General features: G+C 43.8%; 45 protein-coding genes, 3 tRNA genes, 6 rRNA genes, 1 other RNA gene and 2 other annotated features (1 of these 57 running past the window's edge). Of the genes, 48 read left to right on the top strand and 7 right to left on the bottom strand.

Annotation, left to right across the window (positions count from 1 at the left end; all coding sequences use genetic code 11):
• The 12 genes from dnaA to rrf (ACJROX_RS00060) all read left to right on the top strand — a co-directional run bounded on the left by dnaA (window position 1) and on the right by rrf (ACJROX_RS00060) (window position 15,532).
• Window positions 1–1,350, top strand: coding sequence for a chromosomal replication initiator protein DnaA (gene dnaA, locus ACJROX_RS00005; RefSeq protein WP_408008816.1), 1,350 nt, complete (start codon window positions 1–3; stop codon window positions 1,348–1,350).
• A 367-nt stretch (window positions 1,351–1,717) separates the two neighbouring features.
• Window positions 1,718–2,860, top strand: a complete 1,143-nt coding sequence (gene dnaN / locus ACJROX_RS00010; protein WP_408008817.1) for a DNA polymerase III subunit beta — start codon at window positions 1,718–1,720, stop codon at window positions 2,858–2,860.
• A 76-nt stretch (window positions 2,861–2,936) separates the two neighbouring features.
• The gene (gene yaaA, locus ACJROX_RS00015) at window positions 2,937–3,146 is read left to right on the top strand and encodes a S4 domain-containing protein YaaA (protein WP_408008818.1); all 210 of its coding nucleotides are present in this window, start codon (window positions 2,937–2,939) and stop codon (window positions 3,144–3,146) included.
• A gap of 14 nt (window positions 3,147–3,160) precedes the next feature.
• Window positions 3,161–4,282 (top strand): DNA replication/repair protein RecF, encoded by a 1,122-nt coding sequence (recF, locus tag ACJROX_RS00020; RefSeq protein WP_408008819.1) that lies wholly within the window; start codon window positions 3,161–3,163, stop codon window positions 4,280–4,282.
• 23 nt (window positions 4,283–4,305) lie between these two features.
• The gene (gene remB / locus ACJROX_RS00025) at window positions 4,306–4,560 is read left to right on the top strand and encodes an extracellular matrix regulator RemB (RefSeq protein ID WP_408011842.1); all 255 of its coding nucleotides are present in this window, start codon (window positions 4,306–4,308) and stop codon (window positions 4,558–4,560) included.
• 64 nt (window positions 4,561–4,624) lie between these two features.
• A complete protein-coding gene (gene gyrB / locus ACJROX_RS00030) occupies window positions 4,625–6,547 on the top strand; it encodes a DNA topoisomerase (ATP-hydrolyzing) subunit B (protein ID WP_408008820.1) in 1,923 nt (640 codons plus the stop codon).
• Between the two features lie 60 nt (window positions 6,548–6,607).
• The gene (gyrA, locus tag ACJROX_RS00035; protein WP_408008821.1) at window positions 6,608–9,184 is read left to right on the top strand and encodes a DNA gyrase subunit A; all 2,577 of its coding nucleotides are present in this window, start codon (window positions 6,608–6,610) and stop codon (window positions 9,182–9,184) included.
• Window positions 9,185–9,317: 133 nt separating this feature from the next.
• The gene (locus tag ACJROX_RS00040; protein ID WP_408008822.1) at window positions 9,318–9,440 is read left to right on the top strand and encodes a hypothetical protein; all 123 of its coding nucleotides are present in this window, start codon (window positions 9,318–9,320) and stop codon (window positions 9,438–9,440) included.
• Between the two features lie 11 nt (window positions 9,441–9,451).
• Complete coding sequence (locus tag ACJROX_RS00045) at window positions 9,452–10,363, top strand: HD-GYP domain-containing protein (RefSeq protein WP_408008823.1); 912 nt, start codon at window positions 9,452–9,454, stop codon at window positions 10,361–10,363.
• A 319-nt stretch (window positions 10,364–10,682) separates the two neighbouring features.
• A 16S ribosomal RNA gene (locus ACJROX_RS00050) occupies window positions 10,683–12,233 on the top strand.
• 172 nt (window positions 12,234–12,405) lie between these two features.
• Window positions 12,406–15,340: ribosomal RNA gene (locus tag ACJROX_RS00055) — 23S ribosomal RNA — on the top strand.
• A gap of 76 nt (window positions 15,341–15,416) precedes the next feature.
• A 5S ribosomal RNA gene (gene rrf, locus ACJROX_RS00060) occupies window positions 15,417–15,532 on the top strand.
• The 16S, 23S and 5S rRNA genes sit together here, the layout of an rRNA operon.
• Before the next feature lie 153 nt (window positions 15,533–15,685).
• Here the strand turns inward: rrf (ACJROX_RS00060) and ACJROX_RS00065 are convergent.
• Both ACJROX_RS00065 and ACJROX_RS00070 read right to left on the bottom strand, forming a co-directional pair.
• Entirely contained in the window at window positions 15,686–15,820 is a 135-nt protein-coding gene (locus ACJROX_RS00065; RefSeq protein WP_408008824.1) for a hypothetical protein, read from the bottom strand.
• 29 nt (window positions 15,821–15,849) lie between these two features.
• Entirely contained in the window at window positions 15,850–16,809 is a 960-nt protein-coding gene (locus tag ACJROX_RS00070) for a YaaC family protein (protein ID WP_408008825.1), read from the bottom strand.
• Window positions 16,810–16,932: 123 nt separating this feature from the next.
• Between ACJROX_RS00070 and guaB the strand changes: the two genes are divergently transcribed.
• The 6 genes from guaB to ACJROX_RS00100 all read left to right on the top strand — a co-directional run bounded on the left by guaB (window position 16,933) and on the right by ACJROX_RS00100 (window position 24,147).
• Entirely contained in the window at window positions 16,933–18,390 is a 1,458-nt protein-coding gene (gene guaB / locus ACJROX_RS00075) for an IMP dehydrogenase (protein WP_408008826.1), read from the top strand.
• Between the two features lie 171 nt (window positions 18,391–18,561).
• A complete protein-coding gene (locus ACJROX_RS00080; protein ID WP_408008827.1) occupies window positions 18,562–19,908 on the top strand; it encodes a D-alanyl-D-alanine carboxypeptidase family protein in 1,347 nt (448 codons plus the stop codon).
• 276 nt (window positions 19,909–20,184) lie between these two features.
• Window positions 20,185–21,069: a pyridoxal 5'-phosphate synthase lyase subunit PdxS gene (pdxS, locus tag ACJROX_RS00085; protein ID WP_349409021.1), complete on the top strand. Its 885-nt coding sequence runs from the start codon at window positions 20,185–20,187 to the stop codon at window positions 21,067–21,069.
• A gap of 24 nt (window positions 21,070–21,093) precedes the next feature.
• Window positions 21,094–21,687: a pyridoxal 5'-phosphate synthase glutaminase subunit PdxT gene (gene pdxT, locus ACJROX_RS00090; protein WP_408008828.1), complete on the top strand. Its 594-nt coding sequence runs from the start codon at window positions 21,094–21,096 to the stop codon at window positions 21,685–21,687.
• Between the two features lie 39 nt (window positions 21,688–21,726).
• Window positions 21,727–21,950: a binding site (T-box leader), on the top strand.
• Between the two features lie 383 nt (window positions 21,951–22,333).
• Window positions 22,334–23,611: a serine--tRNA ligase gene (gene serS, locus ACJROX_RS00095; protein WP_408008829.1), complete on the top strand. Its 1,278-nt coding sequence runs from the start codon at window positions 22,334–22,336 to the stop codon at window positions 23,609–23,611.
• Between the two features lie 443 nt (window positions 23,612–24,054).
• Window positions 24,055–24,147, top strand: a tRNA-Ser gene (locus tag ACJROX_RS00100).
• Between the two features lie 293 nt (window positions 24,148–24,440).
• Here the strand turns inward: ACJROX_RS00100 and ACJROX_RS00105 are convergent.
• On the bottom strand, window positions 24,441–25,517 hold the full coding sequence (locus ACJROX_RS00105; RefSeq protein ID WP_408008830.1) for a bifunctional 3-deoxy-7-phosphoheptulonate synthase/chorismate mutase: 1,077 nt from the start codon (window positions 25,515–25,517) through the stop codon (window positions 24,441–24,443).
• A 219-nt stretch (window positions 25,518–25,736) separates the two neighbouring features.
• Window positions 25,737–25,954, top strand: a binding site (T-box leader).
• A 52-nt stretch (window positions 25,955–26,006) separates the two neighbouring features.
• On the opposite strand from ACJROX_RS00105, the gene aroC reads away from it, so the two are divergent.
• Genes aroC through aroA form a run of 4 tightly spaced genes read left to right on the top strand, consistent with a single transcriptional unit; the run spans window position 26,007 to window position 30,709 of the window.
• The gene (gene aroC, locus ACJROX_RS00110; RefSeq protein WP_408008831.1) at window positions 26,007–27,173 is read left to right on the top strand and encodes a chorismate synthase; all 1,167 of its coding nucleotides are present in this window, start codon (window positions 26,007–26,009) and stop codon (window positions 27,171–27,173) included.
• A 30-nt stretch (window positions 27,174–27,203) separates the two neighbouring features.
• On the top strand, window positions 27,204–28,298 hold the full coding sequence (gene hisC / locus ACJROX_RS00115) for a histidinol-phosphate transaminase (protein WP_408008833.1): 1,095 nt from the start codon (window positions 27,204–27,206) through the stop codon (window positions 28,296–28,298).
• Window positions 28,299–28,311: 13 nt separating this feature from the next.
• A complete protein-coding gene (locus ACJROX_RS00120) occupies window positions 28,312–29,412 on the top strand; it encodes a prephenate dehydrogenase (RefSeq protein ID WP_408008834.1) in 1,101 nt (366 codons plus the stop codon).
• Between the two features lie 10 nt (window positions 29,413–29,422).
• Window positions 29,423–30,709 (top strand): 3-phosphoshikimate 1-carboxyvinyltransferase, encoded by a 1,287-nt coding sequence (aroA, locus tag ACJROX_RS00125; protein ID WP_408008835.1) that lies wholly within the window; start codon window positions 29,423–29,425, stop codon window positions 30,707–30,709.
• Window positions 30,710–30,921: 212 nt separating this feature from the next.
• Here the strand turns inward: aroA and ACJROX_RS00130 are convergent, their stop codons facing one another.
• The 3 genes from ACJROX_RS00130 to ACJROX_RS00140 all read right to left on the bottom strand — a co-directional run bounded on the left by ACJROX_RS00130 (window position 30,922) and on the right by ACJROX_RS00140 (window position 33,824).
• The gene (locus ACJROX_RS00130; RefSeq protein ID WP_408008836.1) at window positions 30,922–31,593 is read right to left on the bottom strand and encodes a deoxynucleoside kinase; all 672 of its coding nucleotides are present in this window, start codon (window positions 31,591–31,593) and stop codon (window positions 30,922–30,924) included.
• On the bottom strand, window positions 31,590–32,231 hold the full coding sequence (locus tag ACJROX_RS00135) for a deoxynucleoside kinase (RefSeq protein ID WP_408008837.1): 642 nt from the start codon (window positions 32,229–32,231) through the stop codon (window positions 31,590–31,592). The genes ACJROX_RS00130 and ACJROX_RS00135 overlap by 4 nt, the downstream gene beginning before the upstream one ends.
• Window positions 32,232–32,426: 195 nt before the next feature.
• Window positions 32,427–33,824, bottom strand: coding sequence for a PhoH family protein (locus ACJROX_RS00140; RefSeq protein ID WP_408008838.1), 1,398 nt, complete (start codon window positions 33,822–33,824; stop codon window positions 32,427–32,429).
• Between the two features lie 388 nt (window positions 33,825–34,212).
• On the opposite strand from ACJROX_RS00140, the gene ACJROX_RS00145 reads away from it, so the two are divergent.
• Window positions 34,213–34,288: transfer RNA gene (locus ACJROX_RS00145), tRNA-Arg, on the top strand.
• A gap of 227 nt (window positions 34,289–34,515) precedes the next feature.
• A complete protein-coding gene (locus ACJROX_RS00150) occupies window positions 34,516–34,884 on the top strand; it encodes a hypothetical protein (protein ID WP_408008839.1) in 369 nt (122 codons plus the stop codon).
• A 299-nt stretch (window positions 34,885–35,183) separates the two neighbouring features.
• Here the strand turns inward: ACJROX_RS00150 and ACJROX_RS00155 are convergent, their stop codons facing one another.
• On the bottom strand, window positions 35,184–35,381 hold the full coding sequence (locus ACJROX_RS00155; RefSeq protein WP_408008840.1) for a small, acid-soluble spore protein, alpha/beta type: 198 nt from the start codon (window positions 35,379–35,381) through the stop codon (window positions 35,184–35,186).
• Window positions 35,382–35,810: 429 nt separating this feature from the next.
• Here ACJROX_RS00155 and ACJROX_RS00160 point away from each other — a divergent pair, with 429 nt between their 5' ends.
• From ACJROX_RS00160 to ACJROX_RS00275, 24 genes are all read left to right on the top strand, one after another.
• Complete coding sequence (locus ACJROX_RS00160; protein WP_408008841.1) at window positions 35,811–36,362, top strand: hypothetical protein; 552 nt, start codon at window positions 35,811–35,813, stop codon at window positions 36,360–36,362.
• A gap of 198 nt (window positions 36,363–36,560) precedes the next feature.
• Window positions 36,561–37,115 carry a hypothetical protein gene (locus ACJROX_RS00165; protein ID WP_408008842.1) on the top strand — a complete coding sequence of 185 codons (555 nt, stop codon included), beginning with the start codon at window positions 36,561–36,563 and terminating at the stop codon, window positions 37,113–37,115.
• Window positions 37,116–37,306: 191 nt separating this feature from the next.
• Window positions 37,307–37,891, top strand: a complete 585-nt coding sequence (locus tag ACJROX_RS00170; protein ID WP_408008843.1) for a sigma-70 family RNA polymerase sigma factor — start codon at window positions 37,307–37,309, stop codon at window positions 37,889–37,891.
• Window positions 37,881–38,534 (top strand): hypothetical protein, encoded by a 654-nt coding sequence (locus ACJROX_RS00175; protein ID WP_408008844.1) that lies wholly within the window; start codon window positions 37,881–37,883, stop codon window positions 38,532–38,534. Before ACJROX_RS00170 ends, ACJROX_RS00175 begins: the two co-directional genes overlap by 11 nt.
• Before the next feature lie 43 nt (window positions 38,535–38,577).
• A complete protein-coding gene (locus ACJROX_RS00180; RefSeq protein ID WP_408008845.1) occupies window positions 38,578–39,447 on the top strand; it encodes an ABC transporter permease subunit in 870 nt (289 codons plus the stop codon).
• Window positions 39,448–40,494, top strand: coding sequence for an ABC transporter permease (locus tag ACJROX_RS00185; protein ID WP_408008846.1), 1,047 nt, complete (start codon window positions 39,448–39,450; stop codon window positions 40,492–40,494).
• Between the two features lie 408 nt (window positions 40,495–40,902).
• Window positions 40,903–42,198: a homoserine dehydrogenase gene (locus tag ACJROX_RS00190; RefSeq protein WP_408008847.1), complete on the top strand. Its 1,296-nt coding sequence runs from the start codon at window positions 40,903–40,905 to the stop codon at window positions 42,196–42,198.
• Window positions 42,198–43,262: a threonine synthase gene (thrC, locus tag ACJROX_RS00195; RefSeq protein ID WP_408008848.1), complete on the top strand. Its 1,065-nt coding sequence runs from the start codon at window positions 42,198–42,200 to the stop codon at window positions 43,260–43,262. Before ACJROX_RS00190 ends, thrC begins: the two co-directional genes overlap by 1 nt.
• Complete coding sequence (gene thrB, locus ACJROX_RS00200; protein WP_408008849.1) at window positions 43,259–44,170, top strand: homoserine kinase; 912 nt, start codon at window positions 43,259–43,261, stop codon at window positions 44,168–44,170. The genes thrC and thrB overlap by 4 nt, the downstream gene beginning before the upstream one ends.
• 84 nt (window positions 44,171–44,254) lie before the next feature.
• Window positions 44,255–44,737 (top strand): tRNA adenosine(34) deaminase TadA, encoded by a 483-nt coding sequence (gene tadA / locus ACJROX_RS00205; protein ID WP_408008850.1) that lies wholly within the window; start codon window positions 44,255–44,257, stop codon window positions 44,735–44,737.
• 84 nt (window positions 44,738–44,821) lie between these two features.
• Window positions 44,822–44,914 (top strand) — tRNA-Ser (locus tag ACJROX_RS00210).
• A gap of 90 nt (window positions 44,915–45,004) precedes the next feature.
• Window positions 45,005–45,271: signal recognition particle sRNA large type (gene ffs, locus ACJROX_RS00215), an RNA gene on the top strand.
• Between the two features lie 383 nt (window positions 45,272–45,654).
• A complete protein-coding gene (gene dnaX, locus ACJROX_RS00220; RefSeq protein ID WP_408008851.1) occupies window positions 45,655–47,385 on the top strand; it encodes a DNA polymerase III subunit gamma/tau in 1,731 nt (576 codons plus the stop codon).
• Window positions 47,386–47,406: 21 nt separating this feature from the next.
• A complete protein-coding gene (locus ACJROX_RS00225; RefSeq protein ID WP_408008852.1) occupies window positions 47,407–47,721 on the top strand; it encodes a YbaB/EbfC family nucleoid-associated protein in 315 nt (104 codons plus the stop codon).
• A gap of 155 nt (window positions 47,722–47,876) precedes the next feature.
• Entirely contained in the window at window positions 47,877–48,473 is a 597-nt protein-coding gene (recR, locus tag ACJROX_RS00230) for a recombination mediator RecR (protein WP_225067519.1), read from the top strand.
• Between the two features lie 21 nt (window positions 48,474–48,494).
• Entirely contained in the window at window positions 48,495–48,716 is a 222-nt protein-coding gene (locus ACJROX_RS00235) for a YaaL family protein (protein ID WP_408008853.1), read from the top strand.
• A gap of 72 nt (window positions 48,717–48,788) precedes the next feature.
• A complete protein-coding gene (locus ACJROX_RS00240; RefSeq protein ID WP_408008854.1) occupies window positions 48,789–49,052 on the top strand; it encodes a pro-sigmaK processing inhibitor BofA family protein in 264 nt (87 codons plus the stop codon).
• 452 nt (window positions 49,053–49,504) lie between these two features.
• Window positions 49,505–51,055, top strand: a 16S ribosomal RNA gene (locus ACJROX_RS00245).
• A gap of 172 nt (window positions 51,056–51,227) precedes the next feature.
• A 23S ribosomal RNA gene (locus ACJROX_RS00250) occupies window positions 51,228–54,162 on the top strand.
• Window positions 54,163–54,238: 76 nt separating this feature from the next.
• Window positions 54,239–54,354, top strand: a 5S ribosomal RNA gene (gene rrf, locus ACJROX_RS00255).
• A gap of 488 nt (window positions 54,355–54,842) precedes the next feature.
• Window positions 54,843–55,037 carry a sigma factor G inhibitor Gin gene (locus ACJROX_RS00260; protein WP_408008855.1) on the top strand — a complete coding sequence of 65 codons (195 nt, stop codon included), beginning with the start codon at window positions 54,843–54,845 and terminating at the stop codon, window positions 55,035–55,037.
• Window positions 55,038–55,169: 132 nt separating this feature from the next.
• Entirely contained in the window at window positions 55,170–56,582 is a 1,413-nt protein-coding gene (locus tag ACJROX_RS00265) for an aminotransferase class I/II-fold pyridoxal phosphate-dependent enzyme (protein WP_408008856.1), read from the top strand.
• A gap of 27 nt (window positions 56,583–56,609) precedes the next feature.
• Window positions 56,610–57,245: a dTMP kinase gene (gene tmk / locus ACJROX_RS00270; RefSeq protein WP_408008857.1), complete on the top strand. Its 636-nt coding sequence runs from the start codon at window positions 56,610–56,612 to the stop codon at window positions 57,243–57,245.
• Window positions 57,246–57,416: 171 nt separating this feature from the next.
• Window positions 57,417–57,671 carry the 5' portion of a cyclic-di-AMP receptor gene (locus ACJROX_RS00275; RefSeq protein WP_261134704.1) on the top strand. 75 nt of this gene lie beyond the right edge of the window, so only the first 255 of its 330 coding nucleotides appear in the window; it begins with the start codon at window positions 57,417–57,419; its stop codon lies off the right edge, out of view.

The following is a 57,671-nucleotide window of genomic DNA, read 5'->3' on the forward strand; positions in this document are numbered from 1 at the left end:
ATGGAAAATATCACTGATTTATGGAACAAAGCGCTTGCTGAAATCGAAACGAAGTTAAGTAAGCCTAGTTTCGAAACGTGGCTGAAATCAACAACCGCCCATTCATTACAGAATGATACGCTTGTTATTACAGCACCCAACGAATTCGCTCGTGATTGGCTTGAATCCAGATATTCGAATTTAATTTCAGAAACCTTGGATAATATCACAGGGACCAAACTAGCTGTAAAGTTCATCATTCCTCAAAACCAGACACAAGAAGAGCTTGATCTTGACCAGGCTGCAAAGAAAAACGCAAAAGTAGAAGCTGCTGATGAACATTTGACCCAAAGTATGTTGAACCCGAAATATACGTTTGATACGTTTGTCATCGGTTCTGGAAACCGGTTTGCCCATGCGGCATCACTTGCGGTAGCCGAAGCACCGGCAAAAGCTTACAATCCCTTATTCATCTATGGGGGTGTTGGACTTGGTAAAACACACTTGATGCACGCGATCGGCCATTATGTCATCGATCATAACCCTAGTGCAAAAGTGGTTTATCTTTCTTCTGAAAAGTTTACGAATGAATTCATCAATTCCATTCGGGATAATAAAACTGTCGATTTTCGTAATAAGTTTAGGAATGTTGACGTTTTATTAATTGATGATATTCAATTCTTGGCCGGAAAAGAACAAACTCAGGAGGAATTTTTCCATACATTCAATGCATTGCATGAAGAAAGCAAGCAAATTGTCATATCAAGCGATCGACCACCGAAAGAAATTCCAACACTTGAAGACCGGTTACGTTCACGTTTTGAATGGGGCTTGATCACTGATATCACTCCGCCTGATCTTGAAACAAGGATCGCCATCCTTCGTAAGAAAGCAAAAGCTGAAGGACTTGATATTCCGAATGAAGTGATGCTCTATATCGCTAATCAAATCGATACCAACATCCGTGAACTTGAAGGTGCACTTATCCGCGTTGTCGCGTATTCTTCTCTCATCAACCAGGATATGAATGCAGACCTCGCAGCAGAAGCGTTGAAAGATATCATTCCGTCATCAAAACCACGAACATTGACGATCCATGATATTCAAGAAATGGTTGGAGAGCAATTTAATGTCCGTTTGGAAGATTTCAAAGCGAAAAAACGAACGAAATCTGTTGCTTTTCCTAGACAAATCGCAATGTACCTATCAAGGGAGATGACGGATTTTTCATTACCTAAAATCGGGGAAGAATTCGGTGGACGTGATCATACAACAGTGATTCATGCTCATGAAAAGATCTCTAAATTAATAGCAACCGATCAGCATTTTCAAAACAAAATTAAAGAAATTCAAGAATTATTAAAAAATTAGCAGCTGTGAACAGATGTGCATAACTGAAACATAACAAGCGCTTTTATCAACATTCTATCCACATGTGGACAACCTTTAATGAAAAAACAATTTGAGACTTATCCACAAACTCACAGCACCTACTATTATTACTACTATTTTTTTATTATTACTTAAGAATAATATGTCTCCGAATTTTGATAGATTCAGATAGATGTGCACATGACAATTTATTGTACGGTAGGAAAGTATAACTTTTCAGCAAGAAACCTACTCGACGTACAAGAAAGTTTAGGAACCAAGTATAAGGGTAACTAAGGCTCAGCCTGCGCCAAAGGCTTGGCTTTGCCAAGTTTTCTTTATCAGGAACTGAGGAGGAAAAGAATTCATGAAATTCGTAATGAACAGAGATCAGCTTGTAGACAGTGTGCAAGATGTAATGAAAGCTGTTTCTACTCGTACAACTATTCCTATTCTTACTGGGATTAAAATTGAAGCCCACGAAGATGGCGTCACACTGACAGGTAGTGACTCTGATATCTCTATTGAAAGATTCATACCAGCTGAAGAAGATGGCTATGAGCATGTTGAAGTTGAAAAACCAGGGAGCATTGTCTTACAAGCACGTTTTTTCTCTGAAATCGTAAAAAAATTACCAGGTTCAAAGGTTGAATTAGAGGTTTATGAACGTTTCGGAACAAGAATCCGTTCTGGATCTTCAGAATTCAATCTCAATGGCCTGGATCCGCAAGAATATCCTCGATTGCCTGAAGTTCAGGAAAATAACAAGTTCAGCATTCAAGCTGACTTGTTAAAGGCATTGATCCGTCAGACTGTCTTTGCGGTGTCCACCTCAGAAACACGACCGATATTGACAGGTGTAAACTGGCATATCGAAAATGGGGAATTGAACTGTGTTGCTACAGACAGCCATAGATTGGCTTCAAGGATTGCAGCTGTAGAGACAACAACTGATGAACTTGAACATTCAAATGTTGTCATTCCTGGGAAGAGTTTGACAGAGTTATCCAAAATCCTTGATGATTCGAGTAAACTGGTTGATATCGTGATTACAGAAAGCCAGGTGTTATTTAAAGCAAAGAACATCCTCTTCTTCTCCAGGTTATTGGATGGGAATTATCCAGATACTTCAAAACTGATTCCGAATGACAGTAAAACAGAGATGGTCATTTCGACAAAAGAGTTTTTACAGGCGATCGATCGGGCATCCTTACTTGCAAAAGAGGGAAGAAACAACGTGGTCAAGCTTTCGACGATGGAGAATGACCAGGTTGAAATTTCATCAAATTCACCTGAAATTGGAAAAGTATTTGAGCATGTTGCGACAGAATCCTTTGAAGGTGATGAATTAAAGATCTCCTTCAGTGCAAAATATATGATGGATGCATTGAAAGCAATGGATTGTTCTGAAGTACTTATCCAATTTACAGGGGCTATGCGTCCATTCATACTTACCCCTCTTGATGAGAAGACAATCAAGCAACTGATTTTACCGGTTCGTACTTATTGATCCTAAAGAGCTACTAGTGACACATTTCGTCCTAGTAGTCTTTTCTTGCACTTTTAGTGAATTGGAGGAAGATGAGATGGAAATCAAAATCAATACAGAATTCATTACACTTGGCCAATTATTGAAACAAGCAGATGTGATTCAATCTGGCGGCATGGTAAAATGGTATTTGGCAGAACATGACGTATTTGTAAACGATGAACTTGAACAACGAAGAGGACGGAAGCTCTATGAAGGAGATACCGTTTCGATACCAGATACAGGAACATTTGTCGTAACACGTTGAATGGGGGTTTCCCTTTGCACTTAAAAGAATTGCAGCTGAAAAATTATCGAAACTATGAAATTGAAGAAGTTAGCTTCCAGGATACTGTTAATGTCTTTATTGGCGAAAATGCCCAGGGAAAGACGAATATTATGGAAGCGATCTATGTTTTAGGGTTTGCAAAATCCCACCGGACACCGAGGGATAAAGAATTGATACGTTGGGACTGTGAATATGGTAAAATAGAAGGTAGGGTCCAAAAAAGGAACGGTCCACTATCTTTACAGATTGTCATTAGCCAAAAAGGTAAGAAGGCTAAATACAACCATATCGAGCAACGGAGATTAACTGACTATATCGGCGCATTGAACATCGTCATGTTTGCACCTGAGGATTTAAACTTAGTAAAAGGGAGCCCTCAGGTGCGACGTCGTTTTATCGATATGGAAATCGGCCAGATCAGTCCAGTCTATCTTCATCATTTAAGCCAATATCAGAAGATCCTGCAACAAAGGAATCACTTATTGCGGGATTTAGGACGCCGACGAAAGAGCGAACAGGAAATGATGCTCGATATTTTGACAGAGCAGCTTGTGGAATATGCTGTAAAAATCGTTTCCAAGCGTCATCAATTCCTCGAAATGCTTCAAGAATGGGCATCACCGATTCATTCAGGAATCACCAAAGGGAAAGAATCGCTTGAAATGGAATACAAATCCTCTGTACAGGTATCAGATTCGGCGGATATGACGAATATGATAGAAGAGTATAATGATAAATTTACTAAAATCAAAGAGAAAGAGATGGAACGTGGTACGACGATGGCAGGCCCCCATCGTGATGACCTCATGCTGTATGTGAATAGTAAGGATGTACAGACATACGGTTCCCAAGGCCAACAGCGGACAACGGCACTCTCTTTGAAACTAGCTGAAATAGAACTGATCAAATCTGAAGTTGGTGAATACCCTCTTTTGTTATTGGATGATGTATTATCAGAACTTGATGACAGTCGGCAATCCCATTTATTGAACACGATTCAAGGGAAAGTGCAAACCTTCGTAACGACTACGAGTGTGGATGGAATTGAACACGAAACGTTGAAGAGTGCAAGTCTTTTTAACGTTGAACATGGGACAGCGACGTTAATAAAGTGAGGTGAGCAATCCTGTTTATTCATCTGGGAGAGAATGTCGTCGTACAAGCCAGGGACGTTGTGGCAATATTTGATTATGAGATTGCAAAAGGATCGGAAGAGACGAAAGAATTTCTAGATTATCACCACAGCAAGGATAATTTAGAAACGATCAATCGAGAACTGATCAAATCCATTGTTCTGACAACAGAAGAAGTATATTTATCACCATTATCGTCTGTAACGCTGAAAAGAAGAGCGAGAATCAATCAAAACTTCGAAAAACTGTTAAATAGTTAAATTTTCGGGATTCATATAGATTATTTGATTTATAGATGTTCGAAAAAAGAAGCAGGTGAAAAAAATGAGTATTGACCAAGGTACAGAAAAACAAACATATGATGAGAGTCAGATACAGGTACTCGAAGGATTAGAAGCTGTTCGTAAACGTCCAGGTATGTATATCGGCTCGACAAGCAAACGAGGATTACACCATCTCGTTTGGGAAATCGTAGATAACAGTATTGATGAAGCATTGGCAGGATATTGTACAGAGATTCGCGTGACAGTAGAGAAAGACAACAGTATTACTGTCCAAGATAATGGACGTGGAATTCCAGTCGGGACTCATGAAAAAACGGGACGTCCAGCGGTAGAGGTCATCATGACAGTGCTGCATGCCGGCGGTAAATTCGGCGGCGGTGGATATAAGGTTTCGGGAGGACTGCACGGTGTAGGTGCTTCAGTCGTTAACGCATTGTCCACTGAACTGGATGTGAAGGTACACCGAGATGGCAAAATCCATTACCAACAGTTTCTTCGGGGTATTCCTGCAGCAGACCTGAAAGTCATAGGGGAAACCGATATTACAGGAACGATCACACATTTCGTCCCTGACCCGGAGATTTTCACTGAAACACGAGAGTACGACTTTGAGATATTGGCAAACCGTTTAAGAGAACTTGCATTCTTGAATCGCGGATTGAAGATCATCGCTGAAGATAAGCGTGAAGAAGAACCGGTGGAACATGTTTACCATTATGAAGGCGGAATCAAGTCATACGTGGAACATATCAACCGGACGAAGGAAACGCTTCACGAGCCGATCTTCGTCGAAGGTATGCGTGACGATATTTCTGTGGAAATTGCTGTTCAATATAATGACAGCTTTGCAAGCAACCTTTATTCTTTTGCAAACAATATCAATACACATGAAGGCGGAACCCATGAATATGGCTTCAAAACCTCTTTAACTCGTGTGATCAATGACTATGCACGGAAGAATAACCTTTTGAAGGAAGATGGGAACTTATCTGGGGATGATGTTCGTGAAGGTCTTACAGCGATCATTTCCATTAAGCATCCTGATCCTCAATTTGAAGGTCAGACGAAAACGAAGCTTGGGAATGCTGAAGCAAGAACAGTTACGGAGTCTGTTTTCGGGGAAAAGTTTTCCCAATTCCTTTATGAGAACCCTACGGTCGCGAAACAGATCGTAGAAAAAGGAAGCATGGCACTGCGTGCACGTCTTGCAGCCAAGAAAGCCCGCGAGCTGACTCGCCGTAAAAGTGCACTAGAGGTTTCTTCATTACCAGGAAAATTAGCGGATTGTTCATCAAAAGATGCTTCGATTTCCGAATTGTATATCGTCGAGGGTGACTCAGCAGGCGGTTCCGCAAAGCAAGGGCGTGATCGTCATTTCCAAGCGATCCTTCCGTTACGTGGAAAGATCATCAACGTGGAAAAAGCAAGATTGGATAAGATTTTATCGAACAACGAAATCCGTGCGATCATCACGGCTTTAGGAACAGGTATCGGTGAAGATTTCGATTTATCTAAAGCCCGTTACCACAAGATCATCATCATGACGGATGCGGATACGGATGGCGCCCATATCCGGACGCTGCTGTTGACGTTCTTTTATCGTTATATGCGTCCGTTGATCGAACAAGGATATGTATATATCGCCCAGCCACCGTTATATAAGATCCAACAAGGTAAAAAAGTGTTCTATGCGTATAACGATAAGGAAAAAGACCGGGTATTGAATGAAATCTCCAAATCACCGAAGCCTTCCTTGCAGCGTTACAAGGGTCTTGGAGAAATGAACCCGACCCAGTTATGGGAAACGACTATGAATCCTGAAGAGCGGACAACCCTTCAAGTCGAGCTTCAAGATGCCATTGAAGCCGACGAAATCTTTGAGGTCTTGATGGGTGATAAAGTAGAACCACGCCGTGATTTCATACAAGAGAATGCACAATATGTGAAAAACCTTGATGTTTAATCGACCAGTTGATCATAAATAACCATGCTAGAAATGAAGTGTAATTGGAGGTAATCGGGAATGGCCGATATCGAACAATCTCGAAAAAAAGAAATCAATATAAGCGATGAAATAAGAACATCGTTCATGGATTACGCGATGAGTGTTATTGTCAGCCGTGCTCTTCCAGACGTTAGAGACGGCCTGAAGCCTGTACATCGCCGTATCCTATACGCAATGAATGACCTCGGTATGACTGCAGACAAGGCGTATAAAAAATCTGCACGTATCGTCGGTGAAGTAATTGGTAAATACCATCCACATGGTGATTCAGCGGTCTATGATGCGATGGTACGGATGGCACAAGACTTCAATTATCGTAATATGCTAATCGATGGACACGGTAACTTTGGTTCCGTTGATGGTGATGCAGCAGCTGCGATGCGTTATACAGAAGCGAGAATGTCCAAAATTTCTATGGAAATGGTCCGTGACATCCACAAGGATACGATCGACTATAAGGAAAACTATGACGGCAGTGAACAAGAACCGGTTGTCCTTCCAGGACGTTTTCCGAACCTTCTCGTAAACGGTGCGGCGGGAATTGCCGTTGGAATGGCGACGAATATTCCTCCACATCAACTTGGAGAAGTCATTGATGGTGTCCTTGCTTTAAGTCAAAATCCGGATATCGACATTCCAGAATTGATGGAATATATCCCAGGACCAGATTTCCCTACCGGAGGAGAAATATTAGGTCGTGAAGGCATCCGTCGTGCCTATATGACGGGGCGTGGATCGATCATGACACGTGCCAAGGCGCACATCGAAGAGAAGGATAATGGCAGAAAATCGATCATCGTCAACGAAATCCCATATCAAGTCAACAAGGCGAAACTGATTGAAAAAATTGCGGAACTTGTACGGGACAAACGTATCGAAGGGATTTCCGATCTTCGGGACGAGTCTGACCGTAACGGTATGCGAATCGTCATCGAAGTTCGAAAAGATGCAAATGCTAATGTACTTTTAAATAATTTATATAAACAAACAGCCCTTCAAACAAGCTTCGGAATCAATCTGTTAGCGCTCGTTGACGGCCAACCGAAGGTTCTTAATTTGAAGGAATGTCTTCATTATTATTTGAAGCATCAGCAGGAAGTTATTCGTCGACGTACAATTTTCGAATTGAAAAAAGCTGAGGCTCGTGCCCATATTCTAGAAGGGTTGCGCATCGCTCTCGATCATATCGATGAAATCATTGCTCTAATCAGAGGTTCACGTACGACAGACGTCGCCCGTGAAGGGTTGATGGAACAATTTTCATTATCTTATGAGCAGGCGCAAGCAATCCTTGATATGCGTCTACAGCGTCTTACAGGGTTAGAGCGCGATAAAATCGAAGATGAATACAATGAACTTGTGAAGTTGATCGCTGAACTGAAAGCGATTTTGGCGGATGAAGAAAAAGTTCTCGAGATCATCCGTACAGAGCTCACTGAGATTAAAGAAAAGTTCAATGACGAACGTAGGACGGAAATCACAATCGGTGAGAATGCGATTGAAGATGAAGACCTCATCCCTCGCCAGCAGATTGCGATCACCGTCACCCATAACGGATATGTCAAGCGACTCCCTCTGTCCACTTATCGGGCGCAGCGGCGTGGAGGACGCGGAGTCCAAGGAATGGGGACGAATGATGATGACTTTGTCGAACATCTCTTATCGACAAATACTCATAACACCATCCTGTTCTTTACGAATCTCGGTAAAGTGTACCGTTTGAAAGGGTATGAAATCCCTGAACTCGGAAGAACAGCAAAAGGGATTCCGATCATCAATCTCTTGCAAATTGAAAAAGGAGAATCGATTTCAGCGATCATTCCAGTTGAAGAGTTTGTAGATGACTGGTACCTATTCTTTGGTACGAAGGATGGGATTTGTAAACGATCTCCGCTTTCAGCCTTTGCCAACATTCGACGCGGCGGTCTTTTTGCCATCAATCTACGTGAAGAAGATGAACTGATCGGTGTCAGACTGACAGACGGCAATAAGGACATCATCATCGGTACGAACAGTGGTATGGCTGTCAGATTCCATGAAACTGATGTCCGTTCAATGGGAAGAACAGCAACTGGTGTGAAAGGAATCTCCTTACGCAATGAAGATTATGTGATCGGTATGGAACTTCTTGATGAAGATGAAAAACGTGATATCATGATCGTTACAGAAAAAGGTTTCGGTAAGCGGACCCCAATGGAAGAGTACCGGGTACAATCCCGTGGTGGAGTTGGCTTACGTACGTGTAACATCACTGATCGAAACGGTAAGGTGATTGCACTTAAAACTGTCACGGAAGAACAAGAAATCATGATTATCACGACGACTGGTATCGTCATCAGGATGTTAGTGGCTGATATTTCTCAGTATGGTCGTAACACACAAGGTGTTCGATTGATCAGATTGAATGAAGGTGTGGATGTTGCTACGATTGCTGTCGTGGACAAGGTCGATGAAGAAGAAGACATCGAAGGTGAAGAAGAAGTAACTAATGAACAAGAAACATCTGAAGAACTACTTCAAGATGAATCAGAATCATCCGATACAAATAATGAAGATGATTTCTTATCAGATGAAGACGATTCAACCGAAGAGTAATCAATGACGGAGGAAATTCAAATTTCCTCCGTTTTTTGAACTCTGATTTTCCATAGATAGAGATTTTATAGAGAGAAAATTTGACGAAGGCTGAAACATAGTGGCATTTAACTGTCAAAAAGGGGAGGTCCCATTGAAGGTTCTTGTACATAATCTAAATCCAGGTGAAGTATTAAGTAACGATGTGTTTTCCCTGACAAGTCGACCAATCGTGACCCGTGATACGGAATTGACTGAGGAGCATATTGCAGTTTAAACGAAGTTGAAGTGAAGGCGATCAAATCATCCAGTAAAAAACAGAATGAGGAAAAGGACAAAACAAGTCCTTTGATCAACTCACGACAAACAGATTTCCATTCTCTCTACACGAAAGCGGTCAACCTATATAAAAAACAATTTGCCAACTGGCAGGCGGGTACTGCAGTCGATCTTTATCCAATCCGCCTAGAAATCGTCCCATTGCTTAAGATTGCTTTGGAAAATCCAAAAACCATTCTTTCATTGCATCACTTTTCAAATATACAGGATTATATTTATCATCATGCGATATCTGTCGGTCTGATTTCCTCATTCTTAGCGAAAAAACTTTCTTATTCCAAAGGGGATATCATCCAGCTTGGATTAGCAGGTGCTCTTATTGACTGCGGAATGTCAAAGATTCAACCGAGGATCATGAATAAGAAGGAGACACTTAGTCAATCAGAGTATGAAGAAGTGAAACAACATCCTATTCTCGGTTATAAAATGTTAAAAGGCATTACTGGCATTAAAGAAAGTGTGATTCTAAGTGTATTGCAACACCACGAACGCGAAGACGGGAGCGGATATCCGTTAGGGACCAGAGGTAGCCGATTGAATATATACAGCCGGATCACAGCAATTGCTGACGTATTCCATGCAATGACTTCTGAACGTCTTTATCGATCTAAACAGTCCCCTTTCAAAGTCCTTGAGCAAATGCAATTGGATCAATTCGGAAAATTCGACCCGAAAATTTTGAACATATTAGTAAATGAATTATCTGTTTTTTCCGTAGGGACCAAAGTAGAACTTACGAATGGCCAGGTTGGAGAAATCGTCTTCATTGATCCTCATTCCCATACACGACCAATGGTGAAGATTGATGAAAGTAATGAAATCAAACGAACTGATCTCTATATAGAAAACATTTTGACTTAAAAGGGAAGAGAGAATATCTCTTTCTTTTTTCTATTGTGATCAGATCACCAAAGTCCCGAGTTTTCTTTATTAAATTTATGGTTGAAGTAGTTATAGAATCATGTTATAGTTATCACCGTTGCTCTTTTAACAACCCAAAAAAATATTTCAAAAAAGTTATTGACGGTTGTTTCTAGACATGTTATATTAGTTAAGTCGCCTCAAAACGGGGCGGACAAAAACAGTTCTTTGAAAACTGAACAAAAGCCAAGCGTGAAACGGGTCTTTTATAAGAACCCTGAATCAATTTCGATTTACATTTAATGAGCAATCAAACACTTTATTGGAGAGTTTGATCCTGGCTCAGGACGAACGCTGGCGGCGTGCCTAATACATGCAAGTCGAGCGGACCAACGAGGAGCTTGCTCCTCAGAGGTCAGCGGCGGACGGGTGAGTAACACGTGGGCAACCTGCCTGTAAGACTGGGATAACTCCGGGAAACCGGGGCTAATACCGGATAACATTCTCCTCTGCATAGAGGAGGATTAAAAGATGGCTTCGGCTATCACTTACAGATGGGCCCGCGGCGCATTAGCTAGTTGGTGAGGTAAGGGCTCACCAAGGCGACGATGCGTAGCCGACCTGAGAGGGTGATCGGCCACACTGGGACTGAGACACGGCCCAGACTCCTACGGGAGGCAGCAGTAGGGAATCTTCGGCAATGGACGAAAGTCTGACCGAGCAACGCCGCGTGAGTGAGGAAGGCCTTCGGGTCGTAAAGCTCTGTTGTTAGGGAAGAACAAGTACCGTTCGAACAGGGCGGTACCTTGACGGTACCTAACCAGAAAGCCACGGCTAACTACGTGCCAGCAGCCGCGGTAATACGTAGGTGGCAAGCGTTGTCCGGAATTATTGGGCGTAAAGCGCGCGCAGGCGGTCTCTTAAGTCTGATGTGAAAGCCCACGGCTCAACCGTGGAGGGTCATTGGAAACTGGGGGACTTGAGTACTGGAGAGGAGAGTGGAATTCCATGTGTAGCGGTGAAATGCGTAGATATATGGAGGAACACCAGTGGCGAAGGCGGCTCTCTGGCCAGTAACTGACGCTGAGGCGCGAAAGCGTGGGGAGCAAACAGGATTAGATACCCTGGTAGTCCACGCCGTAAACGATGAGTGCTAGGTGTTGGGGGGTTCCACCCTCAGTGCTGACGTTAACACATTAAGCACTCCGCCTGGGGAGTACGACCGCAAGGTTGAAACTCAAAGGAATTGACGGGGGCCCGCACAAGCAGTGGAGCATGTGGTTTAATTCGAAGCAACGCGAAGAACCTTACCAGGTCTTGACATCCTTCGCTACTTCCAGAGATGGAAGGTTCCCCTTCGGGGGACGAAGTGACAGGTGGTGCATGGTTGTCGTCAGCTCGTGTCGTGAGATGTTGGGTTAAGTCCCGCAACGAGCGCAACCCTTGATCTTAGTTGCCAGCATTCAGTTGGGCACTCTAAGGTGACTGCCGGTGACAAACCGGAGGAAGGTGGGGACGACGTCAAATCATCATGCCCCTTATGACCTGGGCTACACACGTGCTACAATGGATGGTACAAAGGGCAGCAAAACCGCGAGGTTGAGCGAATCCCATAAAGCCATTCTCAGTTCGGATTGCAGGCTGCAACTCGCCTGCATGAAGCCGGAATTGCTAGTAATCGCGGATCAGCATGCCGCGGTGAATACGTTCCCGGGCCTTGTACACACCGCCCGTCACACCACGAGAGTTTGTAACACCCGAAGTCGGTGAGGTAACCTTTTGGAACCAGCCGCCGAAGGTGGGACAGATGATTGGGGTGAAGTCGTAACAAGGTAGCCGTATCGGAAGGTGCGGCTGGATCACCTCCTTTCTAAGGAGTCCTTTATGGACATGGAACACGCTTTGGCTTTTGTTTAGTTTTGAAAGAGCTCATTCTCTTTCAATACATTGTTCCTTGAAAACTAGATAATGAAATTCTTGAAAACAAGACATCGAAAACGTCATTTAATGACAAGTAAGAAGTGTAAGTTCATTCATAACGTGGTTAAGTTATGAAGGGCGCACGGTGGATGCCTTGGCACTAGGAGCCGAAGAAGGACGGGACGAACACCGATATGCCTCGGGGAGCTGTAAGTAAGCTTTGATCCGGGGATTTCCGAATGGGGGAACCCACTGCCCGTAATGGGGTAGGATCCATACCTGAATTCATAGGGTATGAGAAGGCAGACCTGGGGAACTGAAACATCTTAGTACCCAGAGGAAGAGAAAGCAATCGCGATTTCCTGAGTAGCGGCGAGCGAAACGGAAACAGCCCAAACCAAGAGGCTTGCCTCTTGGGGTTGTAGGACACTCTATACGGAGTAAGAAAGGAACGGCGTAGGCGAAGCGGTCTGGAAAGGCCCGCCAGAGGAGGTAACAGCCCTGTAGCCAAAACGTCGTTCCCTCCAGAGTGGATCCTGAGTACGGCGGGACACGTGAAACCCCGTCGGAAGCTGGGAGGACCATCTCCCAAGGCTAAATACTCCCTAGTGACCGATAGTGAACCAGTACCGTGAGGGAAAGGTGAAAAGCACCCCGGAAGGGGAGTGAAAGAGATCCTGAAACCGTGTGCCTACAAGTAGTCGGAGCCCATTAACGGGTGACGGCGTGCCTTTTGTAGAATGAACCGGCGAGTTACGATAACGTGCAAGGTTAAGTCGCAGAGACGGAGCCGCAGCGAAAGCGAGTCTGAACAGGGCGCATGAGTACGTTGTCGTAGACCCGAAACCGAGTGATCTACCCATGTCCAGGGTGAAGTTCAGGTAACACTGAATGGAGGCCCGAACCCACGCACGTTGAAAAGTGCGGGGATGAGGTGTGGGTAGGGGTGAAATGCCAATCGAACTCGGAGATAGCTGGTTCTCCCCGAAATAGCTTTAGGGCTAGCCTCGTGGTGAGAGTTCTGGAGGTAGAGCACTGATTGGACTAGGGGTCCCCACAGGATTACCGAATTCAGTCAAACTCCGAATGCCAGGAACTTGTCCACGGGAGTCAGACTGCGAGTGATAAGATCCGTAGTCGAGAGGGAAACAGCCCAGACCATCAGCTAAGGTCCCCAAGTATACGTTAAGTGGAAAAGGATGTGGAGTTGCCCAGACAACCAGGATGTTGGCTTAGAAGCAGCCACCATTTAAAGAGTGCGTAATAGCTCACTGGTCGAGTGACTCTGCGCCGAAAATGTACCGGGGCTAAACGTATCACCGAAGCTATGGATTGTACCTAACGGTACAGTGGTAGGGGAGCGTTCGAAGGGCTGAGAAGCGAGACCGGAAGGACTCGTGGAGCGCTTTGAAGTGAGAATGCCGGTATGAGTAGCGAAAAGAGAAGTGAGAATCTTCTCCATCGAAAGCCCAAGGTTTCCTGAGGAAGGCTCGTCCGCTCAGGGTTAGTCGGGACCTAAGCCGAGGCCGAAAGGCGTAGGCGATGGCCAACAGGTTGATATTCCTGTACCACCTCCTTTCCGTTTGAGCAACGGGGGGACGCAGGAAGGTAGGGAGAGCGCGCTGATGGATATGCGCGTCCAAGCAGTCAGGCCGGTGGATAGGCAAATCCGTCCACCATACGGCGGAGCTGTGATGGCGAGGGAACTAGAGTACCGAAGTCCCTGATCCTACACTGCCAAGAAAAGCCTCTAGCGAGGAAAGAGGTGCCCGTACCGTAAACCGACACAGGTAGGCGAGGAGAGAATCCTAAGATGCTCGGGAGAACTCTCGTTAAGGAACTCGGCAAAATGACCCCGTAACTTCGGGAGAAGGGGTGCTCTGATAGGGTGCAAGCCCGAGAGAGCCGCAGTGAAAAGATCCAAGCGACTGTTTAGCAAAAACACAGGTCTCTGCGAAGCCGTAAGGCGAAGTATAGGGGCTGACACCTGCCCGGTGCTGGAAGGTTAAGAGGAGGGGTTATCCATTAGGAGAAGCTCTGAATCGAAGCCCCAGTAAACGGCGGCCGTAACTATAACGGTCCTAAGGTAGCGAAATTCCTTGTCGGGTAAGTTCCGACCCGCACGAAAGGTGCAACGACTTGGATACTGTCTCAACGAGAGACCCGGTGAAATTATAGTACCTGTGAAGATGCAGGTTACCCGCGACAGGACGGAAAGACCCCATGGAGCTTTACTGTAGCCTGATATTGGATTTTGGTATCGTTTGTACAGGATAGGTAGGAGCCAGAGAAGCCGGACCGCCAGGTTCGGTGGAGGCGTCGGTGGGATACTACCCTGACGGTATTGAAATTCTAACCCAGGACCGTGATCCGGTCCGGAGACAGTGTCAGGTGGGCAGTTTGACTGGGGCGGTCGCCTCCTAAAGTGTAACGGAGGCGCCCAAAGGTTCCCTCAGAATGGTTGGAAATCATTCGCAGAGTGTAAAGGCACAAGGGAGCTTGACTGCGAGACCTACAAGTCGAGCAGGGACGAAAGTCGGGCTTAGTGATCCGGTGGTTCCGCATGGAAGGGCCATCGCTCAACGGATAAAAGCTACCCTGGGGATAACAGGCTTATCTCCCCCAAGAGTCCACATCGACGGGGAGGTTTGGCACCTCGATGTCGGCTCATCGCATCCTGGGGCTGAAGTAGGTCCCAAGGGTTGGGCTGTTCGCCCATTAAAGCGGTACGCGAGCTGGGTTCAGAACGTCGTGAGACAGTTCGGTCCCTATCCGTCGCGGGCGCAGGAAATTTGAGAGGAGCTGTCCTTAGTACGAGAGGACCGGGATGGACACACCGCTGGTGTACCAGTTGTTCCGCCAGGAGCATAGCTGGGTAGCTACGTGTGGACGGGATAAGTGCTGAAAGCATCTAAGCATGAAGCCCCCCTCAAGATGAGATTTCCCATCGCGTCAAGCGAGTAAGATCCCTCAGAGATGATGAGGTTGATAGGTCTGGTGTGGAAGCGTGGTGACACGTGGAGCTGACAGATACTAATCGATCGAGGACTTAACCACTTTACTTAACATCGACGATGTTTTCAAGAACCGTTATCTAGTTTTGAGGGAACAGTATCCCTTGAATTTCATACAGTCTGGTGACGATGGCGAAGAGGTCACACCCGTTCCCATGCCGAACACGGAAGTTAAGCTCTTCAGCGCCAATGGTAATTGGGGGCTTCCCCCTGTGAGAGTAGGATGTCGCCGGGCACCACAAGAGTAGTCGAGAGACTGCTCTTTTTTGTATGTAAATGGTGAAAACTTAGAGGGTTTTGACAACCTGAAATCAAGAAAAAGCTAAAACGAGGTACTCAAAGAGGGCTTTTTGAGATCGTGAAAAGCGAAAATCGCAAAATATCGTACTCAAACGAATACTAACACAACTGGCGAAAGAAGGCCGATAAGCTCGCATGCTAATGGTTCTTTTAAAATGAAGATTTTTGCTTCCAAAAATCTTTTGCCAATATAAACCTTTTTATTACCAATATCTAGTGTCATTTTATGTTTTTCCTCGGTTCAACAACCTCTTAATTTGAATGCCTCTTCCCCTCTAAGTAATCCATCAACATTAATGGAACTTTTACTCGGGAAATGGATAAGAACCTTGATATGAAAGGAAAATCATTGCTGGAGTAAGTATGGAACAAGTCTCCCCACCATTCTGTTTCGTACCGGCAGATCATGCTTAAGTTATAAAGCAATAAATAATGGACCATGGCTTCGTGCAATGGTATAAAACCCTCTCTCGCTGTCGGAATGAAGGATTCCCCGCAAAGACTTTTTTTGATCAATGGATTTTCCCCTGCATTTTCCCCAGTTTTCATGACAAAATACGAATCTGCATATTTTACATCAGATGTAGTAAATTGTTGTTTTATGAACTGGGTAAATCGACTATCCGTCATATGTAGATTATCCAAAATTTTGTCAGGAATCGACATTGAACCACAAGAAGAAACAGCAACTTGCAGTAAAGGAGAAAATCCGTTGATTTGTCGAAACAAATCATTCATATCTGGTACGTGACATAGAAGCTCCTGCATCTGAAATTTATCTCCCTCATGTGCGTCGAGTTGAAAGAGTCGTTTTGAAAAATAAGGATATAATCCATTTTTCTGGACTTTGATTTCGTCCTGTAAAAATAAATAATTCTGCTTTTTTCGTTTTCTGGTGGTAACCCCATGGGCTAACAAAGCAGTAGATTCGGGGTAAAAAGGATCGACTGTCAAAAGGCAGCACTTGATTAATTGGATCATCCCGTAGTAGAGAAGGACGGGCTGCAGTTCTAACGGTGAGTTTTTACATAAATCAAAATATCTTTTTCCATGTGTCAAATAGTAGATGAAACTATAACAGTTTCGATAGCTAAGTTCATCACTCGTTAAAGCCGTATTTAATTGTTGGTAGCATCCTTTCAAGTATCGCTGTGTGGATGAGGCACTTAAAAATTGATCGTAGCTTTTCCATTCATTCAATGAGGTCTCCATGAGTTCACATCCATATAGCGCAAATTTTGAGAAAAGTCGAACTTATTGCTACTTTCTTGACAGTAGTTTACCCCATTGTTAATCTACAAATAATATTTAAATCGACTAAGGAGAGTGGGACTTATGTGGGAAGAAAAATTTGCACGAGAAGGACTAACGTTTGATGATGTTTTACTTGTTCCTGCAAAATCATCTGTACTGCCAAGAGACGTTTCAGTAAAAACGCAGCTTTCTGAAAACGTCAAATTGAACGTACCGATTATCAGTGCAGGGATGGATACAGTGACAGAGTCGAAAATGGCTATTGCAATGGCAAGGCAAGGCGGGCTTGGAATTATTCATAAGAACATGTCTATTGAAGAACAGGCGGAACATGTAGATCGTGTTAAACGTTCAGAGTCCGGTGTCATTACGAACCCATTTTATCTCACTCCAGATCGCCAAGTTTTTGATGCCGAACACCTGATGGGGAAATATCGAATTTCCGGTGTCCCGATTGTAGATGAAGACCGCAAACTTGTGGGTATCATTACAAACCGTGATATGCGTTTCATCCAGGACTATTCGATTAGGATCAATGAAGTGATGACACATGAGAATCTCGTAACAGCCCCTGTTGGGACCACTTTAAAGGAAGCAGAGGAAATTCTTCAGGAGCATCGAATTGAAAAACTCCCACTCGTTGATGAAGAAGGCATTTTGAAGGGGCTCATCACCATCAAGGATATTGAAAAAGTGATCGAATTCCCGAATTCCGCCAAAGATGAGCACGGAAGGCTTCTTGCTGGGGCTGCAGTCGGAGTTACGGCAGATGCGATGATGCGTGTGAAGAAACTTGTCGAAGCTGGCGTCGATGTGCTTGTCATCGACACTGCACATGGTCATTCTGAAGGTGTTCTTCAAAAGGTGAAGGAAATAAAAGATGCTTTTCCAAACGTTACGATCATAGCAGGAAATGTCGCGACTGCAGATGGGACACGTGATCTGATCGAAGCTGGTGCTGATGTCGTGAAAGTCGGTATCGGACCTGGATCGATCTGTACAACCCGTGTTGTTGCTGGTGTCGGTGTTCCACAGATCTCAGCCGTATATGAATGTGTAACAGAAGCAAGAAAGCATGGAGTACCGATTATTGCAGACGGCGGTATCAAGTACTCAGGTGACCTTGTCAAAGCCCTCGCTGCAGGTGGACATGCTGTCATGCTGGGCAGTCTCCTTGCAGGGGTGGATGAAAGCCCAGGAGAACGTGAAATCTACCAGGGACGACAGTTTAAAGTTTATCGTGGCATGGGATCAATCGGTGCGATGGAGAGAGGAAGCAGGGATCGTTATTTCCAAGAAAATAACCAGAAACTTGTTCCTGAAGGAATTGAAGGCCGAGTCCCATATAAAGGACCATTAGCGGATACGATTCACCAGCTTGTCGGTGGCCTGCGTTCCGGCATGGGATACTGCGGTACGCCATCTATTGATGAGCTGCGCGAAAATGCGATGTTCACTCGTATTACGAATGCAGGTCTTCGTGAAAGCCATCCGCATGATGTTCAAATCACTAAAGAAGCGCCGAACTATTCTGTTTAAACGGACAGATAAGCTGTTTGTCACACAATTGTAATAAAAGATGCGATAATTTTACCATTTTCGATTTTTTTCAGACAGTGGGTCTTCCACTGTCTATTTTTTTGAATTTTATTATGGTACAATAACCTTTGTGTTATTAGGGTTGGAGGTGCAAAAAGGTTGGTAAACCGAATGAAACGTATAGTCATCATTGCGTTAGTCATGTTACTTGTAGTCACGGGAGTTGTAACGTCAACAGCAAATAAGGGTTATGCTGCTCCTGACTTGCAAATGGATACTGAATCAGCGATTTTAGTTGATGCAGAAACAGGTAAGATCCTGTTTGAAAAAAATGCAGATTTACTGCTGCCACCAGCAAGCATGACGAAAATGATGACGGAATATTTGATTTTCGAGGCAGTTGAAGAAGGGAAAATCAGTTGGGATACCCCCGTTAAAATAAGTGATCGTGTACATAAAGTTGCACAAGATTCTAGCCTATCGAATGTCTGGCTTAGAAAAGATGCAGATCCAGATTACACAATCAAAGAGCTATTTGAGGCAGCTGCCATTTATTCTGCCAACGGTGCGACAATGGCCATTGCCGAAACAATTGCAGGTTCTGAAGCGAACTTCGTAAAAATGATGAATGATAAAGCGAAAGAGCTAGGCTTGGAAAAGTATAAATTCTACAACAGTACAGGCCTGAATAATAGTGACTTGAAAGGGAATCACCCAGCAGGCGGTGCGAATGACATGAACATGATGTCAGCTCGTGATACTGCGAAACTGGCATACCACCTATTGAAAGACTATCCAGAAGTCCTCGATACTGCGAAAATACCTGAAAAAACCTTCAGGGAAGGTACAGAGGATGCAAACCGTATGATCAACTGGAACTGGATGATTCCAGGCAATCCACAAGGTTACGGGCTTGGCTATGAAGGCGTGGACGGATTAAAGACTGGATCCACTGAGCTTGCAGGTTATTCCTTTACTGGAACAGCACAACGAAACGGTATGCGTGTCATTTCAGTCGTCATGAAAGCTGATTCATACAACGCACGTTTTGAAGAAACCAAGAAACTTTTGGATTATGGGTTTAATAATTTTAAAAAACAAGAAGTTGTAAAAGCGAATTATGAAGTCAAGGACAAAGCTACATTACCTGTGGTCAAAGGGAAAGAAAAAGAAGTCGAAGTGAAGTCGACTGACGGGCTTTCGGTTGTCCTAGCCAATGGGGATGAGGAAAAATATACACCGAAAGTGACCTGGGATAAAAAAGCATTGAATGACAAAGGTCAATTGACTGCACCTATTAAGAAAGGTGACCAGGTCGGTACTCTGTCACTCGAATATTCTGGTGAAGATGACTATGGCTACATAGATGAAGCCGCCAGTAAAAAAGCAGGCGTCCCAATTGTCGCACAAGCCGATGTCGAAAAAGCAAACTGGTTTGTGTTGATGATGCGTGGAATCGGTGGATTCTTCGGGGATATCTGGTCCAATGTCGTTGACGGAATCAAAGGTCTGTTTTAATCGAAATTAATAAGAAGGGGCTGACTCTATAGGTCAGTTCCTTTTGTATAACTAATGGATGTTATTTAAAAATAAGTTTAACAAAGGAGTAGTCTTATTACACCTCTGAAAACAGATATTGAACAGTTCTTCCTGATACACAAACATTACCAATAATATAAGGGAGAATAACATAGTGTCTGGATAGGCATGAGTGAGGAAAAGTGATACAATAGTGTAGGATTTAAGAATAATTGGAATACATCAAAAAACACCTACTGACAGGGGGAATCATACATGGTACAAACAGGTACTGATCGTGTAAAACGTGGAATGGCAGAAATGCAAAAGGGCGGCGTCATAATGGACGTTGTCAATGCAGAACAAGCGAAAATCGCTGAAGAAGCAGGTGCTGTGGCAGTAATGGCACTAGAACGTGTCCCTGCGGACATTCGTGCAGCTGGTGGGGTTGCTCGTATGGCGGACCCTACAATTGTCGAAGAAGTCATCAATGCAGTATCTATTCCTGTAATGGCGAAAGCACGTATCGGCCATATTGTCGAAGCACGTGTACTCGAAGCACTGGGTGCAGACTATATTGATGAGAGTGAAGTTTTGACACCAGCAGATGAAGTTTTCCACTTGAACAAGCGTGACTTCACTGTACCTTTCGTATGTGGTGCACGTGACCTAGGCGAAGCAACACGCCGTATTGGTGAAGGTGCTTCAATGCTTCGTACAAAAGGCGAACCGGGAACAGGGAATATAGTTGAAGCTGTTCGACATATGCGCCTTATTCAATCTCAAGTCAAGAAGGTTGTCGGTATGAGTGAGGATGAGCTTATGACGGAAGCGAAAAACCTTGGAGCACCATACGAAATCCTTCTTCAAATCAAGAGAGAGGGAAGACTTCCTGTCGTTAACTTTGCTGCAGGAGGGGTCGCATCTCCAGCAGACGCAGCGTTGATGATGGAGCTTGGCGCTGATGGCGTATTCGTAGGATCAGGAATCTTCAAATCAGATAACCCTGAGAAGTTTGCTCGTGCGATTGTCGAAGCGACAACTCATTATCAGGATTATGATTTAATCGCTAAATTATCTAAAGGTCTTGGAACTGCAATGAAAGGTGTCGAGATTTCTTCTCTACAACCATCAGAGCGTATGCAAGACCGCGGTTGGTAAGAAACGTAAAGGAGACATCATAGAATGGTCACAATAGGTATTCTTGCCCTTCAAGGTGCAATTCGTGAACACGCTCGTTCACTTGAAGACAGTGGAGCAAACGTAAAAATTGTCAAACGTATAGAGGACCTGAAAGATATTGACGGACTTGTTGTACCTGGTGGAGAAAGCACCACAATGCGTCGATTGATTGATAAATATGAAATGTTCAAACCTTTACAGGATTTTGCGAAAACCGGAAAACCAGTTTTCGGGACGTGTGCAGGATTGATTTTGATGGCCAAGGAGATCATCGGTCAAGAGCATGGCCACCTGGAAGTGATGGACATGAAGGTACACCGTAATGGATTCGGCCGTCAACGTGAAAGCTTTGAAGTTCCTTTAAGTGTCAAAGGACTTGAAGGAGAAGAAGACTATATCGGCGTTTTCATTCGTGCTCCTTACATCGATTCTGTTGGTCCAGATGTAGAAGTGTTGGCGACTTTCCAAGACAGAATCGTTGCTGCACGCCAGGGACGATTCCTATGTTGTGCCTTCCATCCGGAATTGACAGATGATCATAGAATGCACGCCTATTTTGTAGAAATGGTTGAAGAGTCTAAAAAAACATTTGCATAACATTCCAAAATAGTGTAAATTACTACTAACACATTTTCAGAACGAATGTTGACAGGAACTAGTAGCATGTCTTCTTTGTGAAGAGAGTCGATGGTTGGTGAGAATCGGCCAAAGAAACTTGTGAATCCATCCTAGAGTAAAATACTGAACAAGCGAAGGCTTTAGTATGTATTTTCGGTTCGTAACCGTTAAATTACTTGAGTGGTATCACCTATTTGGTGATACAACCAGGGTGGCAACGCGGGTTAACTCTCGTCCCTTCTTTTAATAGGGGACGGGAGTTTTTCTATTTCTATGCAGATGATAAACGGCGAATTACTGCGTTATTTGGTTTTTTGCGGTCCTCATGTATTATTAATACACTCCGGTCCTAAAAAACCTACATGCCTTGTACTTCTTGTTTCTAATCTACCTAGTGATTACGGATGATAAGCTACAAATTTCTTCGTTACTTGGTTTTGGAGGTCCTCACCGTTTTTACAACATACGCCTCCGGTCCTAATCTGCCTAGTGATACGGGTGATAAACTTCGGATTTCATCGTTACTTAGTTTAAAGCGAAATATTGCGGTACTCCTGCGGAAAGGAATTTAGCCAAAATCAAGAATTAAGGAAAAAAAGCCTAATATAAAAAGGGAGGAATACACATGTTGGATTTAAGATTTGTGCGCGAAAATTATAATGTGGTAAAAGAAAAGCTTTCTACTCGCGGAGAAGATATTTCCGGTCTGGATCAGTTCAAGGAGCTTGACGAAAAACGCCGTGAACTGATCAACAAAACAGAACAGCTGAAAAGTGAACGAAACAATGTATCTAAAATGGTTGCTGAATTCAAACGTGAAAAAAAGGATGCCGATCAACTGATTAAGGAAATGCGTGAGGTCGGGGAAAAAATCAAAGCATTCGACGACGAGCTCCGTCAAGTTGAAGAAAAACTCCAAAGCATCATGCTAACTCTACCGAACATTCCTCATCCATCTGCTCCTGTAGGGGATGATGAAGAGGATAATGTGGTCGATCGTGAATGGGGCGAAATCAGAAAATTCGATTTTGAACCGAAACCTCACTGGGATGTCGCTGTTGATTTGGACATTGTTGACTTTGAGAGAGCAGCCAAAGTGACAGGAAGCCGTTTTGCCTTTTATAAAGGCCTTGGGGCTCGCCTGGAACGTGCACTGATCAATTTCATGATGGACTTGCATGAAGACCAGCATGGTTATACTGAAATATTGCCACCGTACCTCGTCAATCGTGACAGCATGACTGGTACTGGACAACTTCCGAAGTTTGAAGAGGATGCATTCAAAATCCGTGAAGAGGATTATTTCTTGATTCCGACTGCCGAGGTGCCTGTGACGAATTTACATCGTGATGAGATTTTGTCCTTAGAAGGTCTACCGAAAGCCTATGTGGCATTCAGTGCATGCTTCCGTTCCGAAGCTGGATCTGCAGGACGTGATACCCGAGGATTGATCCGTCATCACCAGTTCAATAAGGTCGAGCTTGTACACTTTGTAAAACCGGAAGATTCTTACGAGCAGTTAGAAACCTTGACGGGGCATGCTGAAAAGGTATTACAGCTATTGAAGCTTCCATACCGTGTGATGAGCATGTGTACAGGGGATTTAGGCTTCACTGCAACGAAGAAGTATGATATCGAAGTCTGGATTCCTAGCTACGAAACATATCGCGAAATTTCTTCTTGCAGTAACTTTGAAGATTTCCAAGCACGCCGTGCAAACATACGATTCCGCCGTGAACCAAAGGCGAAACCAGAGTATGTTCATACGTTGAATGGATCTGGGCTAGCAATTGGCCGTACGGTAGCTGCGATTTTAGAGAACTATCAGCAAGAAGATGGTTCTGTCGAAATTCCTGAAGTTCTACGCCCATATATGGGGAATAAAACTGTCATTTCTAAGTAAAGGGCTTTGTTAGATTTTAATGTTATGTTGATTTAACTGAAATTCGCGACACTCCTGCGGGAACAGCGAGCCAGGCGAGACACTGCAATAAAAGGATCTTCGAGTATAATAATGAACTTCGACCAAGTACCACCACGTCCTGCGCCTGTGGTTACTCGGCGAAAACTACAAGGATGGAATTTAAGTCCGAGGTCTTGTGGTGAGCCAGCATAAGGATAGCTTCTAAGAATTCTCATCGCAGACACGAAAATGATTTCATTTTTGTGTTGAGATCAATGTGCAAGTGAGGAGGCTTACGGATCGTCCGCGGAAATCAACAATAAGAATAACAGAATAATTTTAAAAATAGGGGAAGGCGGCTTATTTGCCGTCTTTCTTAAAAAATGTCGAATTAATGGTTGACTTATCGTTTTTTGCGATGCTATAATAGTTTTTGTCAGTGCGGAGGTATACCCAAGTCTGGCTGAAGGGAGCGGTCTTGAAAACCGCCAGGGGTGTAACAGCCCGCGGGGGTTCGAATCCCTCTACCTCCTCCATTTAATAAAAAAATCACAGCGCATAGTACAACGGAGATTGTATGTGAATTTTGAAATTCGTTACTTTTAAAAAGTAGCGAATTTTTTTATGTCTTTAAAGCAGTCAATTTTAAAGGGAGACGCAAATATGGTGAAGATCTGCTCATAAATTTGAAATTTGGCTCATAAATTTCTGCTTATAAACCAATAATCGGCTTATAAATGAGGAAATTCGGCTTATATTCCATTTGAATCGTCCTGAACCCAATAAAAAACAGCGCTGAAATCAATTTTCAGCACTGTTTCATGAAGGATTAGACCTGAACCGGTTGGATTGCTTTTAACTTATGCATGAATTCGATAAATTCAGGGATATCCATTTGTTGTGCGGAGTCCGAAAGTGCAACTGCTGGATCCGGATGAACTTCCGCCATAATGCCATCTGTCCCGATTGCAAGCGCAGCTTGAGCTGCTGGGAGCAACAAGTCTTTCCTTCCTGTCGAATGGGTGACGTCTACCATGACTGGTAAATGCGTCTCCTTTTTCAAAATAGGTACAGCCGATATATCGAGCGTATTCCTAGTCGCTCGCTCGTAAGTCCTGATGCCTCTTTCACAAAGAATGACCTGGTCATTTCCCGTGGAGATGATGTATTCTGCTGCGTACATGAACTCTTCAATTGTTGCAGACATACCACGCTTTAAGAGAACCGGTTTATTGACTGAACCAGCAGCCTTCAATAAGTCAAAGTTTTGCATATTTCGCGCACCGATTTGGATTACATCGACATAATCCAATGCCTGTTCAAGGTCATTCGGATTCATGATTTCACTGACGACAGCAAGGTTGAATTCATTAGCGACCTGACGTAAAATTTTCAGGCCTTCAAACCCCAGACCTTGGAAATCATATGGGGAAGTCCGCGGTTTGAATGCCCCCCCTCGTAACAAGGTCAGTCCTTGATCCTTCATCGCTTTTGCAACCTGACGAACTTGCTCATAACTTTCAACAGCACAAGGCCCAGCCACGAAACGTGGATTTCCATCACCGATCATTTCACCTTTTACATTGATGACCGTATTTTCAGGTTTCCGTTTTCTGGACACGAGCAATGCTTTACGGTTATCTTCCTTCTGCAGTTCTAAGCTCGCTTTGAAAATGGTCTTGAAAATATGTTGAAGTGTGGATGTTTCAAATGGTCCATTGTTGTTTTCTGAAATCAGGTTTAGAAGCCGACGTTCACGCACGGGGTCAAAGCGGTTAATGCCCTGAGCTTCTTTAACTTTGCCGATCTTCTGTACAATTTCTCCTCGTTGGTTGAGAAGCTCTAAAATCTTCATGTTGACATCTTCAATTTCTGTACGCAGTACCTCTAATTCATTCGACACCATTTCTCCACTCCTTTGATTGATTTTTCAGATTTCGAATATTGTTTACGACTTTATATGAAAGGATATAGTTATGTCAACAGGAAATTTTTTAAAAATTTTACGCTTTAAACCGCAAAAGCAACTGTACCAATAATGTAAGCGTATCCATAAAAATATTATGAAAATTTGTTCTTTACAAAGTTCGCATCCCATGTTAAAACTTAATATAACTTTAAATATTCAAACGCAATGACAGGATACAAGTAATGTTGATCTCCCTGTACAAGAGAGCTGATGGTTGGTGCGAATCAGCACAAAGATGAACATGAATTACACCCTCGAGCTTCTTTTTTGATCATTTATCGATTTGATTGAGAAAGACGGTAATGCCGTTAACCGAATGAGTGACGGAATAATTCCGTAATAAGGGTGGTACCGCGACTTCAATCGTCCCTGCTGATATAAGCAGGGGCGTTTTTTTTATTAATTTCTTAGAAAGGGGTTGATGGTGTGAGATACCTGACAGCTGGTGAATCTCATGGACCGCAATTGACAACCATCATCGAAGGAGTCCCATCAGGCCTATCTTTGGTGAAAGAAGATATAAACAATGAATTAGCTAGAAGACAAAAAGGATACGGCAGAGGTAGACGAATGCAGATCGAGCGGGATCAGGCGAACATCCTGAGCGGGGTTCGCCAGGGATATACGCTGGGATCTCCTATTACGCTTACTGTTGAAAACCGTGATTTCCAACATTGGAGAAAGATCATGGGTGCTGATCCAATTGAAGATGATGAAGATGTGAAGCGTCAGATTTCAAGGCCTCGTCCAGGTCATGCTGATTTGAACGGAGCGATCAAATACGGACACCGTGATATGCGGAACGTACTGGAACGTTCTTCGGCTAGAGAAACGACAGTCAGGGTCGCAGCAGGGGCGTTGGCGAAAAAGATCCTCGCAGAGTTAGGCATTAAAATTGCTGGCCATGTGGTGGAGATTGGCGGAGTTAAAGCAGGCCAAGTCTCTTATGAGTCCATCGAAGAAATGCAGAAAATTACAGAAGAATCTCCTGTTCGCTGCTTGGACCCGGAGGTTGGAGAAAAAATGATGCGAGCGATTGACGAAGCAAAAGAAAATGGAGATTCCATCGGCGGGATTGTTGAAGTGGTAGTAGAAGGCATGCCGATCGGTGTCGGAAGCTATGTCCATTATGACCGTAAATTGGATGCGAAATTAGCCAGTGCTGTTATGAGTATCAATGCCTTTAAAGGTGTTGAAATCGGTATCGGTTTTGAAGCTGCTGAAAAACCAGGAAGCCAGGTGCATGACGAGATTTTGTGGGACGAGGCGGAAGGTTATACGAGAGGAACGAACAATGCCGGTGGGTTTGAAGGCGGGATGACAACCGGAATGCCTGTTGTCATACGCGGGGTGATGAAACCGATCCCGACGTTGTACAAACCGCTTCAAAGTGTGGATATCGATACGAAAGAGCCTTTTAAAGCAAGCATCGAACGTTCTGACAGTTGCGCCGTTCCAGCAGCAAGCGTGGTGGCAGAAGCGGTTGTGGCCTGGGAACTGGCTGATGCGATCGTTAGCCAATTCGGAAACGACCAAATGGAGAAGATCAAGGAGAATGTGAAGCGACATCAAGATCAAGCGAAAATGTTTTGATGATCACAAATGAGCATAGGAGGAGATCCAATGAAAGTGAAAAAGCAGATGTTGTCTCTCAAGGCTTATGAACCTGGTAAATCAATTGATAATGTGAAAAAGGAACTCGGTCTTACGAAAATCGTGAACCTGGCATCGAATGAGAACCCATTCGGATGTTCAAAAAAAATCCAAGAAGCCTTACAAGCGATCTCCAATTATGCCCGTTATCCGGATAGCAGGGCTGAAGATTTGAGGGAGAAGGTGGCAAACCATCTTGGGGTAAATGAAAATCAGCTTCTTTTCAGCAGCGGACTGGATGAGATGATCCAGATGATCAGTCGTTCTTTGTTATTTCCAGAAACGAATGTGGTCATGGCTTCCCTTACGTTCCCTCAGTTCCGTCATCATGCAGTGATAGAAGATGCGGAAATCCGTGATGTCCCTTTGAAAGAAGGTCGACATGACTTGGAAGGCATGCAGATTGCAGTCGATGAACAAACAAGTCTCGTCTGGATCTGTAATCCGAATAATCCGACAGGAACTTATGTAAATGAAACGGAGTTAAGAAGCTTTTTGGAAAAAATTCCGAACGATACGATCGTCGTTCTGGATGAGGCTTATTATGAATATGTCACTGCCGAGGATTACCCGGATACAATGAAACTCATTTCTGAATATGATAATTTGCTCGTTCTTCGGACATTCTCTAAAGGTTATGGTTTAGCCGCTTTCCGTATCGGCTATGCAATTGGCCATGAAGAGCTTATGAGGAAACTTGATATTGGACGATTACCTTTCAATACATCAAGATTCGCACAGATTGCTGCACAAGCAGCTTTGACCGATAAGGAGTTCGTAAAGGAAAGCTCAGAACGTAACTTTGAAGGTCTCCAGCAATTTTATGCTTTTTGTAAAGAATATAAAGTTCCTTTCTATCCCTCACAAGGAAATTTCATTTATATCGAACCTGATAAAAAACCAGAGGAACTTTTCCAATACTTAATCCAGCGAGGCTATATCGTCCGTCCTATCAAAGATGGGATCCGCATTACAGTAGGGACGAAAGAAGATAACGAGGGCCTGATCAAGTTATTGAAAGAGTTCTTGGTGAATGGTACATCGAATATCAAACTAACATCATAAGGAGACCAAGACAGTGAAGAGACGTGTTTTGCTCATTGGGGTCGGATTGATAGGAGGATCTTTGGCGCTTTCGATCAAAAAAGAGCACGATGTACAAATCATCGGCTACGACCCTAATGAAGAAAATTGTAAGCTTGCGAAAAGCCTTGAGGTGATTGACGACCATTCGTCAGACCTTCAAGGTGAAGCCGAACAAGCGGACCTGATCATCCTTGCAGCCCCTGTCGAAGAAACGATCAAGCTGCTGGATGATTTCAAGGATTACCAGTTTAAACAAAATGTCATCATAACTGATGTGGGGAGTACAAAAGTACACATCGTAAGAAAAGCAGAGCAATTGTATGATAGAGGTGTCACTTTCATAGGCGGTCATCCGATGGCGGGCTCACATAAATCCGGGGTCGGCAGTGCGAAGCTCCACCTGTTCGAAAATGCTTTCTATGTCTTGACGATCTTTCCAAAGACACCAGTAGAACAAGTTGATGCTCTGAAAGACTGGTTTAAGGGAACAAAGGCGAATTTTCAAATCATGGAGCCGGAGGAGCATGACCTTATCACCGGGATCATCAGCCATTTTCCACATGTAATGGCCGCGAGCCTCGTCCGACAGGTAAAAAGCCATGCCCATCGGAACGAGCATGTGACCAGGTTAGCTGCAGGCGGATTCCGGGACATAACAAGGATTGCCTCGAGCAGCCCATCGATGTGGCGCGATATCGTACGGCACAACCGTCAAACCCTTTTATCCTTGCTCGATGAGTGGGAAAAGGAAATGGAAGGTGTGAAAAGATTAGTAGCCCGTGGCGATAGTGAGGAGATCTATGATTATTTCGTAAGTGCTAAGAAATATCGAGATTCAATGCCGACAGGTTCGAAAGGAGCAATCCTTGCTTTTCACGATCTGTATATAGACGTAGCCGACCATGTCGGGGTCATCTCGGATGTGACTACGATATTAGCCGAAGAAGAAATAAGTATTACGAACATCCGCATCATTGAAGCAAGAGAAGATGTATATGGGGTGTTGAGGCTTAGCTTCCACTCAGATGAAGACCGGCAACAGGCAAAGGCTTGTTTAGAGCGGCACCAATACCAAACGTATACGACGATGTAGGAGGGCGCAGATGAAAACGTTAAGTAGATTGGATCGTACAGGTTTGGCAGGAACCATTCGAGTACCCGGCGATAAATCGATTTCCCATCGAGCCGTCATGTTCGGCTCGATCGCTCATGGAAAGACAGTGGTGGATGGATTTTTACCAGGCGAGGATTGTTTGAGCACCATCGACTGTTTCCGTAAATTAGGAGTAGAGATCCAGCAGGAAAATGATCATGTTGAGATCAATGGGAATGGAATCGAGGGGCTTCAAGAACCGAAAAACATTTTAGATGTCGGAAACTCAGGTACGACATGCCGACTATTGTTAGGGGTATTAGCCAATACTCCGTTCCATTCTTGTGTGATCGGTGATGATTCTATAGCGAAAAGGCCGATGAACCGGGTGACAAACCCATTACGGGAAATGGGTACGAAAATTGATGGTCGTGACGACGGAAACTATACACCGATCAGTATCCGCGGGGGAAATCAAAAGGCGATCGACTATGTGTCACCTGTCGGCAGTGCCCAGGTAAAATCGGCTGTGTTATTAGCCGGATTACAGGCGGATGGGACAACGACCTTGACTGAACCTCATCATTCAAGGGACCACACTGAGCGTATGCTGAGAGCGTTTGGATGTGAGGTGGAAGTAAAGGACTTGACCGTCTCATTAAAAGGAAAACAGGCACTCACAGCGACACATATCGAAGTACCTGGAGATATCTCCTCAGCAGCTTTTTACCTGGTGGCTGGTGCAATTGTACCGAATAGTAACCTTACCATTGAAAAAGTGGGGATCAACCCGACGAGAACAGGAATCCTTGATGTTTTGCAAGAGATGGGTGCAGAGGTAACCGTCGCTAATCAACAAACGGAAGCAAGTGAACCTTTTGCCGATGTACACATCAAAGCTTCCTCATTGGAAGGGATTGAAATCAACGGTGAGTTGATTCCGCGATTGATCGATGAGATTCCGATCATTGCACTTGCAGCTACGCAAGCTAAAGGAACTACCGTGATTAAGGATGCAGCTGAGCTGAAGGTGAAGGAAACGAATCGGATCGATACGGTCGTGAATGAACTGAAAAAGCTAGGGGCCAAAATCGAAGCGACAGAAGATGGGATGATTATCCATGGAAAAGCGGATTTGGTTGGCAACACTGTAGATAGCCATGGTGACCATCGGATCGGAATGATGCTTGCGATTGCATCCTGTATAGCAGACGGAGAGACGATTATCAAAAACAGTGAAGCCGTACACGTTTCTTATCCGACATTTTTTGAACAATTGCAACAACTGAGGAAATGAGATATCTATAAAGAAAAGCTGATCCTGAAAGGAGATCAGCTTTTTTGCAAGATAAGCTCTGTTATATTTCATGGTTTATATTCACGAATTTCACTCCCTTTCCGCGTGCGATCCGCAAGTCTCCTCGCTCGTTCCTCGCTGTGGGTCTTGCCTGGCTCGCTTTTCCGCAGGAGTGTCGTGAATTTCCTGAAAACCAAATTACTTTTCTTACGTTATACATGCTGCAGATTTTTGTTTCCGTTGATCGTTTCACCAATGCGCTTTAAGATCGGCTCGACGGATGAAGGGTCTTTAAAGAAATCGTAATCGTTGATATTGACCTTCAACACTGGACATGTTGTAAAATTGTTGATCCAATTTTCATAACGCTCATGCATTTCTTCCCAGTAAGCAATTGGTGTCTGCTGTTCCATGGGACGTCCGCGAAGTTTGATGCGATCAATGATGTCCTGAAGGCTGCCTTCGATATAGATCAATACATCAGGATGAGGGAAGTAAGGGGTCATTACCATCGCTTCGAATAGGCTTGTATACGTTTCATAATCGATGTTCGTCATCGTGCCTTTTTCATGATGCATCTTGGCGAAAATACCTGTATCCTCATAAATGGAGCGGTCCTGGACGAATCCACCGCCTTTTTCAAACATTCTTTTTTGCTCTTTAAAACGTTCTGCTAAGAAATAGATTTGCAGATGGAAACTCCAACGTTCGAAATCTTGATAGAATTTGTCCAAATAAGGATTGGTATCCACCTTTTCCATCGATGTTTCAAAGCCAAGGCTGTCGGCAATCGCATTCGTCATCGTCGATTTACCGACACCGACTGTACCGGCTACAGTTATGACGGCATTTTTAGGAATCTTGTATTTCTCGAGGGCGTTCATTGCTTCACTTCCTTCTTATGAAAAGTCTCTTCAACCACCTTTAAAATTTCGGAAAGCTGGTCTTGGATCTGGACAAAGTCGATCTTGTCCCCGTCGATTGTCAATACAGGTATTTCAGGATGAAGCTTTTGGAACTGGTACATAAAGATTTCATAATCAGAAGATAATTGCTTTAAATAATCTGGGCTGATATTCTTCTCTATGTCTCTCCCTCTAAGTGATATACGCTTAAGTAATGTTTCCAAACTTGCTTTTATATAAATCACCATATTCGGCGCAGGCATATCCTTCGTGATGATCTCAAAAATCTGCATGTACTTTTGGAAATGGACTTCTTTCAGCGTCCGCATTGCAAATATTCGATTTTTGAAGATATGATAATCGGATACGACTGGCTTTCCATGCTTTAAATATAACCGTTCAATATCTTCAAGCTGCTTGAATCTGTTGCAGAGAAAGAACATTTCTGTCTGAAAGCTCCACTCTTCGATATCATCGTAAAATTTACCGAGAAATGGATTCTCTTCAACGATTTCTTTAAGAAGATGATATTCAAATTCCTCACTGATCGCTTTGGCTAAAGATGTTTTACCGACACCGATAGGACCTTCCACTGCGATGAAGGGAGTATTATCCATAAAAGTGCCTCCTATGTACGAAATAGACAAATACAATTGTAGCATATACCGTCATATATCGACAGGCTCAAAAATGAAAAACAGACCTCTAAAAAAGTGTCCGATTCCTCATTGAATGGATTATATGCCTTGTAAGTACAAGGCATATAATCCCCTTGAGAGTGAGGTAATCAGATACTATAGAGCCGCGGAAAATTATAAATATCGAGCTGCTTTTTCAGCCAGGTTCGATCGTTCTGTCCTCGAAAGACGAATAATCCCAATTTCTTCTTCGCATTTCAGCCTTTCAATCGTATAGGTAAGCCCGTTATTTACTGAATCCAGGTAAGGATGATCGATTTGGTCGGGGTCACCGACAAGGACAATCTTTGTTCCTTTACCGACACGGCTGACGATCGTCTTAACTTCATGCTTCGTCAGGTTCTGTGCTTCATCAATGATTATGAACTGGTTCGGAATGCTGCGCCCTCTGATATACGTCAATGCTTCGACTTCCAGGTTCAGTTGTTCGATTTCTTTTTCAATCTTCGGTATTCCGCCGTTTTTATCATTTTTCTTATTCGAATCCGGATCGATGTTGAAAAGCTGCTCAAGGTTATCAAAGATCGGCTGCATCCATGGCCGGAGCTTTTCATCCTTTTCTCCAGGCAGATATCCGATATCCTTGCCCATTGGTACGATTGGACGTGCAACTGTAATTCTTGAGTAATGTTTCATGTCTTGTGTTTCATGCAGCGCAGCAGCCAGTGCAAGCAAGGTTTTTCCTGTACCAGCCTTACCGATTGCACAAACCATTTCTACCTTCGGGTCGAGCAGCAATTCCAAAAACATCCGTTGCTCGACATTTTTTGGCCGTAAACCCCAGATGAAAGAATCATCATCTGTGTAATAAAACGGTCTGAAGACCAAACGGTTCGTTTTTTTGAGGACCCGTCCTACAGCGGATTGGTTCGTTCCAGCATTACTTTTCAGCAATAAGAAATCTTGTGGATTCACTTCAGTTTGAAGGTATTCGGATAACTGTTCAAGAGGAAGTTCATGGTTAGCATGAAAAGCATTGATGAATTCAGGGGGCACCTGAAGTTCGTGGTAACCTTTATGAATCGTGAGGGAGCTCTCAACGAGACGGTCATTTTCATATAATTGCGCCATGAAATTAGGTGTGTTGTGTGTCTTCTTCAACGCGTCGGCTTTTGCAATCAATAGAATATCATTAGAAACTAACACAATATCACGTTCAGGTTGTTCAATTGCAATATTAACCGCAACTGCAAGAATTCGATTGTCATTCGAATCCTCATTGAAAATACTCTTGATGTTTTCAAAAGAGCGGTGATTCAACTCAATGACGAGTGTTCCACCGTGATCAAGTGGGAAAGGCTCATGTAAACGGTCTTTATATTTTTCACGTAAAGTCTTATACTGCCGGCCGAACTCCCGAGCATTCCGGCCCACCTCATCTTGCAGCCGTTTTTTTGAATCGATTTCTTCAACAACTACAGCTGGGATGACGACATCATTACCTGCATACTTAAAAATTGAAGCAGGGTCATGTAAAATAACATTTGTGTCCAAGATATAGATCTTGTTCAAGGATCCAACCCCTCTCGAGAATGACTAGTATACACGCTATAATTATATATTCGATTTTACACCTATCTTTACCTTTAATATCGGTTAAACTCATGGAAATGAATAGCATGAGAAACGATCTGGTAAAATCATCAATCCATTATATTTAGCGGATACCAGCTTTCCTTATATCATATGAGGCAAATCACTTTTCGGTATAGATTCCATCAAACATTTGTGTGTAAAATTTTTACAATCCATCATAACCGATGACGAAAAGGTCAGATTAGGTATATAATCATTTATATGTCTTTGATGTCCTCTTCATAAGTAAACATTGAAATTCTCGCTCATTCATTTACGTGAGGATGTTTTCGGATTATAATAGAGAGTACGGTCAGTGTTAAATGGCCCCGTAGCTCAGTGGATAGAGCGTCGGTTTCCTAAACCGTGCGTCGCAGGTTCGATTCCTGCCGGGGCCGCCATAATAAATGTTAGTTTACTTCAACACAATATCAGTCTTTAAAAGCATGTAATTTCACTAAGAAATGAACACGCTTTTTTTGTTTGTTTTTAATGTGATAAGGATCCAGCCCTTGTTCAGGCTTACTTCCCGGTTACTAAACCTTGAAATTGTATTGATTAGGCCATACATATTTCTGTTATAATGGAATAATATATGTATCAGATAATTTATAGGGGTGTAGGGTAATTGGTAACAAATGATGTTTTCATGAAATTGGTGGAAGTGGCTGAAAAAATGGATTGTAAGGTTGTGTTCGGTGGGGATAAGAAGATCAGCTTCAACCCTAATATGACAATAACTGTTCCGCTATCCACCACCTTGGAAAACGCGTATGCACTTGCCCATGAAATCGGCCATCTGATTGATTACAAAAACGGGGAACTGGATCATGATAGTTGGTTGAATGATTGGTCTTATCGGGTTACTGTAGAAATGAGTGCCTGGGTTCACGCCTACAAGCTTCTAAATAAGCTGGGCATTCCAACCGATGGATATCATGCGCATGTTGAAAAAAAGCTTTCGACCTATTTTCAACATCATGAAGTAGTAGTATAAAGGTATTTAAATGGGTGTGTCTAAAGTAAAAAATCATAGGAACCAGGACACCTTCTGAAGAGAAGGTGTTTTGTAGTTGGTTTAATGGAATTTTTTTCTAATAATGTTACGATATTAAAAAAGCTTTTAAACGCAGAGGGGTAGCTTATTTAGTCCATATAGTATTTTTGAAGAAAAAGAATACATATAAGGAAATATAACGAATCGAAGAATTTTAGAATAATAAATAAAAAGGGCCACCTTATTTATAAGGATTGACCCTTTTCCCAAGAGGAGGCGCTAGCAAGATAGAAACGGGATTAACGCCCGCCGCCTAATTGTGCTTGCGCTTGTTGAACTAGACGCTTAGTGATTTCTCCACCAACAGAACCGTTTTGGCGAGAACTAGTGTCTGGTCCAAGTTGTACACCGAATTCAGAAGCGATTTCAGTTTTCATTGCGTTGATCGCTGCTTGTGCACCTGGTACCACTAGTTGTTGGTTGTTATTTTGTGCCATGTCAATTCACCTCTATTCTACTAAGAGTAAGTGGAGGTATTTACCACTTATGGTTATTATGATTAGAGACGGTTTTTTTATTCCATTCATCATGAGGTAAATATAGGAAAAATCCGTATATTGCGAAGGGAAGTCCACGGAAAACGAACTATAAAAGATATGAGGTGATCTAAGCGTCTCTTTCATTAAGAAGGCGTTTTTATTTTATTGCTAAGGAATCCTTGACTTGCTATATTTAACCAAGTTGTCTTTATTTGTTCCACATGAAACATTTCTTTTCGACCGCCCTTCACTACATTCTCTACATTGAAATCCCCGAATGGGTACATTCCATTTGCAGATTATTTTGAATTAATTAACTAATTTACAATCAATTCCAATTTCGGTAAACTATCTCTTGCTAGTAAATCACATAAGGGGGATAAAATGATGAAGAAACTTTTAGCTTTTTCGATGCTTTTTTTGCTCATGTTTGCTGCAGCATGTGGAAATGACGACTCAGCAACAGGCACAAATGATGAAGGTGAAGAAAAGGTTGATCAGACAGAAGTGAAATCTTCCCTATTGGATTTCCAACTTGAAATCATCAAAGTTTTAAAAGAAAATCATAAACCGTTTGCAGAATTTGAGGCGGTCAAAGCCCAAATGAACGACTCAGAAGTTGCTGAGGAAGAAAAGCCTTCTGAAGAAGAAGCTCAAGCTGCAATGGATGCTGCAAAAGAGGCTGGTCCTAAAGCTGCCGAAGCACTCCAAGGAATGGAGATTCCTAGTGAGCTTTCTCAATACGAGGAAGATCTTCAATCAGCCCTGGATGATGCCGCAAAATCATATGAAAAACGTGCGGAAAATGTATCACTTGAAGAGCAAGAAGGTGCACAAGCAGAAGCAAATGAATTGTTTGTGAGTTTTGAAAAGAAATTCGGTAAACCATTTGAAGATCTTGATTTGTTAGCTCCTAACTTTAAACCAGAACTCGAATAATATACCATTCAAGTAGCTGTCCAAAAGAAAAGTGTCAGACACCTCCAACACAACATGTGTCAAAAAGTTGTTAAGAACGGAGACACAGACACTTATAGGACAGCTGCTTTTATTTAGAAAAGGGATAAGAAATTTTTGTTTCAAAATGACAGTATTAAGGAATTAACTTTATAGAGTCATGAATAGGAGGTGAAAAAAATGCAAAAAAAATTCTGGATCCTTCTCTCAAGTTGTTTTATTACAGCTTTCATTTTATCTGCATGTTCAAGTGAGGAAGGAAACAGTTCCCCGGGCAGTGAGGAGAATAACAAAGTTCAGATCGTGGATGAAAAAGTGAAAACGTCATTAGAAGAGTTTCAAAATGAAGTGAATACATTGATGGATGAATACGATGACGACTTCAAAAGTTTTGCTGAATCTGTAGAACAGAAAACGGAAGATTTAAGTAATGAAGATTTACAAGCGTTGAAAAACAAAGCCTCACAATCGAGTAAGCAGTTGGCAGATGAATTGAGGAAATTGGAAATACCGTCAGAACTAGAAACTTATAGCAACGATCTGAAAGAATCACTCAACGGTCTAGCTGATCGTTTTGAGGCTCAGAGTGAGAATTTGGATAATGAAGATACAGAAGAAGCTCTGGATAAAGCACAAAAGGCTTCAGAGAACATCCTGTCAGAATTTAAAGGAGCGCTTGGGTCGATTTACGAATCCCTCGGGCTTGATAAACCTGAATTCATCAGCGATAAATAATAATAGACAAAACAAAGGAGTTGCTGCTTTTTGCAGCAACTTTTTTTATTTCGCCGAACTTTCTGTATTAGGTCATAAGTAGTATGCTAAACTCTAACTAAATTTAAATGTAAAAATGTTGAAAAAATATCAACCGATCAAGCGTACATTCGTCTATATAACGAAAGGTCAATATGGGGAGAGGGTCGGAGATGGAGAACTTTCGGAAGGTTCTGCAGGAAAAGCAGACGTTCAGTTTAGAAAGCTTACGTTTATATAAAGAAGAAATCATGGAAGAAGTCGTCGATTATTTCGGTGACCGGTTGACCCGTGTTGCTTATACATATGTAAAAGACTGGGGAAAAGCGGAAGATATCGTACAGGAAGTATTCATCACATGCTATTCGAAGCTTGAAACCTTTCGCGGGGAAGGTACTTTGAAGAATTGGCTTTATAAAATAACAGTGAATCGATGTAAAGATCATTTGAAAAGTTGGTCCCACAGAAATGTATGGTTTACGAACCCGTTCACCTTTTTCAAACAGGAAAGTAATGATCAAACCCCTGAACTCCGTTTGATTGTAGAAGATGAATTCAACAAGCTGGCCGACTCGATTCTCCAGCTGCCACTTAAATATCGAGAATTGATCATTTTATTTTATCAAGAAGAAATGTCTCTGAATGAAATAAGTGAAATGCTTCATATCAAGACTTCCACAATAAAGTCCCGTTTGTTCCAGGCACGAAAATTACTACGGACACAATTAGAGAAAGGGGAAGAAGATGGTGGAAGATAAGCTGAAAAATCTTGATAAAATCATGGCAAAAGCAGTTTATCAAAAGAAACGATTTTCTGAAGAGAGAAAACAAAACGTCATGAAAAGAATACGTGAACAACAGAAACCCTCGTTCATAGAAAAATATGTATGGATAATGAAGCCTGCGTTAAGTATTTCGGTATGTATTCTCCTTCTTGTGTTTTCAATCAGCTTTATTTTAAAGCCGCCTCAACCAAAGGATCGAAGTGAAGGGGAGTTTCTTCAGAAAACAAATACGGGTGAAGTGACAAGTCTGCCCTTGATTAATAAGGTGTCACATATCGCCAAACAAGAAAACAAGAGGATTGAATCTGTATCCGTTTCAAAAAATGACAAATATGTTCTTTTGAATATTCAAGTTGTTCCAGGGTCTGATCGGGCGAAAGTCAAAGAAACAGTGGAAAACATGTTCTATAATGGTTCTCATTTATATCAACATAAAACTTCAGAACAATTGAAAAAGATCGGTGCTCCGTGGAATGACTATACGGTCGATATTACCATAATAGAAAACCTTGATCATAAAGGGATTTACGACCACACACAAAATCAAGCAACAATATTACGGGGAGTAAAATCGATTAATCAAGACCAAATAACCTGGATAGATAAAGAGAGATAGGTCTGTATCGGGTTTTTCTGACTGAGAGTAGAGGGGGATTCATATGAGATTCATTGGCAACCAGGTGTTACGTTTCACCTGTATCGTCATCGGAATTGTGCTGATGGCCGGTTTGCCGACGCTTTTGCCTTCAGGGGGATCGTTCCAACTGAATTGGATGGCGTATTTTCAAAGCATAGGTGAAGTCATTTCAGGCATTTTCCATCTTCAAGAGGTTACATATAACACGGAAGGTACAGAACGGAAACTATTGCCACAGCTTCTAAACATCGGAACTTTTTCAGTAACCATAGTGGTTGGAGCTATATTACTAGCTTTAGTCACGGCAGCAGTTTTAACATTCATCACGATGTTGCTTCCGCCAAAGTGGATCAAAAAGATAAAAGTCGGAACGTTCATTTTAGAATCCATTCCGGATATTCTCATCATCATTTCTTGTCAGCTATTCGTCGTCTGGTTGTATAAAAAGACCGGTCTGTTATTTTTTGAGATTGCATCATTACCTGGTGAACCGATTTATGTATTACCGATCCTCTGTCTATCGATTCTGCCAATGATCCAATATTTTAAAGTGATGATCTCAATCGTAGAAGGAGAACTGGAAAAGCAATATGTGGAATTGGCAAAAGCGAAAGGGATCCTACAGCGAAAGATATTGCTTGTACACGTATTAAGAAATTCACTGGCAAGCCTATTGAATTATTCCAAAACAGTAATCTGGTTCATGCTTTCAAACCTGTTGATCCTTGAATACATTTTCAATATCAATGGTATCATGCGATTTTTATTAGATTATTTGAATCCTATCATTTTTGCATGGAGTCTGTTGGCGATCTTCATTCCGATCTTCTTATTATTTGCAATAGGGCAGTGGCTGCTTGAAAGATTTACGAATGAAAAGGTCGTGATGTAGATGGTCAAAAGACTGTTTAAGAACGGTTATTTCTTGATTGGTTTCCTCTTTATTTTTATATTGTCTTCAATCAGTTTACTGCATACGTTCGTTTGGGATAACCATATCGCACAGACGCAGATCCTTTACGAGGATGGGAGAGCAGTCGAAGGTTCCCCGATCTCTCCTAAATTAGAAATTCCATTAGGAACGAATGTGTTAGGGTTCCATATGACTCATATGATAACTGTAGGTGCAAAATATACGATCGGTTTCGCTGTGTTGATTGCTTTCATCCGCTTACTTACCTCCATGGTATTCGGTGTTCTTTACGGCGCTTATTTTTTCAGATTCAGAAAATATGTGACCTGGATTGGGGATGTATTCAATTATATACCGGTTACAATGCTCGCGTTATTCATCCTGACCCCTTTCCTGGTTGAGCTTCCTACAGGATTCGATTATACGTTTTGGGAAAGGGTTTGGATTGAAGTGATCATTCTTGCCATGATTGCCGTGCCTCCTACCTCAATTTTGATCGGGAATGAAATGGGAAGAATCTATAATCATGAATTCATTGATGGGGCAAGGGTCATTGGTGGAAGCAGGCTGCATATTCTTTGGAAGCATGTCAGACCGCATATCCAACCACAATTATGGATCATCTTCATGCAGCAGCTTGTACAAACGATGCTCGTACTAGCACACCTGGGATTTTTCAAAGTTTTCTTTGGAGGAACAAACAAGAGCTTCGATCCACTTTTCGCTGATCCTCCTCAGTCGATATCCTATGAATGGTCCGGCCTGATCGGGGATGGGATGAGGCATTTGACAGTCAGTCCCTGGGTCGTACTTGTCCCGATCATTTTCTTTGCTCTGACGATCCTTGCGATGAACTTCATGCTTGAAGGGATCAAGACGGTTACGGAAAACTGGCGTGTTGATCATAGACCAGAAAAATCAGTAACCAAATCCATCAAGCAGGTATCGGAAGAAAAACAATTCATCCCCTTGAACAAACAAGGAACAGTCCAACGTCGGGAGTTGAGACTGGAGCATAAAGAGTAAATTGTTCAAAAAACAAAAGTTTATAGCGTTTTTCTCTAGCTGCTTTAGGCGTATATCGTTTAAAGCAGTTTTTTATTAAGATTGGCTTTGCCATGGTTTCTTTGAAGTAACTCTAACAGAAATTCACGACACTCCTGCGGGAAAAGCGACAGCCTCCTCGTCAGTCTTCCAATGACCTACATGACTATCCGGGTCACTTCCACTTTTCTTTGCCCGTGGAAAGGGAGTGAATTTCGTAAATTTAAGAGCATTTCTTTTAAAAAATTTTCGTTGGTGTAGAGCGAAAGAAAACCCTTACATGAAAAAAGTTAGAAATCCCCTATTGTCATAGTCCTGATTCTCCAATATAATGTCCTCTAACGAAGAACAAATGTATTCACTAGAAAAACAAATAGAAAGGTTGGTTGGATGGAATCAATATCTGTAGGATTATTAGGATTAGGAACAGTCGGATCTGGGGTCGTAAAAGTCATTGAAAGTCATCAAGATAAATTAATGCACCAAATCGGCTGTCCGGTAAAAATCAAAAAAGCTCTCGTCAAAGAGATCAATAAAGTGAGAGATGTAGATATTGATACTTCCATTCTCACATTAGATCCAGAAGAGGTTCTATTGGATCCAGAAATCGATATTGTGGTGGAAGTGATGGGAAACATCGAGGAGACGAAAGAACATTTGGTGAAAGCCATCACCCATAAAAAACATATCGTAACAGCAAATAAAGATTTGATGGCAGTCTATGGGCCGGAACTGCTGACCCTGGCTTCTGAACACCAATGTGATCTGTTCTATGAGGCAAGTGTGGCAGGAGGCATACCAATTTTACGAGGATTAGTAGATGGTTTAGCCTCAGATCGAATTACTAAAATGATGGGGATCGTGAATGGGACAACCAACTTCATCTTAACCAAGATGACGAAAGAGGGACGTTCGTTTGATGATGTTCTTGCTGAAGCACAAGCACTTGGTTTTGCAGAAGCGGATCCAACGGCAGACGTCGGAGGCTTGGACTCCGCTCGTAAAATGGCAATTTTATCAACCCTAGGGTTCTCCATGAATATCGACTTGGATGATGTCAAAGTGAAGGGCATCACAGAAGTCACAGAAGAAGACCTCCAATATGCCAAGCAGTTCGGCTATATCATGAAATTGATAGGCTATGCCCATCGTGAAGGAAACAGGGTAGAGGTCAGCGTAGAACCTACCTTATTAGAAGAATCTCATCCTTTAGCTTCCGTGAATGATGAATATAATGCAGTTTATGTATACGGTGAAGCGGTTGGTGAAACGATGTTTTACGGTCCTGGGGCGGGAAGTCTTCCAACGGCAACTGCAGTCGTATCAGACCTTGTCGGGGTGATGAAGAACATGCGCTTGGGTGTGAATGGAAAAAGCGCTGTAAGCCCTCAATTTTTGAAACAGCTTAAGGAAGACGATGAAATTTATTCGAAGCATTTCTTGCGGCTCCATGTTGAGGATGAAGTCGGAGTATTATCGAGTATCACTTCGGTCTTTTCCGAAAACGGGGCAAGCTTTGAGAAAGTATTGCAAAACCCGCTTGGAGAGGAAAAGAGGGCGGAAATCGTCCTGGTGACTCATAAGACCTCATTAGAGAGTTTTGAAAAAATCCTTGAAGAATTACGGGATTTGAAAGGTGTTCAATTTGTAAAAAGTACGTATCGAGTAGAAGGAGGGGACGCTTGATGAAGCGATGGGAAGGTCTATTATCAGAATTCCAAACATTCTTACCTGTGACAAAAGAGACGCCGACTTTGACCTTGAATGAAGGCAATACCCCCCTTATTAAGCTCGATACCCTTTCAAGAGAGCTTGATCTAGAACTCTTTGCGAAAGTTGAAGGGGCGAATCCGACAGGTTCTTTCAAGGACCGTGGGATGGTCTTAGCGGTTGCGAAAGCGAAGGAAGCGGGGAGTGATACTGTCATATGCGCGTCGACAGGGAATACATCTGCCTCCGCTGCAGCGTATGCTGCCAGGGCTGGGATGAAATGCATCGTCGTGATACCGGAGGGGAAAATCGCCCAGGGGAAGCTGGCGCAAGCGGTCATGTATGGTGCGGAAATCATCTCGATCGAAGGAAACTTTGATGAGGCGCTGGAAATCGTAAGGGACCTCAGTGAAAGGGAATCGATGACACTTGTCAATTCTGTCAATCCATATCGACTTGAAGGACAGAAGACGGCCGCTTTTGAAGTGTGTGAACAGCTAGGTGGTGCTCCGGATATTTTAGCGATCCCGGTCGGAAATGCCGGGAACATCACCGCATACTGGAAAGGTTTCAAAGAATACCACCAATCGAATAACTCAGGACTGCCGAAGATGTTCGGTTTCGAAGCAGAAGGTGCGGCCGCAATCGTCCATGATAGAGTCTTTACTCAACCAGAGACGCTTGCCACTGCCATTCGTATCGGAAATCCCGCAAGTTGGAAACTTGCTGTTTCGGCAGTGGAGGAATCAATTGGACATATCGATGAAGTCAGTGATCCGGAAATCGTTGAGGCGTACCAATCACTTGCAAAAACCGAGGGGATTTTTGCAGAACCTGCATCTTGTGCATCACTTGCCGGGATCAGAAAGCTCCATTCACAAGGAAAACTGGATCCAGGTCAAAAAATCGTTCTCGTTTTGACAGGGAATGGTTTAAAGGACCCAGTAACGGCTATGACGGAGAGCCCTGTGCAACCGGTTAAATTACCAAAAGATCGAGGAATCGTGACAGAACATATCAAAGGAACGGTAAAGGTATGAAAAACTGGCAGATCAAAGTCCCGGCAAGTACTGCCAATTTAGGTCCAGGATTCGATTCAGTCGGATTAGCATTGGATCGTTATTTGACATTGACTGTATCCTCCCATCACTTATGGGAGGTAAGGGCTCTCTCTCCTTCTTTGGAAGAATTTCCGAATGACGAAACGAACTTCATTGTCCGTACGGCGCTGGAAACAGCGAAGTCATACGGAGCAGAGCTTCCGCCTTGTCTAGTGGAAGTGAAAAGTAATATCCCGCTGACAAGAGGGCTTGGCTCAAGTGCGGCAGCAATTGTTGCTGGCATCGAGTTAGCTGATGCTGCTGGAGATATAGGGATTTCGAAAAGGAAAAAACTCGAACTGGCTGCAAAATATGAAGGACATGCTGATAATGTTGGGGCGTCCTTGTATGGTGGCCTGGTTATCGCTTGTGAAACAGACGATGGAATTGAACTTCTTAACATTGAGGATTTACCTATATCTGTCGTCACGGTAACACCGAAAGAAGAACTGAAGACCGAAAAGGCTCGTGAAGTATTGCCAGAGGAGATAAGTTTTTCGAAAGCAGTTAAAGCAGGTGCTGTGTCGAACGTTTTAATCGCTGCATTGTTAAAACAGGATTGGGAAGTGGCAGGAAGAATGATGAAAGGGGACCTTTATCATCATCCGTTCCGGAAACAGCTACTTCCCCATTATGAAAAAGTTGAGCAAATCGCTGAAAATAATGGTGCTTTTGGGGTTGCTTTGAGTGGTGCTGGCCCGACGATCGCCTGTTTTGTGGAGGAGGAGAAAGCAAGCTGGCTTTATTACAAATTGCATCAAGCTTTGCCAGATATGCTTGTCCAGAATTTGAACATTGATGACAAAGGAGTTACAATTTCAACAATTGCTCAGAATACTGCCTTATGATCAGTAAGATGCTCCAAACTGTATTAATTGTACTGGTTAAGGTAAAGTTGTGTATATAACCTTTGATTCTTAAGGAGATACACGATGTACCGATCGACTGATGAAATGTTCATGAAAAAAGCGATGGAAATGGCGAAGCAAGCCGCTGCTATTGGAGAAGTACCTATAGGGGCAGTTATTGTAAAAGACGGAGAAGTCATTGCTTCAGGGTACAATCTGAGAGAAAACGAACAAAGATCAGTGGCCCATGCAGAGCTGATTGCGATCGATGAAGCATGTAAAGTATTGGGGACATGGCGTTTGGAAGGCTGTACATTGTATGTGACGCTTGAACCTTGTCCAATGTGCTCAGGAGCAATCGTCCTCTCACGGATTGATCGTGTCATATATGGTGCAAGCGACCCAAAAGGCGGCTGCGCTGGAACATTGATGAATCTATTGGATGAACCGAGGTTCAATCATCAAGCGATTGTTACATCTGGAGTGTTGGAAGAGGAATGCAGTGAGATGCTTACCCAATTCTTCCGGGACTTGCGTAAAAGAAAAAAACAAGGAAAAAAAGCATAATCGTGTCCTTGATACTTAAATGAAATCATGTTATAGTGTTCCTTGCTGCCATAAAAATGGTAAGCAAGATCAACTGTGAGCAATGGAGGCGTACCCAAGTCTGGCTGAAGGGGACTGACTCGAAATCAGTTAGGGCGTTTGTGCGCCGCGGGGGTTCAAATCCTCTCGCCTCCTCCATTCAATTATTTTACAGTTGATTTTAATCGCAATCGGGCGTATACTAAATAGTGCGCATTTTGATTGCGCCTAACAATGTTATCAACTTTGCCGTGCTAGGTGGGAAGGTAGCGGTGTCCTGTAACTCGCAATCCGCTATAGCGAGACTGAATCCCTTTCCGAGGTTAGCTGACGTAAGGCCTGCCGTTCGTAAGTGGTGTTGACATCTGGGTCCTGCGCAACGGAGCCCCATGAACCCTGTCAGGTCCGGAAGGAAGCAGCAGTAAGTGGGTCCTCTCCGTGTGCCGCGGGGTCGCCTGGATCGAGCTAACTGCGAGCGTAACGCTTAGGAAGGCTTTATCGAAGAAAGGTGCACGGCGTTAAACTTACATATTACACAACACTCATCCATTCCAGGGTGGGTGTTTTTATATTGGAAGGCCTTGTTGTTATTAATTGTTGATTTTTGCGAAATTCACTCCCTTTCCCCGCAGGAGTTTCGTAAATTTTTATTACAATTTTACAAACCCTATTTCTAAGGACCTCTTTTTAGTTTGTTTGCGGTGAAGTCATATCCAGGTCCAGTGCCAACCCCTTGGATGATTTCAGGCCTACTGGGGGGATAGACCCTCCTGGTCGAACTTCCAGTGACATTTGTGGCGACCAGGGCGCTTGTGCTTTTCTTGACTTCTACTTTGAAAAACCGGCTTAGAATCGGTATAATAAGATGATGATTATTATCGATAAAGGAGGGCGTGAGGATGGCTTATCAAGCATTATATAGATTATATCGGCCACAACGATTTAAGGATATGGTCGGCCAGGAACATATCACGAAGACTTTGCAAAATGCATTGTTGCAACAAAAGCTATCCCATGCCTATTTATTCAGTGGTCCCCGTGGGACCGGGAAGACGAGTGCCGCAAAAATAATTGCGAAAGCGGTCAATTGTGAAAAAGCTCCAGTGGCTGAACCGTGTAACGAATGCGACGCGTGTATTGGCATCACGAAAGGTTCCGTGTCTGACGTCATCGAAATTGATGCCGCATCGAACAATGGTGTCGATGAAATTCGTGATATTAGAGACAAGGTAAAGTATGCGCCTAGTGCAGTCCAGTACAAAGTGTATATCATCGATGAAGTACATATGCTTACAATCGGAGCCTTCAATGCCTTATTAAAAACACTCGAGGAGCCACCAGCGCATGTCATCTTCATACTCGCGACCACAGAGCCGCACAAGATTCCTTTGACGATCATTTCAAGATGTCAGCGGTTTGATTTTAGAAGGATCACGAGTCATTCCATTGTTTCACGAATGAAGACGGTCATTGATTCGCAAGGTGTCCAAGTCGATGATGAAGCACTCCACCTCGTTGCGAGAGCTGCAGAAGGCGGGATGAGAGATGCTTTAAGCATCCTTGATCAAGCAGTATCTTATAGTGAAGATAGAGTTACATCCGATGATGTGCTGGCTGTGACAGGATCGGTGTCCCAATCGCTTTTATCAGAAATGACAGCGGCTTTTCAAGGAAATAACGTCATCGATGCACTGAAGCATATCGATCATTTGATGGAAAACGGAAAAGATCCGATACGGTTTATCAACGATTTGATTTTCTATTACCGAGACATGCTTCTTTATCAAACAGCTCCTAATTTAGAAGAAGTGCTTGATCGAGCACAGGTGGATCAAGAATTTGCAGCCTTTGCACAAAAGATACCTGGGGATTGGATCTATCAAGTCATAGATGTTTTGAACAAAGCCCAGCAAGAGATGAAATGGACGAATCACCCTCGTATCCATCTGGAGCTAGCGATCGTGAAGCTCTGTCAGGAAGAGAATCAGTCGAGTTCACAAGGCGTTTCGACGGATGTCCAACCGCTTGTCGACCGGATCGAGCAGCTTGAAAAAGAACTTCGCCTATTGAAGGAACAAGGAGCCCCTAGCAGCCATTCAGGGAACATGGCTGAACCAGAGGCACCAAAGCGGACGTTTCAGTCAAGAACACCGAAGTCGAAAGCATCGACTGGTCGGATAAGAGAAATGCTGAAAGACGCTTCCAAAAAAGATCTCCAGCTTTTCAGAGGGAAATGGGGAGACATTATGGAAAGTATCAAGGCACGGATGGTCAATGCCCATGCATGGATGATCAACGCTACCCCTGTAGCTTGTTCAAAAGATTCCTTCCTGCTCGCGTTCCAGCATGAACTTCACAGTCAAATGGCGGTGAAGGACAACATACGTGAATGCGTTGAGTCGGTCGTATTTGAAACGATGGATCGCCAAATGACGATGATGACAATCCTCGAGGAAGATTGGGAAAGCGTCAAAAAATCCTATATCCAAGAGCAACGGAAGTCAGAGCCTGCTGAACCCGGAGAATCTGATCATCAGGCTAACGAAGAAACACCACAAAAGAATGAAGATCCGATCGTAGATGAAGCGATCAAGCTTGTCGGTTCTGAATTTGTAGAAATAGAAGATTGATTAAAAAAAGGAGGAAGTAATATGAAGGGCAATATGAATAATATGATGAAACAAATGCAGAAAATGCAGAAACAGATGATGAAAGCACAGGAAGAGTTAAAAGAGAAGACTGTTGAAGGAACAGCCGGCGGCGGAATGGTCACTGTGACTGCAAATGGCCATAAGGAAATCCTTGATATTGTAATCAAAGAGGAAGCTGTTGATCCAGATGACATCGAAATGCTACAAGACCTTGTTTTAGCGGCTACTAATGACGCATTGAAGAATGTCGATGAAGTTGTAAATAAAGATATGGGCCAATTCACTAAAGGAATGAACCTGCCAGGAATGTTCTAAAGGGAATATCCGATACAGTCCTCGATTTTTGTCGGGGACTTTTTGGACATTTAAATCACCAAGAGCCTTGAGGCGCTCTTAAGGATGACTTTGAATACATCGTTATGCTATTCATGGCTGGAAATCAGGTCATCCCTTCTATAGGAGGAATTGCAGTGCATTATCCTGAACCGATCTCAAAATTGATCGATAGCTTCATGAAGCTCCCAGGTATCGGTCCGAAGACTGCTGTACGCTTAGCTTTCTTTGTTTTAGAAATGAAAGAAGATGACGTATTCGAATTCGGGAAAGCGTTGGTCAACGCCAAACGGGATCTCACCTATTGCTCGAATTGCCACCATATTACAGATCGTGATCCATGTATGATCTGTGAAGATACAAGCCGGGACCAGACGACGATTTGTGTGGTCCATGATTCCAAAGACGTCATCGCAATGGAAAAAATGAAAGAATATCGCGGTTTATATCATGTTCTCCATGGAGCGATCTCGCCTGTGGAAGGCATCGGTCCCGAAGACATAAAGGTAGCAGAGCTTATCAAACGGCTGCAGGACGATACCGTCCAAGAGCTCATCATGGCGACGGATCCGAACATCGAAGGTGAGGCTACAGCTATGTATATCAGCCGCCTTGTTAAGCCGACCGGCATCAAAATAACTCGTATCGCACATGGTCTACCAGTTGGGGGAGACCTCGAATATGCGGATGAGGTCACCTTATCTCGCGCCCTGGAGGGTCGCAGAGAAATTTAGCCCATGGAGGCGAGTTCAATCATGTTTTTCAGTCGAAAAGGCCGACTCAGAAATGAATACAATGAACGTTTGTTAAATTCGATTGAAGCTGTCCGTACAGAATGGCTTACAAAGAAAGAACTGATCGAAAACAGTTTGGAGCCATCGGACCAAGTGTTATATGAAGTGAAGTTAGCGAAAGCAAAGTATTTCTTTTTGCTTCGAGAGGCTAAAGTCCGTAATCTCAGAACGAGAAGTTTTTAACAGCTTCCCGTTCTTTTTTAATATCCTGCATCATAGTTATGGTTATGAGACAACCTGTAAGGAGGATATTGTATGGATCCGTTCTGGGTTTTTGCGATCGTTTGCGGTCTGATTATATTGTTATTATTCATCGGTGCCCCGTTGAAACCATTACGATGGATCGGACAAGGTGTCATCAAGCTGGTGATCGGAGCGTTGTTGTTATTTTTCCTCAATGCATTCGGAACGGCTATCGACATCCACATCCCGATCAACATCGCGACAGCTTCTGTTTCAGGTTTCTTGGGCATACCTGGGTTGATTGCACTAATAGCAATCCATAAGATGATACTATAAAAGGCCATTTCACTTCCTATAAAACTATGAAAGAGCCAGTAAAAATTCGGCTCCTTTTTTTCTTTATAAAAAAAGCTTGCATCGTGAACAACCTGATGGTATAGTTGTTCTTGCTGCTCTTAAAACACATTATATTTCTATGAAAAAAACCTTTGACAAAATAGGCAAGTGATGATATTATATTAAGAGTCGCAACAAGACATCATAACTAAACAATCTTCGATAAAAGACAACAGTTTATGTCTTTATTGATAAGGATCTTCGATTAAGAATGTCACGTCCTACGCCTGCGATTACTCGGCGCAAAACTACATTGATGTATTCAAGTCCGTGGTCTTGTGACACCATCGAAGTCAGCTCTTTGAAAACTGAACAAAAGCCAAGCGTGAAACGGGTCTTTTATAAGAACCCTGAATCAATTTCGATTTACATTTAATGAGCAATCAAACACTTTATTGGAGAGTTTGATCCTGGCTCAGGACGAACGCTGGCGGCGTGCCTAATACATGCAAGTCGAGCGGACCAACGAGGAGCTTGCTCCTCAGAGGTCAGCGGCGGACGGGTGAGTAACACGTGGGCAACCTGCCTGTAAGACTGGGATAACTCCGGGAAACCGGGGCTAATACCGGATAACATTCTCCTCTGCATAGAGGAGGATTAAAAGATGGCTTCGGCTATCACTTACAGATGGGCCCGCGGCGCATTAGCTAGTTGGTGAGGTAAGGGCTCACCAAGGCGACGATGCGTAGCCGACCTGAGAGGGTGATCGGCCACACTGGGACTGAGACACGGCCCAGACTCCTACGGGAGGCAGCAGTAGGGAATCTTCGGCAATGGACGAAAGTCTGACCGAGCAACGCCGCGTGAGTGAGGAAGGCCTTCGGGTCGTAAAGCTCTGTTGTTAGGGAAGAACAAGTACCGTTCGAACAGGGCGGTACCTTGACGGTACCTAACCAGAAAGCCACGGCTAACTACGTGCCAGCAGCCGCGGTAATACGTAGGTGGCAAGCGTTGTCCGGAATTATTGGGCGTAAAGCGCGCGCAGGCGGTCTCTTAAGTCTGATGTGAAAGCCCACGGCTCAACCGTGGAGGGTCATTGGAAACTGGGGGACTTGAGTACTGGAGAGGAGAGTGGAATTCCATGTGTAGCGGTGAAATGCGTAGATATATGGAGGAACACCAGTGGCGAAGGCGGCTCTCTGGCCAGTAACTGACGCTGAGGCGCGAAAGCGTGGGGAGCAAACAGGATTAGATACCCTGGTAGTCCACGCCGTAAACGATGAGTGCTAGGTGTTGGGGGGTTCCACCCTCAGTGCTGACGTTAACACATTAAGCACTCCGCCTGGGGAGTACGACCGCAAGGTTGAAACTCAAAGGAATTGACGGGGGCCCGCACAAGCAGTGGAGCATGTGGTTTAATTCGAAGCAACGCGAAGAACCTTACCAGGTCTTGACATCCTTCGCTACTTCCAGAGATGGAAGGTTCCCCTTCGGGGGACGAAGTGACAGGTGGTGCATGGTTGTCGTCAGCTCGTGTCGTGAGATGTTGGGTTAAGTCCCGCAACGAGCGCAACCCTTGATCTTAGTTGCCAGCATTCAGTTGGGCACTCTAAGGTGACTGCCGGTGACAAACCGGAGGAAGGTGGGGACGACGTCAAATCATCATGCCCCTTATGACCTGGGCTACACACGTGCTACAATGGATGGTACAAAGGGCAGCAAAACCGCGAGGTTGAGCGAATCCCATAAAGCCATTCTCAGTTCGGATTGCAGGCTGCAACTCGCCTGCATGAAGCCGGAATTGCTAGTAATCGCGGATCAGCATGCCGCGGTGAATACGTTCCCGGGCCTTGTACACACCGCCCGTCACACCACGAGAGTTTGTAACACCCGAAGTCGGTGAGGTAACCTTTTGGAACCAGCCGCCGAAGGTGGGACAGATGATTGGGGTGAAGTCGTAACAAGGTAGCCGTATCGGAAGGTGCGGCTGGATCACCTCCTTTCTAAGGAGTCCTTTATGGACATGGAACACGCTTTGGCTTTTGTTTAGTTTTGAAAGAGCTCATTCTCTTTCAATACATTGTTCCTTGAAAACTAGATAATGAAATTCTTGAAAACAAGACATCGAAAACGTCATTTAATGACAAGTAAGAAGTGTAAGTTCATTCATAACGTGGTTAAGTTATGAAGGGCGCACGGTGGATGCCTTGGCACTAGGAGCCGAAGAAGGACGGGACGAACACCGATATGCCTCGGGGAGCTGTAAGTAAGCTTTGATCCGGGGATTTCCGAATGGGGGAACCCACTGCCCGTAATGGGGTAGGATCCATACCTGAATTCATAGGGTATGAGAAGGCAGACCTGGGGAACTGAAACATCTTAGTACCCAGAGGAAGAGAAAGCAATCGCGATTTCCTGAGTAGCGGCGAGCGAAACGGAAACAGCCCAAACCAAGAGGCTTGCCTCTTGGGGTTGTAGGACACTCTATACGGAGTAAGAAAGGAACGGCGTAGGCGAAGCGGTCTGGAAAGGCCCGCCAGAGGAGGTAACAGCCCTGTAGCCAAAACGTCGTTCCCTCCAGAGTGGATCCTGAGTACGGCGGGACACGTGAAACCCCGTCGGAAGCTGGGAGGACCATCTCCCAAGGCTAAATACTCCCTAGTGACCGATAGTGAACCAGTACCGTGAGGGAAAGGTGAAAAGCACCCCGGAAGGGGAGTGAAAGAGATCCTGAAACCGTGTGCCTACAAGTAGTCGGAGCCCATTAACGGGTGACGGCGTGCCTTTTGTAGAATGAACCGGCGAGTTACGATAACGTGCAAGGTTAAGTCGCAGAGACGGAGCCGCAGCGAAAGCGAGTCTGAACAGGGCGCATGAGTACGTTGTCGTAGACCCGAAACCGAGTGATCTACCCATGTCCAGGGTGAAGTTCAGGTAACACTGAATGGAGGCCCGAACCCACGCACGTTGAAAAGTGCGGGGATGAGGTGTGGGTAGGGGTGAAATGCCAATCGAACTCGGAGATAGCTGGTTCTCCCCGAAATAGCTTTAGGGCTAGCCTCGTGGTGAGAGTTCTGGAGGTAGAGCACTGATTGGACTAGGGGTCCCCACAGGATTACCGAATTCAGTCAAACTCCGAATGCCAGGAACTTGTCCACGGGAGTCAGACTGCGAGTGATAAGATCCGTAGTCGAGAGGGAAACAGCCCAGACCATCAGCTAAGGTCCCCAAGTATACGTTAAGTGGAAAAGGATGTGGAGTTGCCCAGACAACCAGGATGTTGGCTTAGAAGCAGCCACCATTTAAAGAGTGCGTAATAGCTCACTGGTCGAGTGACTCTGCGCCGAAAATGTACCGGGGCTAAACGTATCACCGAAGCTATGGATTGTACCTAACGGTACAGTGGTAGGGGAGCGTTCGAAGGGCTGAGAAGCGAGACCGGAAGGACTCGTGGAGCGCTTTGAAGTGAGAATGCCGGTATGAGTAGCGAAAAGAGAAGTGAGAATCTTCTCCATCGAAAGCCCAAGGTTTCCTGAGGAAGGCTCGTCCGCTCAGGGTTAGTCGGGACCTAAGCCGAGGCCGAAAGGCGTAGGCGATGGCCAACAGGTTGATATTCCTGTACCACCTCCTTTCCGTTTGAGCAACGGGGGGACGCAGGAAGGTAGGGAGAGCGCGCTGATGGATATGCGCGTCCAAGCAGTCAGGCCGGTGGATAGGCAAATCCGTCCACCATACGGCGGAGCTGTGATGGCGAGGGAACTAGAGTACCGAAGTCCCTGATCCTACACTGCCAAGAAAAGCCTCTAGCGAGGAAAGAGGTGCCCGTACCGTAAACCGACACAGGTAGGCGAGGAGAGAATCCTAAGATGCTCGGGAGAACTCTCGTTAAGGAACTCGGCAAAATGACCCCGTAACTTCGGGAGAAGGGGTGCTCTGATAGGGTGCAAGCCCGAGAGAGCCGCAGTGAAAAGATCCAAGCGACTGTTTAGCAAAAACACAGGTCTCTGCGAAGCCGTAAGGCGAAGTATAGGGGCTGACACCTGCCCGGTGCTGGAAGGTTAAGAGGAGGGGTTATCCATTAGGAGAAGCTCTGAATCGAAGCCCCAGTAAACGGCGGCCGTAACTATAACGGTCCTAAGGTAGCGAAATTCCTTGTCGGGTAAGTTCCGACCCGCACGAAAGGTGCAACGACTTGGATACTGTCTCAACGAGAGACCCGGTGAAATTATAGTACCTGTGAAGATGCAGGTTACCCGCGACAGGACGGAAAGACCCCATGGAGCTTTACTGTAGCCTGATATTGGATTTTGGTATCGTTTGTACAGGATAGGTAGGAGCCAGAGAAGCCGGACCGCCAGGTTCGGTGGAGGCGTCGGTGGGATACTACCCTGACGGTATTGAAATTCTAACCCAGGACCGTGATCCGGTCCGGAGACAGTGTCAGGTGGGCAGTTTGACTGGGGCGGTCGCCTCCTAAAGTGTAACGGAGGCGCCCAAAGGTTCCCTCAGAATGGTTGGAAATCATTCGCAGAGTGTAAAGGCACAAGGGAGCTTGACTGCGAGACCTACAAGTCGAGCAGGGACGAAAGTCGGGCTTAGTGATCCGGTGGTTCCGCATGGAAGGGCCATCGCTCAACGGATAAAAGCTACCCTGGGGATAACAGGCTTATCTCCCCCAAGAGTCCACATCGACGGGGAGGTTTGGCACCTCGATGTCGGCTCATCGCATCCTGGGGCTGAAGTAGGTCCCAAGGGTTGGGCTGTTCGCCCATTAAAGCGGTACGCGAGCTGGGTTCAGAACGTCGTGAGACAGTTCGGTCCCTATCCGTCGCGGGCGCAGGAAATTTGAGAGGAGCTGTCCTTAGTACGAGAGGACCGGGATGGACACACCGCTGGTGTACCAGTTGTTCCGCCAGGAGCATAGCTGGGTAGCTACGTGTGGACGGGATAAGTGCTGAAAGCATCTAAGCATGAAGCCCCCCTCAAGATGAGATTTCCCATCGCGTCAAGCGAGTAAGATCCCTCAGAGATGATGAGGTTGATAGGTCTGGTGTGGAAGCGTGGTGACACGTGGAGCTGACAGATACTAATCGATCGAGGACTTAACCACTTTACTTAACATCGACGATGTTTTCAAGAACCGTTATCTAGTTTTGAGGGAACAGTATCCCTTGAATTTCATACAGTCTGGTGACGATGGCGAAGAGGTCACACCCGTTCCCATGCCGAACACGGAAGTTAAGCTCTTCAGCGCCAATGGTAATTGGGGGCTTCCCCCTGTGAGAGTAGGACGTCGCCGGGCAATCAAGAGAGCAGCTGCAAAGCTGTTCTTTTTTGTGGTTTAAACTTAAAAAACGGACATAAAACCCCACGAACATGCGATTACAGCGAATGATATATGCGAGGGACGGAGTGAAAGCCGATGGTGTATAGCATTATCTCTACAACTACAGGGGACTCTACAACTTTAAATTTATCCCAACAACTCGGGAATTATCTCGACAACTTCACATTTATCTTAACGACTCAAAAACAAGGAGTAATAATGACTGCGCCACACACAAATGTGGTTTGCGAATCAACCATCGAGTGTCCTTTCCACTTAACCTCCTCTCTTCACTGAAGTGTCCAATCAAAATTTCATTTATACAAGTTTAGTTTTAGGGAGACATACACAATTTCTGGAGAGTTATCATACATTTACGATAGCAACTGATTTTTCAAAAAATTGAATTTGTTTTGTATATTTTAAATTGTTTGTGGCAACAATGGGTGATGGAGGTGGGAGAAATGGAAACCGCAAAAAAACAGCGATCCATGGATATATGTATGGTTTGTGAGGAGAAAAACGATAAGGGAATCTATATTTTCCAACACTTTTTATGCTCAGATTGTGAACAAAGAATGGTTGTTACAGACACAGACGACGAGGAATATCAATTTTTTATAAAAAAGCTTAGAAAAATTAATCGAGTTTCGTGTTAAAAGCAGGTGGAGGTACGCCTGTTTTTTTATTTTGTATTGAGTTTTTTAGTTTATATCACACCTAAAGGAAATGTAGCCGGATATCTGATAGAATGAGGTGAGGATTATATCAAAGAATCGGGTGGATTTAAGTTGAAAAACACCTATACACCTTTAATAAATATATTGCTTAAACATTACGATAAGCAGGAATTTCCTTTCCATGTGCCTGGGCATAAATTCGGGATGCTGATGTCCAATCAAAAATGGGCTGAGGATCTCCTTGCACTGGATGCAACTGAACTGAAAGGATTGGATGATTTGCATGATCCGACCGATGTAATTAAAGAAGCTCAGAATTTGACGGCTTCTTTTTACGGAGCCGACAAGAGCTACTTTCTGATCAATGGAACGACGGTCGGAAATTTGGCGATGATCCTAACAACATGTAAACCTGATGCAAGAGTACTTGTACAAAGAAATAGCCATAAGTCGGTTATGAATGGAATTCAATTAGCTGGTGCTAGGCCTGTGATGCTCTCTCCGGAAATCGATAGACTAACCGGGATAGCCACAGGTATAACTTTGGAACAGGTGACCCAGGCATTTCAAGAGTACAACTCGATAGATGCCGTAATTTTGACAAACCCTAATTATTACGGGATGACAAAGGATTTAACTGAAATCATTTCGTTCGTACATAAAAAGAACGTTCCTGTTCTCGTTGATGAAGCACATGGGGCACATTTTTCAATTGGATCACCTTTTCCGCCTTCTGCGCTTTCCATGGGAGCTGACGTGGTCGTACAATCTGCGCATAAAACCTTACCGGCAATGACGATGGCTTCCTTTCTTCATATCAACTCTGCCATTGTTGATGTTGAGCTATTAGAGGAGAACCTGCAGCTTTTACAGTCCAGCAGCCCGTCTTATATGTTGATGGCATCATTGGATTATGCCCGTGCATACCTCGAAAGTTTGGAAAACCACGATATAGAGCGTATAGTGGGACAAATCGAGAAACTAATTGAACGTCTCGACAAAATTGCGCAAATTGAAGTCATTCAAAGTACAGATAGCTGTGATTGGTTTGACCCGCTTAAAGTGATCATAAAGACTAAAACATTGTTATCAGGCTTCGAGTTGCAAACGATTTTGGAAGAGGCGGGGATTTATTCAGAACTTGCCGATCCATACAATGTACTTCTCATCTTACCCCTTGCAAGGATCGATCGTATTGAAGAGTTTACTTCTTTGGTTGAAAGGCAACTACGCCCTTATAAACCATGCGAGCGTATAAGTGTTAAAATTGATCAATTTCCTTCCATTACGGAATTAACGATGACACATAAGGAAATACAGGGTCTGGAAACGAAAAGGGTTCCCCTAATGGAGGCAGTGGATAAAATCAGTGCAGAAACGCTCATCCCTTATCCGCCAGGTATACCAATCATTATGAAAGGTGAGCGGATATCAACTTCTCATATAGATTATTGTCGTTTTCTTTTAGAAAAAGGGGCGCGATTTCAGGGAACGAACCTTGAAGATATACAAGTTATCGGATGAAACAACAGGAAAGTCGGAGGTAGTAGCATGAATAAAGCATTATTTATTACATTTGAAGGTCCAGAGGGTGCTGGGAAAACAACGATCATAAAACAAATCGAGCAGGAATTATCCAAACGGCTCTCTGTCCTTTGTACTCGTGAGCCAGGCGGTATTGATATTGCAGAACAAATTCGTTCGGTGATCTTAAATCCAGAAAATACCAAAATGGATGGACGAACAGAGGCTTTACTTTACGCCGCAGCGAGAAGACAGCATTTGGTTGAAAAAGTCATTCCAGCCCTAGATAATGGAAAACTTGTGCTATGCGATCGATTCATTGACAGCAGTCTCGCCTATCAAGGATTTGCACGAGGGCTCGGCATAGAAGAAGTTTATTCAATCAACCGTTTTGCAACCGAAGATCGCACGCCCGACTTGACCATCTATTTCGATCTATCTCCTGAGGTCGGATTAAGCCGGATTGAAGATAACGATCAACGGGAAAAGAATCGACTTGATTTAGAGAAAATGGAGTTTCATAAACAGGTACAGGAAGGATACAAGCGGGTCCTAAGCATGTTTCCAGATCGTATAGTCATTGTGAATGCGGAACAGCCAATTGAAAAGGTCTATCAAGATGTTTTACATAACATTGAAACGAAACTTGGTGAGATAAAATAGGTTGTACCTGTTATAATATTATAAATAACCTTTTTATGTTCTCCGAGTCCGTAAGCAGGCTATAAGAAACATTTATATTCAACTTTTCCGCACAGATTTTAAAAAAGGAAAATAGATTAGAGAGAGAATAGTATTAACATAAAGGTAAATCTTTGAAAGGAGCTTTCACTTATGAAGCTTGTGGTGGCGGTGGTTCAAGATAAAGATAGCAATCGTCTATCGGATGCACTTGTGAAAAGTAATTTTCGTGCTACAAAATTGGCAAGTACAGGCGGATTCTTAAAATCCGGGAACACGACTTTCATGATTGGGGTAGAGGATCAGCATGTTCAGCGTGTCCTTGATATCATCAAAGAAAATTGTCAAAGTCGCGACCAGCTCGTTGCACCTGTCTCTCCAATGGGTGGAAACGCGGATTCTTATGTA

This window comes from Pseudalkalibacillus sp. A8 (assembly GCF_045920555.1).
Taxonomy (GTDB): domain Bacteria; phylum Bacillota; class Bacilli; order Bacillales; family Fictibacillaceae; genus Pseudalkalibacillus.

Excerpts from the sequence above, each read along its gene's own strand:
- ACJROX_RS00105 (WP_408008830.1), bottom strand. The coding sequence starts at position 25,517 with ATGGTGTCGAATGAATTAGAGGTACTGCGTACAGAAATTGAAGATGTC.
- ACJROX_RS00160 (WP_408008841.1), top strand. The coding sequence starts at position 35,811 with ATGAAGAAACTTTTAGCTTTTTCGATGCTTTTTTTGCTCATGTTTGCT.
- aroA (WP_408008835.1), top strand. The coding sequence starts at position 29,423 with ATGAAAACGTTAAGTAGATTGGATCGTACAGGTTTGGCAGGAACCATT.
- ACJROX_RS00065 (WP_408008824.1), bottom strand. The coding sequence starts at position 15,820 with ATGACACTAGATATTGGTAATAAAAAGGTTTATATTGGCAAAAGATTT.
- guaB (WP_408008826.1), top strand. The coding sequence starts at position 16,933 with ATGTGGGAAGAAAAATTTGCACGAGAAGGACTAACGTTTGATGATGTT.
- ACJROX_RS00190 (WP_408008847.1), top strand. The coding sequence starts at position 40,903 with ATGGAATCAATATCTGTAGGATTATTAGGATTAGGAACAGTCGGATCT.
- ACJROX_RS00240 (WP_408008854.1), top strand. The coding sequence starts at position 48,789 with ATGGATCCGTTCTGGGTTTTTGCGATCGTTTGCGGTCTGATTATATTG.
- dnaN (WP_408008817.1), top strand. The coding sequence starts at position 1,718 with ATGAAATTCGTAATGAACAGAGATCAGCTTGTAGACAGTGTGCAAGAT.
- ACJROX_RS00185 (WP_408008846.1), top strand. The coding sequence starts at position 39,448 with ATGGTCAAAAGACTGTTTAAGAACGGTTATTTCTTGATTGGTTTCCTC.
- dnaX (WP_408008851.1), top strand. The coding sequence starts at position 45,655 with ATGGCTTATCAAGCATTATATAGATTATATCGGCCACAACGATTTAAG.
- thrC (WP_408008848.1), top strand. The coding sequence starts at position 42,198 with ATGAAGCGATGGGAAGGTCTATTATCAGAATTCCAAACATTCTTACCT.
- ACJROX_RS00070 (WP_408008825.1), bottom strand. The coding sequence starts at position 16,809 with ATGGAGACCTCATTGAATGAATGGAAAAGCTACGATCAATTTTTAAGT.
- thrB (WP_408008849.1), top strand. The coding sequence starts at position 43,259 with ATGAAAAACTGGCAGATCAAAGTCCCGGCAAGTACTGCCAATTTAGGT.
- ACJROX_RS00135 (WP_408008837.1), bottom strand. The coding sequence starts at position 32,231 with ATGGATAATACTCCCTTCATCGCAGTGGAAGGTCCTATCGGTGTCGGT.
- yaaA (WP_408008818.1), top strand. The coding sequence starts at position 2,937 with ATGGAAATCAAAATCAATACAGAATTCATTACACTTGGCCAATTATTG.
- ACJROX_RS00080 (WP_408008827.1), top strand. The coding sequence starts at position 18,562 with ATGAAACGTATAGTCATCATTGCGTTAGTCATGTTACTTGTAGTCACG.
- dnaA (WP_408008816.1), top strand. The coding sequence starts at position 1 with ATGGAAAATATCACTGATTTATGGAACAAAGCGCTTGCTGAAATCGAA.
- ACJROX_RS00180 (WP_408008845.1), top strand. The coding sequence starts at position 38,578 with ATGAGATTCATTGGCAACCAGGTGTTACGTTTCACCTGTATCGTCATC.
- ACJROX_RS00130 (WP_408008836.1), bottom strand. The coding sequence starts at position 31,593 with ATGAACGCCCTCGAGAAATACAAGATTCCTAAAAATGCCGTCATAACT.
- gyrB (WP_408008820.1), top strand. The coding sequence starts at position 4,625 with ATGAGTATTGACCAAGGTACAGAAAAACAAACATATGATGAGAGTCAG.
- tadA (WP_408008850.1), top strand. The coding sequence starts at position 44,255 with ATGTACCGATCGACTGATGAAATGTTCATGAAAAAAGCGATGGAAATG.
- ACJROX_RS00260 (WP_408008855.1), top strand. The coding sequence starts at position 54,843 with ATGGAAACCGCAAAAAAACAGCGATCCATGGATATATGTATGGTTTGT.
- pdxT (WP_408008828.1), top strand. The coding sequence starts at position 21,094 with ATGGTCACAATAGGTATTCTTGCCCTTCAAGGTGCAATTCGTGAACAC.
- ACJROX_RS00155 (WP_408008840.1), bottom strand. The coding sequence starts at position 35,381 with ATGGCACAAAATAACAACCAACAACTAGTGGTACCAGGTGCACAAGCA.
- ACJROX_RS00165 (WP_408008842.1), top strand. The coding sequence starts at position 36,561 with ATGCAAAAAAAATTCTGGATCCTTCTCTCAAGTTGTTTTATTACAGCT.
- pdxS (WP_349409021.1), top strand. The coding sequence starts at position 20,185 with ATGGTACAAACAGGTACTGATCGTGTAAAACGTGGAATGGCAGAAATG.
- tmk (WP_408008857.1), top strand. The coding sequence starts at position 56,610 with ATGAATAAAGCATTATTTATTACATTTGAAGGTCCAGAGGGTGCTGGG.
- gyrA (WP_408008821.1), top strand. The coding sequence starts at position 6,608 with ATGGCCGATATCGAACAATCTCGAAAAAAAGAAATCAATATAAGCGAT.
- ACJROX_RS00235 (WP_408008853.1), top strand. The coding sequence starts at position 48,495 with ATGTTTTTCAGTCGAAAAGGCCGACTCAGAAATGAATACAATGAACGT.
- ACJROX_RS00225 (WP_408008852.1), top strand. The coding sequence starts at position 47,407 with ATGAAGGGCAATATGAATAATATGATGAAACAAATGCAGAAAATGCAG.
- hisC (WP_408008833.1), top strand. The coding sequence starts at position 27,204 with ATGAAAGTGAAAAAGCAGATGTTGTCTCTCAAGGCTTATGAACCTGGT.
- ACJROX_RS00170 (WP_408008843.1), top strand. The coding sequence starts at position 37,307 with ATGGAGAACTTTCGGAAGGTTCTGCAGGAAAAGCAGACGTTCAGTTTA.
- serS (WP_408008829.1), top strand. The coding sequence starts at position 22,334 with ATGTTGGATTTAAGATTTGTGCGCGAAAATTATAATGTGGTAAAAGAA.